Raw genomic sequence first — 57,671 nt, 5'->3', positions numbered from 1 at the left:
ACGATCGTCGGCGTAGACCTGAACCCTAAAAAGAAAGTGCTGGCAGAAAAGCTGGGCATGACTCACTTTGTGAATCCCAGTGAAGTTGAAGGTGATCTGGTGGCACATTTAGTCGAGTTGACCAAGGGTGGAGCCGACTACAGCTTTGAATGTATTGGCAATGTCAACGTGATGCGGCAAGCGTTGGAATGCTGTCATAAAGGCTGGGGCGTGAGCGTTATCATTGGCGTGGCAGGTGCAGGGCAAGAAATCAGCACGCGACCTTTTCAACTGGTAACAGGGCGAGTGTGGAAGGGTAGTGCTTTTGGTGGAGCTAGAGGACGCACGGACGTACCCAAAATTGTGGATTGGTATATGGAAGGCAAAATCAATATTGATGATCTGATTACCAATGTGATGCCGATCGATCGCATCAATGAAGCCTTCGACCTAATGCATAGTGGTGAAGGCATTCGTACTGTGATCACGTTTTAGTCAGTAATGAAAAAGCGATCGGTGTTGGTTTACCCACATCGATCGCTTGCCGCTTCCTCTCTTTGGCACCGCTCAACTACCAGTATCAGACGTTATAGCATGCAACTATTCAGTTGCTACTGTCTATAACTGGTTGCAATAGAGAGGCTAAATTCTGCTCTTGCGTCGTCTTGGCACGGGGGATACGTCTAGCGGCGATGGCTGCTTACGTGAGCGCGATGGTATCACGCTAGTTTCATGCTCAAGTGTTGATTTCGCAGCGGCTTTAGGGCGACCTCTGGTAGGCTTGGGCGGTGCAAGCGTTGGCTCTACTGGGGTCTCTGCTGTTAGCGATGGCTCTGAGGTGCTGGAGTCGGTGGGTTCTGCTACGGTGTCTGCGGTGTCGGACGATCGCGTTTCAGTGGCGGCTGGTGTCGCGTCTACGCTGACCGACTTTTTCGCTGAACCTCTGCCTACTTTTGCTTTCCGTCTGGCAGCCGACAGATAATTTCTGAGCGTGGAAGCGCTGATCTTGGCACCGTTGCTGGTCAACAACGCGGCAAGATCATCCATCGTTTTGCCTTCTTTGAGCAGTACGGTGAGTTGTTCGTGCTGCTGCTCAATCACTTCTCGCGATGTTAGTTTTGCAGTCGATGGGTCAGAGAGGCTCTTCAACAGAGTATCCGTTGCTTTGCTGGGCGACGTTAGTGCGGGTGCTTTTGCTGAGGACTTTGCCTTCGTTTGCTGTGCTTTGGGTGCGGAAGTTTCAATCGGCGAAGCGCTCGTTTCATCACTTTGTGGCTCTACCACTGTGTCAACAGCACTGTCACTGCTTTCAACCGCGATCGTTGGAATCGTATTTGTTTCAATTGGAGGCAGCAGCAGACCTTGAGCAACGCCTTGCTTGCGCCAATCATCAAACGATGGTAACCCTGCAATGCGCAAATGGCGAATTTGCTCTCGCAAAACATCATCGGAATTACGCAGCGTTGCTTCGCAGACAAATTTGAGATATTGATACTCAATTTCTGCTAGAGCTACTTCCACATCAACAGTTTGAAAGGAAATTTTTCTGAAAGCTGTGAGATCTTGAGGCACGCGGTTCTCCTTATACGTTGAGAGGATGGTTGAAAAAATGCTTCTTGCCAGCGTCGTGTGAGGATGCAAAACGACACAATTCAAAAATGTTGCTACAGGGGCTAGTGCCCCTTTACTAATGCCTTTCAGCCGACTCAAGTAGATTCTCTAGTCACTAAATGAAGCCTCAGTCCGTCAAAACTGCACGATAGCGAAATAATTTTATGCGTCAATCTAAGACAACTTTTACACTTACTGCCGTTATACTGCCTCTGGCTCTAGGTTGAAGCAAAATTTTAGTCAGTTTTGCAATCGCAACAACAATTTGGTCAGTTCAACAATCAGCCTCATTAACTCACAAAACTTTTTGCTAGGTGCTTAAAACCGTAGCTACAAGGGCAAAACTGTGTTGGTGGATAGTCGAAACTCTAAATATATGACTGAGGCTGTAGAGGCACACTTTGTCTTGATAAACCCATGTTATCTTGACTAGCCCCAACAGTAGATGGATGAGGGTTCTAGACTTTTAGCCAGTCAACTCAATAATCAGCTTTAATTTGTCTGCTGATGACTCAAGACGATCGCTCAAGCCTTTAAACATTTAATCAAGTAATGATGCGGATGTCTCCTGCGACTGAGTTTTGTTAACGTTTGGTTTATTCTTTCTCACGCAGCCACGACCAACCACCATGAGAGCTTTACTAATTCCACTGCTGCTTCCAGTTTTGCTGGCGTCAACATCTTGTACTCAAGCAGTGCTCTCTGCAAAAGCCATTGACGATCGCCCTGCGTCTCTCAAGCCTGCGATCGCCAAGCCTGTTACCGCACCGCCCACGATCAAGTCACTGGCAGGAACGTATAAAGGTGTTGTCGATGAGCAGTGGTTAGCAAAGTTTTTGGAGGAAGAAAGAAAAACTGGCTTGAGTGACAAGGAATTAAAAAGACTTGCAGAGTTTGCCCGACATATGTTTGAAGATTGTGAAATCACTCTCCATGCCGATAGCGGCTTTGACTTTCAGGATCTTGACGCTAAGAAGGTGCAGGGCAAAGTCAAGGTTAATGGCAACCAACTCCTTCTCGTTGATAGTGCAGGCAAACCGATCAGCATCAAAACAGATGCCGCCATCAACGTTTCCACAGCCGTGGCTCTCAATGCCTCAGCCGATAAGAAAAAATTACTGTTTTACAATCCCCGAAATCCCTCGCAACTGCTGCGTGTGTATGTGAAGCAGTAACGTATCGGCGATGAAAAGGATGCGCACTATTTTTAAGCCAAAAGCTCTTTGTACAGTCATCATACGAATTCCGTCGGTCTTGCTTCTGCTGCCAGTTTTGGTGCTATTGGGCGCGTGTACTCAAACTGTACCGTCCGCGATCGCCACCGACGATCGTCCCGCATCTCCTAAACCCGCGAGCGCCTCTCCTGTTCCTGCACCACTCACGATCGAGTCACTGGCAGGAATATATAAAGGTGTCACTGATGAGCAAGACTTAGCTGTTCAGCAGAGAGAATTTGAAAAGCTGGGCGCAAATGTGCCACTTGAAATGCTTGAGACAATGAGCCGTCAAATAGCTGATCAGATGAAACTAACAATCAATTCTGATGGCACGTTTGAATCTTCGTTCGCCACTAATAAACAGCGTGGCAAAGTCAAAATTGATGGTAACAAGCTCACTTTTACTAACGACCCAATTAAACCCATTAAAGGTGTAGATAGCTCAACTAAAGCTCCTAATTGTGCCGATTGTTGTACGTTCACTCTAAATGTCTCAACTGACAGGAAAACGTTATTGCGTGATGATCCCGAGAATTCCTCTAAATTCATTCCTACTTATGTGAAGCAGTAACACATTTGTACGCAACAGATCCTCAACTTCTGATGAAAGCGAGACGGGTGGCATAGCCCTGTCATAGAAGTCGGGAATCTAATCCTTGCCGCGCAACTGTTACGAAAAAGATACGGTTTGGCAAGTTGTCACTATTTTTAATAAAAAAGCGGTTGGCTGTGGTCAGAGAGCAAAGAGTCAGCCGCAATAGATGGATAATTGCATACGTTTCAGCGTCTCGATCACGTGTCAGCAAGGGTTACAGTGCTGCTAATCCCTGCTACGTCGGCTGTGAGAGTGGTGGCTGTGGAGTGAGAGCGGTGATCGAGTTGTGGTGAAGGGGCGATCGCAGCAAAATTCCGCCAGAGTAAACCTCTCAGCGGATTTTTCTTTATTGTCTATTGTTCCATTTTCTATAAAAAGCAAAGGTTAAAACTGATTACGGTGCGTTTTTCGAGGCTGACAGGCGTTTATGATTTCACTGTAAGAGATGGGTGATTTCAGGGAAGCCAAGGCTCTCTTTTATAGACCTGTTCATTATTGGCAGCCCTTTCCTTTGCGATGGAGTTGCCCAATAATGACTTCATTGCCCAGCGGCGATCGCCCAGATGACACGACACGATTAGGAGACTAACTAGAGTGAAACTCGCAGTTTACGGCAAAGGCGGCATTGGCAAATCCACGACAAGCTGCAATATCTCAGTAGCACTGGCGCGTCGTGGCAAAAAAGTACTGCAAATTGGTTGCGACCCCAAACACGACAGCACCTTTACGCTGACTGGCTTTCTCATTCCCACCATCATCGACACGCTGCAAGAAAAAGACTATCACTACGAAGATGTGTGGTCTGAAGATGTCATTTACAAAGGCTACGGTGGCGTGGACTGCGTGGAAGCGGGTGGACCGCCAGCCGGTGCAGGCTGCGGTGGCTACGTTGTAGGTGAAACCGTCAAGCTGTTGAAAGAACTCAACGCCTTCGACGAATATGATGTCATTTTGTTTGATGTGCTGGGTGACGTAGTGTGTGGTGGCTTTGCGGCTCCCCTCAACTACGCCGACTACTGCATGATTGTGACCGACAACGGCTTTGATGCTCTGTTCGCCGCCAATCGAATTGCAGCTTCCGTCCGTGAAAAAGCGCGCACCCATCCCCTACGTCTCGGCGGCTTGATCGGCAACCGTACCTCCAAGCGTGACCTGATCGACAAATACGTTGAAACGGTGCCCATGCCCATTCTGGAAATTTTGCCGCTGATTGAAGATATTCGCGTATCGCGTGTGAAAGGCAAGACGCTGTTTGAAATGGCAGAAACCGATCCGTCGCTCAACTATGTGTGCGATTACTACCTCAACATTGCTGATCAAATTCTGGCGCGCCCTGAAGGTGTAGTGCCCACCGACACACCCGATCGCGAACTATTCTCGCTCTTGTCTGACTTCTACCTCAACCCTGCCAAGCCACCTGTGCGGTCAGAAGAAGAATTAGATCTGATGATGGTTTAAAGGAAAGTTATGAGTGATAAGTTTTGAGTGATGAGTGGCGACCAAACTCAAAACTCAAAACTCAAAACTCAAAACTTCTTTACCCCGTGAATACCGAGCAAATCCGCCAGTCGGTGCGAGAGAAATGGCTGACCTACTACGCTGAAAATCGCCAATGGCTATCGCGTTTAGGTATATGGGTCAACTGTGATGGTCAACGCCGTCCGTCTTCTGGCTTCATCCTGGCAACTCTCTCAGTGTTAGAACCCCGACTTGCCCAACTGTTGCCTCTGGTGGTCGATCTGAGCAATAACCCCGATCGCATCGTGATGGCATTAGGGCTGAACTTCAACCCCGAAGATTATGTAAACACGATCGCCGCCCAAAATGGCAAAGCCAATAAAACTGCCAATGGGGCTGTCAGGATGCTCCCCGCTGCTTTAAATGAGATCAACATCCAGGCAAGCAAGCTCCCTAAGAAAGCACCTGCCCAAATCGACGAAGACTGCCGAGGCTCCCGCGATCGACGCGATTAAGCCTCCACCATCTTCTGTACGGGCAGGTTTGTCGATCCCCTCTGCTACTAATCAAGTTGATTCCTAAACCCGCCTCTACCAACCATTAACAATTCCTTCTAGAGAGGACACTGACTCATGACTCTTGCCGAAACTGAACCGCAAGCCCTGAACTTTGAATGCGAGACAGGCAACTATCATACCTTCTGCCCCATTAGCTGCGTCGCATGGCTCTACCAAAAGATTGAAGACAGCTTCTTTCTAGTTATTGGCACCAAGACCTGCGGCTATTTTCTGCAAAATGCAATGGGTGTGATGATCTTCGCTGAGCCACGTTACGCAATGGCAGAACTGGAAGAGGGCGATATTTCTGCCCAACTCAACGACTACGAAGAACTGAAGCGGCTGTGCGTACAGATTAAGCGCGATCGCAACCCCAGCGTTATCGTTTGGATTGGCACCTGCACCACCGAAATCATCAAAATGGATTTGGAAGGGCTAGCTCCTCGCTTAGAAGCTGAAATTGGGATTCCGATCGTTGTAGCGCGCGCGAACGGTCTAGATTATGCCTTCACGCAAGGCGAAGATACCGTTCTGGCTGCAATGGTTAACCGCTGCCCCGAAAAACCACCCGCTGCGGAAGGCGACAAAGAAGAGCGTAACGCGATCGCCAAACTGCTTAACTTCGGTCGCAAAAAAGAAGAGATTGCCACCTCAGACTCTGAGTATGTGGATCATCCGCCGTTGGTGCTGTTCGGTTCTCTACCCGATCCCGTTGTCACCCAATTAACGTTGGAACTCAAGAAACAGGGCATCAAAGTCTCTGGTTGGCTACCTGCTAAGCGCTATACAGAACTACCTGTGATTGAAGAAGGCTACTACGTGGCGGGTGTTAATCCCTTTCTCTCGCGTACTGCCACGACCTTCATGCGTCGCCGTAAGTGCAAGCTGATTGGCGCACCGTTCCCGATCGGTCCTGATGGTACTCGTGCCTGGATTGAAAAAATCTGCTCGGTGTTTGGTATTGAACCGAAAGGCTTGGACGATCGGGAAGCGCAAATCTGGGCAGGGATGGAAGATTACCTGCAACTCATTCGTGGTAAATCTGTCTTCTTCATGGGTGACAACCTGCTGGAAATTTCCCTCGCCCGATTCCTTATCCGCTGCGGCATGAGTTGCCCTGAAATCGGCATTCCTTATATGGACAAGCGCTACCAGGCAGCAGAGCTGACGCTGTTGGAGAAAACCTGTCACGAAATGGGCGTTCCCACTCCCCGTATTGTTGAGAAGCCTGACAACTACAACCAGCTTCAGCGCATTACTGAACTAAAGCCTGACCTGGTGATCACTGGCATGGCACATGCTAACCCCCTGGAAGCGCGTGGCATCAACACGAAATGGTCGGTCGAATTTACCTTCGCCCAAATTCATGGCTTCACCAATGCCCGCGACATTCTGGAACTAGTGACACGTCCCCTTCGTCGCAACAACAACCTCAAAGATCTCGGTTGGGATAAGTTAGTGCGGGAAGAAACGAAAGTCTAGTCGATCGTCTTTCAAATAAGTTGGTTTCCTTTGTAGGGGCGTTCCGTGGATCGTCCCTACTTTTTTGCTAACTTGAGTGCTCTCTTTATAGCCAAGATGAATTGACCAGCCCGACCTGGCCCGACTATAGCTATTTAGTCAGCAAGTTTTTTTAGTGCTCCATGAATTGTCAGAAACTGGGTTTCTCGCTGTTAGAACGCTACTGGTTCCACTTAACCTTTGCCAGCAATCCGGTTTCTAAGGTTGTTTGCTTTTTACAACACCGATCGTCCTAAAAACGGTTGCAGCACTTCGGGGATGCTAACTGTGCCATTCGGCTGTTGATAGTTCTCAAGCACCGCTGCCATCGTGCGACCGACCGCTAGACCAGAACCGTTAAGCGTGTGGACAAACTCAGTGCCCTTTTTGCCTGCTTCCTTAAAGCGAATATTGCCGCGTCGTGCTTGGAAATCGCCAAAGTTGGAGCAGCTTGAGATTTCCCGATAGGTTTCGGCAGATGGTAGCCATACTTCCAGGTCGTAGCATTTGGCAGCACCAAAGCCGATGTCACCTGTGCAAAGTTCAATCACGCGGTAGGGCAGCTTGAGCGCTTGCAGAATTGCCTCAGCATTTTGAACCAGCGTCTGGTGTTCTTGCTCGGAGGTTTCGGGACGGACGAGTTTGACAAGTTCGACTTTGTTGAATTGGTGCAGCCGGATCAACCCACGAGTGTCGCGCCCATAGCTGCCTGCCTCACGTCGGAAGCAAGGCGTATAAGCACAGTGATGGATGGGCAATTCCTCTGCTGCTAGAATTTCGTCTCGATAAAGGTTGGTGACAGGCACTTCCGCAGTGGGGATCAGCCAGAGATCATCATCCTTGCACTGAAAGCTTTCTTCGGCAAATTTGGGCAATTGTCCTGTTGCAGTTAGGGATTGAGTGTTAACCAGGAGCGGGGGCAATACTTCGAGGTACCCTGCGGCAGTTTGACGATCGAGCATAAAACTAATCAACGCCCGCTCTAACGCGGCACCTGCACCCAGTAAGGCAATAAAGCGAGCCTGAGCAAGCTTCGTCGCCCGTTCTGTATTGAGGATGCCAAGTTTTTCGGCAATTTCCCAATGCGGTAAAAGCCCAGGGTGGTGCGGTTTGTATTCATCGCCCCAGCGTCGTACTTCAACGTTTTCGGTTTCATTCTTGCCGATCGGCGTGGTGTCGCTGGGCAAATTGGGCAACTCCAACAGGCGTTCTTCAATCTGCACTTTCAACTCTTTTTCCTGCGGTTCCAGATCGCTCAATTTGGCTTTAACCTGGTTGCCTTCATCCTTCAGGGCTTGAATTTCAGCATCGTCAGGTTTACTGCCAGACTTCATCTTCTGCCCAACCAGCTTACCGATTTCGTTGCCCCTTGCCTGAAGCCGCGATCGCTCCTGTTCGAGCGATCGACGTTGCTCATCTAACTGCAACAGTGGCTGGATATCGTAGCTACCATTGCGAGTTGCTAGCTTTTTGCGCACAAGGTCTGGATTTTCTCGAATTAGCTTTAGGTCAAGCACAGGAATATCAGCTTTTAGAAAGGTGTTGGTCGATCGGGTGGGTAGAAAACCACAAGCCCCATTCTAGAGTAATGGTTTTGTCCATCAAACATTTATCCACAGCCTCTTGCCAACTCTCAAAGGCAGATACCTGACTACTTTGGTTATTTTGAGATTCTGCGATCGCCTGCTTCGCCAATAACTTAAAGCAGTAAAACCCAGCTTAAGACGCTAACGTTTGGCTCCTCGCAGAAAAATGAGGCTGCTGTAGAGATGAAAGGCAGAATCCCAATAACTATCTTCCCGTCGTGAGAGATAAATGTGAGGCTTCAAGCGGAGGAGCGGTCTGCTAAAGTCTGCGGCAGTCTCGCCAAACGGGGTGAACTGTGACCAGGTTTCGGCGTTGGGTGTTTGGCGTTTGAGCAGAGCCATTAACTGATTCCAGTTTGTGCGGATGGTCGTGCGATCGGTCGGGGCGATTGCCACCTGAGCGTTAGCAGTAACACCTTCATCAAACTGATAGCTACTGTCGTGCAGACGCAGAATGCAGCGTCGTCCTGGCAAATGCAGATCACAGAAGTGAGCATAATCCTGGGTTTCTGCTTTGCGTTCCAGCCGATTGCGGTAGCCCACATCCAACACTTGCTCAAAAATTGGCAGCATCCCCTCGACTCGCTGCGTTACCTCTGACCAATCGAAGCTGAGAAAGCCAACCTGATCCTGCACGTTCTGGCAAACCACTGTTGCTTTGGGCGAGGCAGCTTGAAACGAGTTAACTCGAAAGAGTTGAATTGCCTCAATTTCAGGCTGTGATGCCCAAAAGGTTGGAATGCCCGCCTGCCGAAGTTCTTGACCGTACACTTGCAGTTCACCTGTGACCCCAGCCCGATACAGCCGCCAACCGCGATTAGGAAGAAGCATCCGCACGGTGTAAGCGTCTAGCTTCATGACCCGCGCAAAATTTTGTACAACTGTAGCGCGATCGTCACCCGTCACCGCTTCCAGCACCAAAAACCCAGAGGCATTGTTGTTGGGTTCTGCCGTTGCCTGTGCGATCGCTTGCTGTCGGCGATCGCGCTGTTTTGTCTCAATCCGCTGGATACCCTGACGCAAGTAACCAGCCAGTTTTTGATTGGTTGTAGCGCGAAGCAGTTGCCGATACGTGTCCGCCGCTGTATCGAGTTTCCCCGATACTTCCTGCAAGCGACCAGCATAAAACTGCGCCCACGGGTTTTGCGGTGATTGCGCCAACAGTTGCGCTACCAGTTGAGCAGCCGTTTGGTAATCCTGACGATCGAAAGCAGCGGCAATGGCGTCAAGCATGGGAGGAGAGGGGTGAGGGGTAAGAGGTGAGGAGTGAAGGGTAAAGCGTGAAAAATTGAAGGGGTGAAAGGGGGAAAAATTGAGGCGTGAAAGGGGGAAAAATTGAAGGGGTGAAAGGGGGAGCCATTAGCTTTTAAGTGTCAGCTTTTACCTTCTATCTTTTGCCTTCTGCCTTTTGCCTTTACCTTTCGCTCTCCCATACAGCGGCAATTAACGACAACGCTACTAGCGGAGCGGTGACAGCGCGAAGAATGCGACTGCCGAGAGAGACGGGTTGATAGCCTGCGTCGATCGCGGCTGCAACTTCAGCATCAGTCCAACCGCCTTCGGGACCAATGGCAATCATCACTTGAGGTAAGGATGCATCTGACATTGAGGCTTGCAAGCAGTTTAGCAAGTGAGGTGTCGATCCCCGTGCGACGCAGAGATATTTCTGGAGGCGCGAATCGGTCTGCGAACAGGTCTGTTGAAGATGGGCAGTGAAAGAGATAGGAGCAGTAATGTGGGGCACGCAAAGACGTTCGGACTGTTCAGCCGCTTCGTTCGCAATGCGTTGCCAGCGATCGAGCTTTTGTGGGCTTGGGTTGAGCAACGTACGATCGCTTATGACAGGCAAAAGTTGGTCAACTCCCAATTCTGTAGACTGGCGCACCACTTCATCAAACCCATTACCTTTGGGCAATGCTGCCACCAGCGTTACGCGCACCGCTAACTCGGTAGGCGCAGTAATTGGCTCTAAGATGGTTGCCTGCATGCTGGTTGCCTGTGCAAGCGAATCAGTCAGCGGTTTTAGTGTCGCCAGCCATGCGTGTCCCTCTCCATCCATTGCAATAAAGCGATCGCCCACGCCTAACCGCAGCACTCGTTGGAGGTAGTGCAGTTGAGACGGCTCCAAACGCACGTGCTCATTTTGCAGTTGTTCTGCCTTGACCACCAGTCGTTGTAATTGCACGACTTATCCTCAGTCATCTCACCACGATCGCTCTGATCCGATCGCCACCATCTTAAGACTAGCGAAGATCGAACCCAGCGTTAGCGTAGACGCAAAAGGCTTACGCTTCAGCGGTCGATCGACTACTTAGCAACGTTAGCTGTGCCTGAGCAGTCCTAACACGACGGTCTAGTGACAAATTTCCGGTTGATCCCCTTCAACATTCCTCAAACAAGAGCCGTAGGCAAGGGGCTCTTAATTTACAGCTTATAAAAAGAGAATTGGTATTAGCTCACTCTTTAGAGAGGCTGACAAAGCAGCGGCAGGACGATAACTTGTAAGCCTGAGGACGGTAAAAGTTCGTCAAAGCAAAGCTAGACGAAATTAACACTTTCTCAGACACGATGTTTCTCTTTGCCAGTGTTCTATAGCACTGAAAGCTAACTGGAGTTGCAGGCATAGTAGAGGGCAAGGCAATGCCGCTAGCTCTTAAACCATCCCCTATCTCATAACAAAGCTAGATAAAGCCTAGTACACCCTAAAACTGGTGCTGCCACAACGTAAAGTTTGAGTCTAAAAGCATCTCAAATCGGAAAACCGTGTAATTATAAAGAAAAGCTTAAGAGGTTCGACTCTATGGTCTCTCCAAAAATGATGCGACAGCTTTGGGCTTTAGTAGAGTCTACTCAAGTCAGTACGTTACTGCAATTTGAAGATTCTGACCTAGTGCAATTTCTCCTTAAACGATTTAAAGCTCAACAGTCGATCGACCCTCAAGATGCTCGACATCTCGATACATACATACAGTCGAAGCTGCCACTCATTCGCGATATTGCTGAAGATAGACAAGCAATTAACCAGGGAAGTCACTAACGCTGAACATTAACCAAGCCCTCGATATCCGCTTCATCGCTCACAGTTCAAGGGCACATTTTTATGAATAACTGGTTAGGCATTGCCCTGGCGGCTTATATGATTGGAGCCGCGATCGAAGGCGTGAATGCAGCCAGTCAACTATCGCACTCGTCATTGGATGGTGTGGATCGTTCTGAAACCACTACATCAGAAGCACCCGAGCCACCTGAAAGTCGATGGAAAGTTTTTGCAGCGATCGCAGCCGTTAGTCTTTGTGGTGCTTTTCTTTGGCCCTGTCGGCTGATCCATCGCTCCATTAAGGCAACCCAACCGTGCGGTGAAGACTGAGTTGTGCTTTTGCCGCAGGCTCCAGCGAATGACACACTGTTTTAATCGCATCGCGTAGCCAACAGGCTGCTTCGTCATGACCACTGAGCGTGCTCCACAGCATTGACACCATCCACGGTCTGGTTTCGACAGGCAGTTCGAAAATGGTCAACTGACAGCTACTTGCTAAACGTAGAGCGACTCGATACGGCACTGCTGCTACTAAATCACTAGACGCAATTACAAAGGGCAATACCAGCATATGCGGCGTTGTCAGGGTAATGCGGCGCTCTAAACTCTGTTTGCCTAAGGCACGATCAATGGCACCAACACTATCCCGACGCAGCGTTGCCAGGGCATGAGAATGGTTGACATACGTTTCTAGGCTCATTGCGCCCTGCTTTAATGCCGGATGCCCTTGACGTGCAATGCCTACAAAGCGCTCTTCAAACAATGGTTCGCATTGGGTCTGTCGCGGTAAATGAGGGAACACACCCACCGCAACCTCGATCGCGCCTTGTTCTAGTAATGTGCCAACGCTGTCCTTCTCAAAACCAACCAGACGAAAATTGAGCAATGGTGCTGTTTGCTGACTAAATGCCAGTAGCGGTGGTGCCAAAACAAAGCTGGTGTAGTCGGAACTACCAAGCGCAAAGGTATGATCGCTCGTTGCCGGATGAAACGTTTGGCTAGAGGCAATGGTCTGACGAATCTGCTGCAAGGCTGCCAAAAGCCCCGGAGCGATCGTCTGTGCTTTAAGCGTTGGTTGCATCTGTCGTCCTAGTCGCACGAACAGTTCATCTTCAAACAAGCGCCGCAAACGGTTGAGTGACGCACTCATGGCAGGCTGCCCGATCTGAAGCTGCTCGGCTGCAAGCGTCACGCTCTGTTGTTCTAGCATTGCTTCAAACGCAACTAGCAGATTCAGGTCGATCGCAGCTAAATCAATTGATTTCATTGATACAATCTATCGCCAAAATTGACTTGCTCAATAGTTTAACGGTTGCTACAGTGCTGCTAAAGCAAAATCAATCCAAACTACAAGGAATGCAATGAGCGTGCCACAAAAAATTGCGCTGGTAACCGGCAGTCACAAAGGGCTTGGTTATGCGATCGCTCGTAAATTAGCTCAGCAAGATAACATTCAGGTTGTTGTAACTAGCCGTAAAGAGCAGGATGGTCTGACCGCACAACAGCGTCTGGCAGCGGAAGGTATTCAGGTGGCTTATCACACTCTGGACGTGAACGATGACTCTAGCGTGCAGCAGCTAACCACCTGGGCACAGCAAACCTATGGCAGAGTCGATATTCTGGTCAATAACGCAGGTGTGAATCCTAGTCAGCCCGAAGAAGCCAGCCTGCTCACGGTACAGCTAGAAACAATGCTTTCAACCTTTTCAACAAATGTGTTGGCTGTGGCTCGGATCACGCAGGCGCTCTTGCCATTGATGCAGACACATAACTACGGTCGGATTGTAAATGTCTCCACTGAAATGGCTTCGCTAACGACGCTTGGCAGTGATTACTACCCTCTCTCGCCCTCTTATCGGCTATCAAAGTTGGGGCTAAACGGCTTAACCGTCCTGCTGGCAAAAGAGCTTCAGGGCACCAACATTTTGGTCAATGCCTACTCTCCAGGCTGGATGAAAACTGATATGGGTGGCTCGGATGCACCCTTTACTGCTGATGAGGGCGCTGAAACGGCTCTCTACCTGGCAACTTTGCCAGAACATGGCGCACAAGGTAAATTCTTCGCTGAAATGCGGAAATTTGGTGGTCCGATCGCTTTGCAGTGGTAAGAGCGTTTTTCTTTTAATTGGTATGGCTATGAGTGCTAGTTGTCACTTTCTGCTCGTTCACTAGGGTAAGGCTAACCCATGCCCCTTTGCTGTCATAACTGCGGATTAACCGCTGGCGTTGATGGGGTTGAAGGAGCCAACCAACCTCCAAAAAGAACGGTTGCTGTGTCTGGATCTGAAGAGGACTGGTTGCAGAAGCCCCATCTGGCAAGAGCAGCACTTGCACGGGCAACGCGCCCTGATTGAACTGTAAGAGTGATCCAACCGCGTTCGCTGTCGATCGTATCGTTGAGCCAGCACCGTTACCAAACGTTAGTGCCTGCACTACCTGATTGTCACCACTACGGCTGATTTGTAAGTGGGTTGAGTACGTAGTCGGCGATCGCCAATCAGGATACAGCGTGATCGCTTCACCGTGCCACTCACCCAGTAGTGCCTCTAGTGTTAACGGTGCGCGTTTGGCAGCATCACTACCTGCACGCTGTTCACGAATGAGGGTAAGTTGTGAAAGCTGGCTCTCGCGATCGAACAACTGCACCAACCGCAACCGACGATCGCCCGCAATCAAACCCAACTCTGCGCCAAACTCTGAAAAGGGCGCAAACTGCATCGAGCCTTGCGAAAACGCACCATCCTCAAAAAACAGCACACCTCGACCTAGAGAGCTGTACTCCAAAACTTTTTCATCGATCGGTACATCAGCTTGCAAGGGAGGACGAGAACCTGCTTCTACCATCGGCGCATAGCGCTGAATGATCTGACGCACTGTTTGGTCATCGTTCAAGCCCTCTAGAGAGACGATCGTGGGCGTTTCTTCTCGCCACTCTCCCGTCGGCGAAAATCTAGCAAACGAACCTTGCCATACGCCCAGATTTTTTAGTAGACAATGCCATTGGGATTGCATGGGTAGAAGGCAGAAGGTAAAAGCAGAGGGCGGTTTTCGGTTCTGACTGACAAATCTTTCATCCCGGTGGTTTCAACCACTGGCTCCCCTACTTCACCGCAATCCGGCGCACGGCAAATAGGCTGCCCAGTACGCCTACAGAACTGCCAAAACCTAGCAAAATCAACGGTAGAAGAATCACACGCAGCGGGCTAATTTGTACGCCATTCGCTAGAAATTGAACAAATTCGGGCTGTTGAGCGAGTAGGTTATTGAGAAAGTGCTGAATGCTGCTAATTAGCCCCCAAGACAGTACTGCGCCTACAACGCCGAAGGTGATGCCCTGCAGGATGAAGGGCAAATAAATCCAGATCGCTGTTGCACCAACCAGTTGCATCACTTCGATTTCTCGCTTGCGTGCCATCACGATGAGGCGAATCGTTGTAGTAATGACGGCGATCGCCGTTAAGGTCAACAAGGTCGTCACCGTGAAGCTCACCCAACTTAAGCCGCGATTCAGTTGCCCAACGCGCTGTACGGCTTCATCGACGTACTGCACCTCATCCACCCCTTCAACCTTTGCAAGCCTTTGGGCAACAAGCGGTACATCCTGCGACGATCGCGCTTTTACCTTAAGCTGATCGACCAGTGGGTTGCCATCTAGCTGCTTTGTCGCACCGTTGATATCCGACACACCCAAATCTTGCACCAACGCTGACCAGGCGGCTTCTTTAGAAACAGTCTGGGTGTCTGCTACTCCCGGCATTGCAGCAACGATCGGCTTTAGCGTCTCTGCCTGCACGCCTGTATCCAGGTAAACGGAGACTTCCAACTGGCTGCCAAACTGATTGAGCAGTCCTTCAAGCTGCCAGGATGCCTGGAGGCTCACACCAAAGAGGAACAGCAACACCGTTACAGTGCTAATCGCTGCCCAGTTCATCCACCCACCTCGCCGCAGACCCAACAGCGTTTCGCGGAGGAGATAATCTAACTTTGTCAAAAATTGAAACACGCGCCATTCCTTCTATAGCAGTCCTAAATCCTTTGTGAGCAAGACTGAATCATTTAGCGGTCAGCGATCGGCTTTTTTGCTGGCTGCTGACCGCTGACCGCTCATACCAGCATAATTCTCATTATTCAAATAGGATCACTATAGGGTGTGCCACCGCTACTACCTAATCATCCTCATCAAGATGCTCTGCCACCTCACGATAAAGATTGAGGACGTGGCTATCTTTGAGGCAATAAAAGACGTTGCGACCCTGCTTGCGATAGCTGACTAAACGCATGGCTCGTAATGCCCGAAGCTGGTGTGAAACCGCTGATTCCGACATCTTGACAGCAGCGGCTAAATCGCAGACGCATAGCTCTTGTATTGCCAGTGCGGACAAAAGGCGAAGGCGGTTTGCGTCGCCCAGCAAGCTAAAAAACTCTGCCATGCGTTGCGCTTTCTCAACGTTGAGCAGGTCGCGATGCAACTGTCGCACGCTGGTTAAGTCAACCGGGTGCTGAACGGTGCAATTTAGCTCTACCTCTGGAGGAGAGGCGTTAGCAGCAATGGGTTTGAAGCGAGACATGGCTAAACCATTGAAGGACAAAGAATAACGATCGTTCTCTAGTTTCGGCTGTCACGTTAGCACAATCAACTCAACGCCTATTAAACGTCAATTTCAAGTAATTGGCACAGCAAGCGTAACGTTATGGTCTTTTGCTAGCGTGTCAAAACGTTAAAGCGTTGAAGATAGCAAAGCACCCCTGTACGATCGCGCCAGAGCAATCACAAACGATAATAATCGCCCCTGATCATAGTCTAGCCCTGGCAGCACTATCTCTGCTTATGAAGGCGCGATCGTCAGCCATAAGCGCAAGTCAACGACAAAGTTTTACAAAGATTGACCCTCTTTCCCAATTTTCATTTCGGCTTCTCAGTAATGGGCGTCCGTGCGATCGACATTGTAAGACGATGGTTAAGTAAGTTAAAGTCAACCAAGTCAGGCAATTGTCCGAGGCGATCGTCTCTGCTCAACTCAGACGAAGAATGAGCAATTTCTGATAAAATCTTACAAAAAGTTAAGAAATAGTTACTACTCCCTCATGAATCTATTAATTGTGGGTGCCACAGGCACTTTAGGCAGACAGATTACCCGTCGCGCGTTAGATGAGGGATATCAGGTTCGCTGCCTAGTGCGTAGCTTCAAAAAAGCAGCGTTTTTAAGGGAATGGGGAGCAGAGTTGGTAGTCGGCAACTTGTGTGTGCCAGAAACGTTGACGCCAGCTCTGGAAGGCATTGATGCTGTGATTGATGCAGCGACCACGCGAGCAACTGATTCACTCAACATCAAGCAGGTGGATTGGGAGGGCAACGTCAACTTGATTCAGGCAGCGAAAGCCGCAGACGTGAAGCGTTTCATCTTCTTTTCAATTCTTGATGCCGAAAAGTATCCCCATGTGCCGCTGATGGAGGTGAAACACTGTACAGAGCTTTTTCTGGCAGAATCGGGGTTAAATTACACCATTCTTCGTCCCTGCGGCTTTTTGCAGGGGTTGATTGGGCAATATGCGATTCCAGTGCTAGAAAACCAATCGGTTTGGGTCATGGGCGATACGTCACCCACAGCTTATATGGATACGCAGGATGTCGCTAAGTTTGCCATTCAGGCGCTAAAAGTACCAGAAACAGACAACAAAACGTTTCCGATCGTTGGTTCACGGGCATGGGGCGCGTATGAAATTATTCGGCTGTGTGAGCGCCTGTCAGGGCGCGATGCGAAAGTTACGCGCATGCCGCTCGGTCTAATGCGAACCGTACGCCGGATTACCCGCTTTTTTCAGTGGACGTGGAACATCTCTGATCGGCTCGCTTTTGCAGAGGTGGTGTCTACAGGCAAGCCACTGACTGCGCCGATGGATGACGTTTATACGGTGTTTGGGCTCGATCCAAACGAGACGACGACGCTAGAAGCGTATATGCAAGATTACTTCAGCCGGATTCTTAAAAAGCTGAAAGAGCTTGATTACGAGAAATCAAAAGGCAAAAGCAAGCAAAAAAACGATAAGAAGCGAACCTACCCTAGATTCTAGACTGCTCTAGGAGACGACCCAAAATGGTATAGTCCCTAGTACTCAATCATTGCCCTTCAGCCGAGCCTTTCCCGTGCCCAAAGCTGGCATTATTTACAACGACATTAAGCCTGTGGCCTGTCGTACTGCCGAAGAGATCCGAGACAAGCTGGTAGCGTGTGGCTGGGAGGTCTGTCTGGCAACCGGTGCTGGTGGCATCCTGGGCTACTCTGACCCGCAGGGTCCAGTTTGCCATATGCCGATCGAGTATCTCAATCCACCAGGGTTCGATCGCGATATGGTCTTTGCGATCGTGCTGGGAGGCGATGGCACTGTGCTTTCTGCCTTCCGCCAGGTAGCGCCCTACGGCATTCCGCTGCTGACGGTGAATACAGGACACATGGGCTTTCTTACAGAAACCTACCTGAACCAACTGCCGCAAGCGTTGGAAGGCATCCTGGCTAACGAGTACGAGCTAGAAGAACGAGCCATGCTGCTGGTGCAAGTGCATCGCGGTGACACGATGCTCTGGGAGGCACTGTGCCTGAATGAAATGGTCATTCACCGTGAGCCGTTGACGAGTATGTGCCATTTTGAAGTCAAAATTGGCAAGCATGCGCCGGTTGATATTGCGGCAGATGGGTTGATTGTCTCTACGCCGACTGGCTCGACGGCATACTCACTTTCAGCTGGTGGTCCCGTAGTGACGCCTGGCGTGCCTGTGCTTCAGTTGGTGCCTATTTGCCCTCATTCGCTGGCATCGCGGGCACTCGTCTTTGCGGATACGGAATGCGTGACTATTTTCCCCGCTACCCCAAATCGAATGGTGATGGTGGTAGATGGCAATGGTGGGTGTTTTGTGTTTCCAGACGATCGTGTTCGCATTGAGCGATCGCGCTATCACGCTCGCTTCATACGGCTGCGACCACCAGAATTTTTTCATCTCCTGCGCGAAAAGCTTGGCTGGGGGCTGCCTCACGTTGCTAAACCCACTTCCGTAGAGCTACCGTAATAAAATAGTCTGGTGCAGACGTGCTACAACAGGAAGGATATTGACTAGGTATTCATTCCTACTAACATTCTTATAAATTTGGTTATTGCCTGATTGCTATCCTTCTCCCCACTGCATATGAATAGCGTCCCTTCTGACACAAATCCCTGTGTGCTGTTGGTCGAAACTGATGAAGCACTGGCAAAGCACGTCAGCCTTGACCTTAAAGAATCTGGCTATGACACAATGCTGGCACCGGATGCAATCGGTGGGCTACGGCAGGTGACTGAGCAGCAGCCCTCTCTGATCGTGGTCGATCGTTTGTTAGCGGGCGAATCGGGGCTATGGTTTTGCAACCGCCTGCGATCGCTGGGCAATCGTGCTCCCGTCTTACTGATGATGGCGCGCGATGGCGTCGACGATCGAGTTGCCTGCCTGGAAGCTGGCGCAGATGATTACTTCCTCAAACCCTATCGGACAGAAGACTTTCTGCGGCTTGTGCGCCTGTACCTGCAACCCGATAACCCCGCTAGCGAACGGTTGCGCTTTGGCGATTTAATGTTGGATTTAGCCACTCGGCGCGCCTTGCGAAACGGTCGGGCGATCGACCTGACCATGAAAGAATTTGAACTCCTGAAGTACCTGATGGAGCATCCCCGCGAAGTCCTGACCCGTGAACAGATTTTGGAAAACGTGTGGGGCTACGATTTTGTGGGCGAATCGAACGTCATCGAAGTGTACATCCGCTACCTGCGCCTGAAGATTGAGGACGACGGTGAAAAGCGCCTGATTCAGACTGTGCGCGGTGTCGGTTACGTCATGCGTGAAGCATAAGCCGCACGGTGGGAACTTAGCCTTCGCTGCAAGCGACTAAGCAAAAAAGCTAGAAGGCTTCAGGCGAAGGTCTGGGGCAAGTTTAAGTTGGTTGCTGGTTGCGGCAACGACCTTGCAAAGCCGCCGCTTGCCGTCTGAACCTGAAACGTTTGTAGAAAAACAGTATGTTGCATTGGATTATGAAAGACGGTAGCCATCGCTTAGCCAAAGCAGTGCGGTGGTATGCTCCAGTACGCTTGACAGGGTTTCTGCTTTTAGGGCTGCTGTTACTTGGTTGTGCTCGATCAAACCTGGTAACGTCACCGGATGTCAGCGGCACACCCCCCACTTCAGACGCTCCAGCTAGCAGGCAGACAAACATACAAACGACAACGGAGGTTGGTCAGCAGTTGCCACTCTCAGCGCAGATTGAAGTTGCCAATCAGGTGATCCAGCTTGAAGTTGCGGGCACCCAAGAGCAGCAAGCGATCGGGTTAATGTCTCGCACAAACTTACCTGACAATCGAGGCATGCTTTTCCTGTTTGATTCGCCGCGCCGGGCTAGTTTCTGGATGAAAAACACCCTGATTCCGCTTGATATGATTTTTTTGCTGAACGGTAAGGTGCAGGCAATCTTCAGTAATGTGCCACCTTGTGAAGCTGACCCCTGTCCTACTTATGGTCCCAAGGGTCTGGTGGATCAAGTCATTGAGCTACGGGCTGGACGGGCAGCAGAACTGGGACTAAAGCAAGGCGATCGCATTAACGTGCAAAAGCTGTAAGTCAAATGAGGTTTCTAGTAAACAAAATACCCGTAGGGGCAGGTTTGCTACTAACGTGATCGGATGAGCCAAGATTCTCGCAAAACCTGCCCCCTACAAGCGGTACATTCTTTCTCAGAAATCTCCTACTTAAGCCAAAGCTGCGCAGTAGGCTGATAGGTGATGGGGAACTGATTTGGTAAGGGGGATGGCTCAAGACAATAGGGCACTGAATCTATTTTTTGGCTTGCTACTGTTGCCAAAGCCGAATCGTACCGTCCCAACTGCTGCTGGCGATCGTGCGGTTGTTAGTAGAAAGGGCGATCGCAGAAACCACTGATGTATGACCCGTCAGCGTGGCGAGTGCTTTGCCTGTGCGGGGTTGCCAGAGTTTGAGGGTATCGCTGCCAGTACACAAAAGCTTGCCATCAGGGCTGACAGTAAGTGCTGTAACGCGACCAGATTCGGGCTGAAGGGTGCGCTTTTCGCGCTGGGTGCGGGTGCTCCACAGTTTAACGGTGCCATCCCAACTGCCGCTAGCGAGGGTTTTACCATCCGGTTCAAAGGTCAGCGCTGCAACGGTTTGGGAATGTCCTTTCAGCATACGCAAGGTGCGCCCTGTCGCTGGCTGCTCCAGGTTTAGTTCCCAGAGTGCGATCGTGGCATCGTTGCTACCACTGGCAAGCCACAGCCCATCAGGACTAAAGGCGAGTGCTTCGATACGTCCGGCTTGTCCAGACAGGCTAACAAGTTCCTGGTTCGTTTCCAAGTCCCATAGTTTAATTGGATCGTAGAGGCTACCGCTAGCGAGCATCCGTCCGTCTGAGCTAAGGGCAAGGCTGAGAATTGTATCGGTGTGGAGGGCGATCGTATTAATACGTTGTCCTGTCTGCAAATCCCACAGTCGAATGCTTTTGTCGGCACTCCCGCTGATCAGCAGCTTGCCGTCGGGACTAACGACTAGACAGGAGACAACATCCAGATGCCCTGTCAGAGTGCGGAGCGGTTGCCCTGTTTGCACATCCCAGAGCTTGATAGTGGTGCCGCTGCTGCTTGCCAAAATTGGCTCTGTCGGACTTAACGCGATCGCGTAGACCTTACCTGGGTTGAGCCACTGGTGCACACACTGCCAGGACGCTGCTTTTGGCTGGCGATGTGACGAGTTTTTTGCACCGTTGGCACTACTATGCCGCTGAATATTTTGTGGGGCGTTTTGTTGAGGTAATGGCTGGGGTTGTTGTTGAGGTAATGGCTGGGGCAATGGCTGGAGTTTTTGCTGGGGCAACGACGGTGCGAGCGCGTGAGCTATTGCCTGCACAGCAGCAGAGGCAGTAGAGCGAAACGTCATAGGTATAGGGGCAGGGGGAGCAAGCCCAGCAATCGGTGCCGCCAGCGACACAGCCAGCAGTGGGGCAGCCACTGGAGACAAATGTTCCTCAAGTAGTGCTCCATCTAGATCGCGCAGTACTTCTGTTGCAGACTGGTAGCGCTGATTGACGCCAGGCTCCAGAAGACGATCAAGAACGTGCCCTAGCGCTTCACTGACGGGGACGGTCAGATATTTGCGCCAGATCCAGGTATGGTCGCTGCTATCAAACAGATCGAAGGGCGATCGCTGGGTCAGTAAATGGATGCACGTCACGCCTAGGCTAAACAAATCGCTGGCAAACACGGCTTTGCCTCGACTTTGCTCCGGCGCAAGATATTCAGGACTGCCGATCGTCGTTCCGGTTTTATTCCATGTGGTGCCTGTCGCTGCTTTTGCCGCCCCAAAGTCTACCAGTGCCAACCGTCCTTCAATCGCCTCCCCATGAGGCTCACACTGCCGCCGCAGTTCGTACAGTAAGCGACTGGTGTTAGCGATGAGAGCCTGCCGTTGGGCAAGGGACAACTCGGTATAGCTAGCAAACTGGGTGGCAAGCTGCTGCCAGCGTTTATAGACGGCGATCGACAACGCTTTGGGCGGTTGAGCAAAACTGGCGCTCAGCCGATCGCTAAACCGACGATCGCTGACAAAATCATGGCATCCTTGTGCCGCCTCTAGCGCCAGTGCATGCTGTAAGGCAGCCCAGTCAAGTTGATTGGATGCTTGTTCGGACGATCGCCCTGCTCCCCCGCCTGACATCTGAATCACGTTAGAAGGCTTAAGATCACGATGAATAACGCTGTGAGCATGGATAAACTCCAGCACAGGCAGCAACCCTACCAACACCGATCGCACCTGTGCCTCTGTAAACGCACCCTCATCGTGCAGCAGTTCTGCCAGATTTTTGCCATTCACAAACTCCTGCACCAGGTATTGCTGCCGCTCTTGCCTAAAGTACGCCAGCAACGTCGGAATTTGCGGATGATTGCCCAACTCCTCCAGCCGCATTGCCTCCCGCTCAAAGAGTTGAGCCGCTTTTTTCAAATGCTGCGCGTCCTGATTTACAGGCAGAAATTGCTTGATCACACAGCGCGGTTTGGATGGTTTGTCTTCATCGATCGCCAGAAACGTTCTGCCAAAGCCACCCTGACCGATCGGCTTCGCTGGTCGATAGCGATCCTTCAACAGTAGCCTTGCGCCACAGTAATGGCAAAGCTCTGCACTGTTTCGATTTTGAGGCTTTTGACAATCGGGATTGAGGCAGTAGCTCATAGCGAAAGAGCAACCAGCAACTAGATGCTTATAATAAGCGGTTCGTGAGAGCTGTGAGGGGAAAGGTCTGAGGAGGCAGGGGAAGCAAGGGCGGCAGGGGGATGGGGCAGAAGGAGTTGTTGGTTGTTGATTTTTAGAAGAAAGCTGACTGCTGACCGCTAAAGCAACTCAAAACTTTATCCCTCATCCCTCCCCCACCGCTCCATACCTTGCCGTTACCTTCGCGTCAGGATTCGCTTGCATCGTTAGCCATGCCCACATCTGGTCGCCCAAGCAAAAGTGCCACCATTCGTTGGGATGTTGCTGAAAGCCAGCCGTGAGCATGATCGATCGCAGTCGTTGGCGATGTTCATGAAAGGAACGATCGCGAAAATCAATGCTGGTAGCAAAGTGGTCGGGATACGATCGAGGCGAGAGTTCATCAATGGGAGAGCCCATAGCTACGGCTTGCCCAAACTCATCCACCAACGTGACATCGATCGCGCCACCTGTGCTATGTGGCGGCGGAGTAGCAGGATTGAGGCTTGGCACTGCCCAAAACTCGTAAACCAGTTCTAAAAGCGACTCGCGCTCCGACTCGGTGAGACGACCCAGCGACAAGCCCTTTGACTGCGCTACATCCCGAAACGTATGGTCCACCATGTATTGCTGTACCGCGATCGGGCGATAGGCATCAAAGACCTGAATCCGCCAGCCAGGAAATTCTTTCTGTAGTAGCGCTTGCGCTTCAATCAGATGCTTTAGTACGCCTTCCCGTAAGTAGAAGGGCGACTTTTCACCATACGGTGCTCCTACAGTGGTATAGGGATGGGGCGATACTAAGGAAAACAGTGGTTCAGGGATGGGTAGTAGCGGTTCACCACACTCGACGATCGCAATGTGCTGGTAAGGTTTCATGGCAGCTTAAACCTTATCCCGTTCCAGCGGTTTCGGTGGGGCAGGTCGTGGCACTGGATCGTAGCCGCCAGGATGAAACGGATGACAACGACAGATTCGTTGTGCCGTAAGCCAGCTTCCTTGTAAGACACCGAAGCGATCGACCGCCTCTAGCGCATACTGCGAACAGGTCGGCTGAAAGCGACACATTGGCGGAAACAGCGGTGAAAGAAACACCTGGTAGCCGCGAATTAGCCCCATAAGCAAGATTTTCATATCGGTCACATGATTTCTCTACAAGCACTGTTTCTCCCGCACAAAAATCGATGCTGAGACGATAATCCTTTAACAGTGCTCTTTAACTTGAATTATTACTGCTTATCTTCAGCCACAAACCGTCTGGATTCGTTACATTCGGCATCAACCCAAAACATCAATCGTTCTTATCGATAACCTAGATAGGCTAACAAGTCATTAACAGAATGGGCACTAATTTGTCTGTTGGTCGTCTATCTGCCCTATTCTAGCCATCAGTCCTCAGTCTCTAGCTTCTCATGCGTGTACTTTGTCTCAGCAACGGTCATGGTGAAGATGCGATCGCCATCCGCATTCTGCGCGAACTGCAACAGCAGCCCACACCACCGGAACTTGCAGCCCTACCGATCGTTGGCGAAGGTCATGCCTATACCAACAGTGGCATCCCTCTCATCGGTTCCGTCAAAACCATGCCGTCTGGTGGCTTCATTTACCAGGATGGACGACAGCTTGCACGAGATATCCGAGGCGGCTTACTGCAACTGACCCTGACACAACTCCGGGCGATTCGCACATGGGCAGGTTCCGCAGAGACGCAGAGACGCGCAGAGACGGAGAGGCACCTCTCTCCTTCCACTCCCTACTCCCCGCTCCCCACTCCCCACTCCCTCATTCTTGCGGTCGGCGACATCGTGCCACTGCTCTTTGCCCGTTTAAGTGGGCTTCCCTACGCCTTTGTGGGCACTGCCAAGTCTGAATACTACCTGCGCGATGAGGCGGGTTGGTTGCCACGAAAATCCTGGTGGGACGATCGCCTTGAGCGCTGGACAGGCTGCATTTATCATCCGTGGGAGCGCTGGCTGATGAGCCACCCCAACTGCAAAGCTGTGTTTCCCAGAGACACTATTACTGCCAATAGCCTTAAGCAACGCGGAATTCTAGCCTTTGACCTGGGCAACCCGATGATGGATGGGCTGGAGTGGGAAGGGGAAAAGGATAAAGAATTAAGGCTAAAGGATGAGCAGAATTTAGCTTTTAGCCTTGGTCCTTCTGCCTTAACGATCGCCCTCCTGCCTGGTTCGCGCCCACCGGAAGCGTATGCTAATTGGGAAACGATGCTGCAAGCGGTGAATGGAGTGGTTGCCCAAACGCTTCGACCGTTGACGTTTTTAGCGGCGATCGCGTCTGAACTAGAAGCAGAGAAACTGCGGCAGACGCTCATGACGTATCGCTGGCAGCAAGTGACAGAGGATTCCTACACGGTAGGTTTGGGCGAACGAAAATCAACGCTGGTGTTAGCGCAACATCGGTTTGCTGAGTGCCTGCATCGTGCGGATCTCGCGATCGCGATGGCAGGCACCGCAACAGAGCAGTTTGTTGGCTTAGGCAAGCCTGCGATTACGCTGCCCGGTAAAGGTCCACAGTTCACACCTGCTTTCGCCGAAGCGCAAACCCGTTTGCTGGGTGCCTCTGCTGTGTTGGTGAAGGAACCCGATCGCGTGGCGACTGTCATTCAATCGCTGCTGCAAAATCCCGATGCCCTGCAAACGATCGCCGAGAGTGGTCGTCGTCGGATGGGCGCATCCGGAGCTGCCAAACGCATTGCAGATTGTTTGATGACGATGGACGCACTGTGAGATCCAGAAGGAGGTTTCGTTGACAAACGTTTTTGATGAAACTTGTCTGAAAGCACTGCACGGTTATCGGTATTCTGGTAGCAGCTAGTTCCAGGTTCGCAGTGTCTCGACAACTCCATGCTTTGCTTTTGCTGGTGGTTTGGGCAGTAGTAACGTTAACCAGTTTGCCTCAACCGCTGTGGGCAACGATCGCCCAACCCGATCGCGTTCCCCTAACGCTGGAGCTTTTGCAAACGCGGCTCAAGAATCCGCTGCAGAGTGACGGGGTGCGTATTCTCGATTTGAGTCGCCTGACGATCGATTTGCGTCCCGAAAATGCAGCTTTGCGCGATCAGTTTTATGAGTTGGTGCGGGGGCAACTACAGCGTCCTGGTACTCCTGTCGGGCTTGATCTCAGCTACTCACAGATCCAGGGCGAGTTTAAAATCAGCCAGCTGGGGCTACGAGCACCGCTGTATGGGCAATCGCTCTCGCCGCTTTTTACACCCACTGAACAAAAGCAGCTACAGCGCGATCGACGGCTTTTATCACGACTCAGTACCCTTTCACAGTCGTTGCTGTCTAAACCTGATGTTGGGACTCCGCCAGCACCGCTGCAAATCACTGTTTTTCGGGGACCGCTCAAGCTAATTCAAACGCGCTTTACTGGGCTAGCTGACTTTACCAATACGTTTTTTCTCAATCGCGTCGAAGCTCAGGGCGTGCAGTTTGCTCAGTTGGCAGACTGGTCGCAGGCACGCTTAAGCCAGAACGCTAGCTTCGCTGGAGCCACCTTTGAGCGCGATGCCCGTTTTCGTAGCAGCATTTTCTTCGCCAAAACAGAGTTCTCGCAGACGCAGTGGCAGGGTGCCGTCAATTTTCAGAACAGCGAATTTCAGGCGACAGCAAACTTCAATCAGGCATTGTTTCAGCAGCCGACCAACTTCATGCGGGTGCAGTGGTTAGGCAACGCTGACTTTGCCCAGGCACATTGGCAAAACCAAGCAATTTTTACGAAGGGTACGTTCAACCAATCGCTGTTTCTGACAGATGCGGTGTTTGAGAAAACGGCGTTGTTTCGAGAAGCGCAGTTTAATCGTCCGGTAAACTTGCGCGGTGCTTCCATCTTGGATCGAGCAGAGTTTGGCTATACCGGGTTTGCTAAGGGTGCCTACCTGAATGTGCCGGGACTCCGCTTTGACTCTGATCGCGCCAAAATTATCGGTAATCCAGGGCAAATTAGTCGCGTGATCTCTGTGCCAACGCTGCAAGGCAACGAAAACCTGCTGCGGGAACTGGTGCGAAATTTTCGCCGCTTGGAGCAAATCCCCGATGCGAATCAATTGGAGTATATGCGGGAGCGGTTGCGCTTGCGAGAACTACGTCAGCAACTGGTTGGGATCAATATCAACACAGCACCCGCAACACAGTTGGTAGCCGTAGGGTTTTCGCAACGACAGGCAGATGCGATCGCCGAACGACGTACGCAGCAACCGTTTCGCAGCACTGCCGATCTATTGATTGTGGGCAGTGTTGATCTGGCAACGTATATCAATGTGCGCGATCGCGTTATTGCCAAAGAAGCGGTTTCACCAAGTCTAGAAGCCCTCAATCGCCTTTCTACGGGGTTGAGTTGGTTGGGGCTAAGCCAGTTGCTACTGCTGACGCGCTACGGCACTGATTTCTGGCTCATTTTTGGTGTCGGGTTAGTGGCAAGCGCGTACTTTGGAGTCCTGTTTTGGCTGGTCGATCGTTGGCGACGCATCACGCCTGCACCCGTTTTGCCAAAGCTTCCTGAGACCTTTTGGGTACTCTCGCTCTTTAGCGCCTTGTCTTTGTGGGGAGTTGTTTCTATCTTTCGGGCTGCCGATCGCCCTTGGCTCACCCTTGCTAGCATTGCGGCACTCATTATCCCCATACCAGCCTTACTCACCATCCGATTGTATAAAGTGGGTCGCTATCACCCCTTAATGGATGTCAGCTACTTCACCGAAGAAGGGACGCTGCGCCAGCTACGTATCCTGATTGGGCGGTTACCTGTCATTCCTCGATATGAGCTATTCCGCGAACGCTACATTCCGCTTCTGTGGGATCGCCGCTGGAGTTGGCTCAACTACTTCGATTTCAGTCTCAACAACCTGCTTAAATTCGGCTTCAACGACATTCGCCTGCGTGATGAACACCTTCCTGGGCTCATTACCGCGCTTGTCTGGTATCAGTGGGGGCTAGGCATTCTCTATATTGCTTTGCTGCTATGGACACTCTCCCGCACAATTCCGGGGCTGAATCTGTTGATTTACTTTAAGTGAGGAGAGAGTCGACGGATGGGGCGGCTAGGGAGGTTAAGGAAGATAGGGAGGCAGAGAATTTTAAGTTTTGAGTTTCCCCCTGCCTCCCCTGCTCCCCCTGCCCTCTGCCCTCTGCCTCCTCTGCTTCCCCTTTCGACAGGCTGTCTTTTGACAGTAAGTATGGTTCACGCCACAGTAAACGAGTTGTTATGTGCTGGTTCTATGGTTCGTGTGGGTAATTTTCGTCGGGCGATCGGTTGGCTCGTCGTTCCTGTGCTTTTGGCAACGCCTGTCCTGTCGCATACTGTGAAAGTTTCGGGTGATGTAGCGGCAACCTTTCATATTGAACCGAACCATAACCCCAGAGCAGGCACACCATCTCAAGCGTGGTTTGGTCTGACGCGCAAAGGTGGCAGCACGATTCCGTTGTCGCAATGCAACTGTCGGTTGGCAGTTTACGCAGTGCCCCATAACAGTAAGGCAGCGCCACTGCTACAACCTGCCCTCAAGCCGATCAATGCAGCGAAGTACAAAGGTGTTCCGGGTGCCAACATTGTGTTTCCTAAGGCGGGGCGGTACGAGCTACGACTCAGCGGCACACCCAAAGCACCTGCAAGTTTTAGACCGTTTCAGCTTAGTTATAGCGTGACGGTTGGAGGGCGTTAGTGCCGCTCGTCATCACGGTAAATCAGTAAGTAAACAACCTGTAAACCTAGCCCCTTGGTAACGCTCAACAACTTAGTTAATTTTGACGCGGAAGCGGATAAAGCCATAGGAATTGTTTGGCGTTCCAGGTGCAGTGGCGTTTGGTAAGTTTGCAGGACTTTTAACCACATTCACCACCACAGCTCCATTGGTATTGGCAGCAGAACAGGCAACCGAAGGGACAGCACCAGGGTTAAAAAACTGCCCTCCGTCAGCATCGGGCACATTAGTCAGGTTAGTTGGTATGGCACCGATCGTGAGATTGATCCCTGACACTGGGACAGTGCTGAATGAGTCAGGCACAAAGGTGCTGTTACTTGGCACTAAATCACAGAGGCTAATATTGGTCGCTGCCGCTCCACCATCTGACAGAAAATAAATGGTGTACTCTAATATGTCTCCCGGTCGAAGGGTGCTACCACTAATGACCCCTTTCAAATAGGTACTGATACCATTGTTTGCATCCACAGGTGAGGGCCAGTTTGGGGCATTATCAGCCGTTGACGTAGGGTCATCCACCACGTTAGACAATGTTGCACCATTAGCGGCAGTGATACGTTTAACTAGTTGCAACCGGGGTGACGCAGAAGGAGCAAAGGGGGTGCTGACACTCGCCTGATCGTTTTCACCAGGGTTGTTATTTCCTGGAGTAGAGTTAGGGTCAACTTGCTCAGAGGCAGATACCTCAGCCGTGTTAGTTACAACTGAATTCGTATTGACGACTACCGAAATTTGCAGAGTGGCGCTGCTGCCATTAGCGATCGTGCCCACCGTCCAGCGTCCTGAGACGTTGTTGTAGGTTCCCTGACTAGGCGTTGCCGACGAGAAGGTCACACCAGATGGCAGCAGATCTTGCACCGCCACACCGGTCGCGCTACTAGGACCTGCATTCGTTACCGTTACCGTATAGATGATTGTTGATCCCACTGCTGGGGCAGGAACATTAACGGTCTTAGTGAGCCGTAGATCTGCTGTAGGGGTAATGGTTGTAGTGTCTGTCGCACTGTTGTTGCCTGAAGTCGGATCGGTAGTGCCAGAAGGAGGCGCAACAGTGGCGGTGTTTGTTACGGTGCCGGTAGCTGAAGGGGAGACTGTTCCGCTAATGGTGAGAGTAACGCTTTGTCCAGACGCAAGCGTCAAGCCCGTCCAGGCTCCGGTGCCACTGTTGTAGCTACCTGTGCTGGTTGTAAAGACAGGCGATTGCATTGCCGTTGGCAGTGTGTCGTTCACCGTGACGCTGTTGACCGTGCTGGGACCATTGTTGGTAACGGTAATGGCGTAAGCAATAGCACTCCCCGGTGCGGTACTGGTCCGACCGTCGGTCTTTGTGATGCTTAGGTCAGCCGTGGTCGTGACGGTGGTGGTGTCGGTAGCACTGTTGTTCGCGTTGTTGGTATCCGTGGTACCAGCAGGCGGTGCAACAGTGGCGGTATTAGTCAATGTGCCTGAGGCAGACGTTGCGACTGTGCCACTGATTGTGAGAGTAACGCTTTGCCCAGAGGCAAGATTCAAGCCCGTCCAGACTCCAGTGCTGCTGTTGTAGCTGCCGGTGCTGGGTGCGAACACAGGGGACTGCATGGCAGTTGGCAGCGTATCGTTCACCGTAACGCTGTTAACCGTGCTGGCACCATTGTTAGTAACGGTAATGGTGTAAGCAATGGCACTCCCCGGTGTGGTGCTGGTTTGCCCGTCGGTTTTGGTGATGCTCAAGTCCGTGGCAGGAACAATGGTAGTTGGATCAGTAGCCGTATTGTTAGCAGGGGTGGGATCGTTAGTAGTACTAGCAACCGTAGCGGTATTGGTCACGCTAGGGGCGGCACTTGCACCCACTGCAACCGTGAGCGTAATAGTCGAATTAGTGCCAGAAGCCAAAGGATTGGGGTTTGTGCACGTTACCGTTTGCCCTACAGCCGAACAAGTCCAACCTGTACCTGTTCCCGAAACGAAGGTGAGGCCCACTGGTAAGGTATCGGTTACGGTAATGGGATTGCCTGCACTTGAAGGACCTGTATTCGCGACGGTCAAGGTATAAGTACCGTTTTGCCCAACGGTAAAGGAGCCACTGTGGGTTTTAGTGAGGCTCAAATCTGCTGAAGGAGTAACCGTCGTGTTCACCTGGGATACAGGCAAACTACCGTTGTTGTTAGCGGCAGTGGGGTCGAAGGTGGTGGATGTACTTGATACCGTATTAAGTAATGTGCCGCTGGCAGGTGCTTGGACAGTGACTTGATAGGTCACACTGGCACCGTTCGCTAGACTCGAGATCGTGGGCCAAGTGACAACACTGCTGGCAGCTGTTCCCCCATTTGTTGCATTAACAAAGGTGGTGCCTGTGGGAAGAGTATCCTTGATAATGACATTAGCCGCAGCCGCAGGACCATTATTGGTGGCAGTAATGCTGTAGGTAAGGTTGCTACCCGCAGCGACGGTGGCAGGACCAGTCTTCGTGACAGCAATATCTGCACTGCCAACACTTACTGTAGCGGTGGCAGGCATATTATCGGTAGTACTCAGTGTCGTATCGATTTGAGTTGAGCCAACGTGACCAACTGCCTGATTGGTATAGCTACCAATTGTGTTTGGAATCGTTGCTTGGTAGGTCAGAGTCCGCGTTCCCCCCACTGGAATGGTAAATAGCCCCAAAAAGGTGAGGGTTTGTCCAGAAACTTTGGGATCGTCGATCGCAACACCATTAAACCTGGCTGAACCTGTCACATAAGTAGTAATTCCGGGAGCGGAGGGCAGTCTATCGACAATATCATCCAGCGTTACTGATGAATTAGTGCTGGTATTGTTCAAGGTGACGGTGTAGGTCACGATGCCCCCGATCGGTAAAGTAGCCGGACTAGCACTTTTGCTTAATGTTGTCGTATTAACGGTGGGTTGAATGGGCGGCAAAGCAACATTGTCACCCGTGTCATTGTGCTTGATCTGGGTACCACTGCTGAGATAGCTAACCGGGGTAACGTTAGTGGGTGTCGCTGTCGTGCCAACGGCAACATAAGTGTAGGTGATGGTATAAGCCGTATCTTGACCCCTCAGTCCTGATAAATAAAGTAGATTGGTATAAGTACCTGTATTGCCACCAGACAGCACAATCTGTGTGTTGACTAACTGATATGCATTGGCGGGCCAAGTGGGATTGGAGGCGGGGGTAAAGGCAAAGATGCCCGCTGACCCAATTGTGCCCGTATTGCCATTAATTGTTTCAGTTACAATGCCACCCAAGGCTGCTGGCGTCGGTCCCGACACAACGGTGGTAATTTTATTCGCTAATGCCTTAATCGTCTGTTCTGTGACTAATGAAAACGGATCACCACAGACCGATGCCGTCGCCAAGTCTGGACGGGTGGAGTAAAGGCTGACGGTGTGGGTCTGTGCTGCTGAATTGCCCGCGGGTGCCCCTGTAGCGTTGAGATAAGCGTAAACGGTAGTGCTGGCACCACTAGCAAGCGGTCCAACATGGGCAATCCCATCTTCGTTGGTTGCTAGCCCAATAATGCCACCACTAAAGTTTTCTAGTTTGACCCAGAGATCAGAATAGGCAGCGCCGCTGGTGTTGGTAATTTTGTAACCCACGTACATACCAGTTGGGATTGGGCTGGGTGCTGCACCAGTATCGACGTAAAATTTGTCCGGCGAAGAGATGCGTGTGATCGTGCCGGCACTACAACTGGCAGCACGTGCGGCTTGAGGGTTTAACAGACTCAAGGGTAACAAGAATGTACTGGTAAACAGCGCCACCTCAAAGCCATGCCGAACCCAGCGAACGGTTTTAGCTCTCTGTTCTAACTGTTTCTGTTTAGACACGCTTGAACATTGGGGGAAACGCAGATTCATTGGTCAATACCGGGGGGTACGGGTTAGGGATACAGAAGGGTGGCTGAAGAGGAGGCAGTGCCAGGAGGGGGAATTTGAGGAGAGGGAGCCGGAAGAGGAGAGTTGGAAGGAGTGGCGGAAAGGGAAGTAGGAGTAGAGAAAAGCACAGAGGGAGGTTGGATTTCGCTAGTGGGAGCAGTGGCGACGGGTGTGGAGGGTGACTGTTGGGGTGAAGGAACCCGTTGTTGACCGAAGCCGTTGAAGAGCTCGTTGAGTTTGATGGTGATGCCGAGGTAGGGTCCGCCGGATGAACGGGAGTTACTGCCAAAGTCACGATCGCCCACGCTGCCAAACATATAGCCAGCCGCTAGCCGCAGATTGGGAGTCAGATAGTAACCCACTTCGGCAACTAAGCCTGTTTCGCTATAGCCAACTCCGGGCTGATTGATCCAGCGGGCTTCACCAACCAGATCCCACTTATAGCCGAGGCGATACGTGGCGCGTGCCTGCGCCAGAGTGACTAACCCTGTGTTGACAAAATCATCTGCCAGATAGGAAGTGCTGCTCCGCAACGCAAACTTGCCGTAAAACTCCCAGCGCCAGTTGGGGGCGTAGATTGCTTCCGCTGCCAAAACATGATCAACCGATCCAGTACCGCTGCCAAACAAAATAGTTTCGGGGGTAATGGCAGGATTTTTGCGATACTCGTAGCGCAGTAGGGCGTTGAATTTATCGTCGTTAGGGTCGCGGTATGCTAGTCCTAGTTTCAAGCTAGCGGTATCGCCCAAACCAGTAAGCTTCTGGTTGGCAGCGTTGGCTTGCTGATAGCGGAAGAGCGCGGTTAAAGCAGGCGAAAGCTTACCCGTAGCAGCGGCAGAAATGACGGTATTGCTGCCTTCAGAGGAGGTGCGATGCTCGAACCGGGCGCTTGCCTGGAAGTCGGGATTATCGGTGTAGGTAATACCGACGCTGTAAGTATCGCCCGATTGCAGCCCTACGGAGGCAGAAGACTGACCGGGCGCAAAGGGCTGAGCAAATTGGGTGCCAGTCGCTGTTCTACCCAAAAAGTTGCCAAAGACGTGTTCGTACGCCAGATCCATCTTGAGACCGGGTGCAAGAAGGATCTGGTGGTTGATGCCAACAGCTCCGTACATAGTCATCGCTTCAGACCCTTTCAAAAGCGAAAGTCGTCCGCTTAGGGTGGTATCGGGACCAAGTTTGTAGTCTCCGGCAACGCCTAAGCTGGTAATAGACTGTCCAGCAAATTGTCCCCGCGTATAGAACTGCTGCGCCAGTTGGATGTTGATACCGGGCATCGCCTGCCAGTTCAGCGCTAACAGGGTGCGATCGTTATACACGGCATCAGTCTGAGCCGAAAGGGTAGTTTCGTTCTGCGCCAGCAAGGTGAGACGGGAGTTTAGCGGCACAGTGAGGCGCGATCGCAACTGGTCAGAGGTCGTGTTGAAGGTTGAGTTCATGCGGTCGGTGCGATCGCGGTGAAACCAGTCAACCGCCAGCTCTGCCGAGCCAAGTTTTTGCACCACTCCAGCAGAAATTGTGGTTAAGGAATTATCCACTCTGGAACCGGGGACGGCTTCTAATCTGGGAGTCAGCAGATCTTCAAGTGTAGTCAGCGGACGGGGTGCAATCCCTTTGTTGTCTTCGTGGTCGTACTGGAAACGGAGTGCCGTAAATGGAGAGAGTTTGGCGTTGACCTGAGTACCGTAGCGGGTTTGACCCGGCACAAAGCTAACCGTAGCGTTATTGGCAAACCCTGTTTCAGCAGAGCGGTAATAGGCACGTCCGTGAACGCCCCTGGCGATTTCCCCTTCTAGTTCAGCCCGATATGCTGAGCCGCTTATCTGACCTAATGTTTCAGAAAGGTTGCTGGAGTGGGCAAATTCTGCAATTAGTCGAGCGTTAGCACCCAATGAAATGTAGGCATCTGCGCCGTAAAGTTCAAAGTCGCGGTTGCCCTGGTCTTCTTTTAAGTAGGTCGCTCCAAGCCAGCTTTCCCGATTCTGTCCGCGCGAAAAGTGGTAGACTGCCCGCCCTGCATAAATGCTGTTATCCGAACCTGGCGTATCGTATTGATAGGTGACGACAATCCGGCGTACCAGGGTTTCGCCATCGGTGCCAACATCTGTCCGCAAAATGGGTCGACGGAATAGCAGCGCGCCGCGATCGTAATCAATTTCATAATCGGGTCCCCGGCTTAGTGACTTGCGTTCGAGTACAGTGCCAGGACGGTTCAGGTCTTCCAGTTCTAGAAACACGTTTTCGCTGCCTTCGACCAGCAAGCGGCGAGAGAGGAAGTAGTAGCCGCTGGTGCCGTCGGGAGCGATCGTGTCTCGCTGAAAGCCCTGTACGTTGTTGCCGTAGAAACCCGTCAGTTGCAAGTTGCCAACGTTGTAGTTGATCTTCAAGCCGTGGAGTTGGCGGGTAATGGCAGTGAACTCTTGTGAGCGCCGTGCAAATTCTTCCGTGTTGTAGTCGCCCCACATGGCGTAGTCGATGCCAGCACTGGGGATGGGTGACGTTCGTTCTAGCCGCAAGTACACACTATCAGTAGAGGGCGCTAATACCGTGGACTGGCTGCTGTCGCCATAAGTGGGATAGGTCTGGTCACAGGACTGGGTATCGCGGAATAGCCGCGTGGTGCCGTCGCAGGTCTGGTTCAGAGCGCGGTTACTGTTGTATGCTCCGGTGAACAACCAGTCGCCAATTTTTCCGGTGGCAAATACAGCGCCGCGCACGTCCAGTTCATAGCGGTTGTTGCGATCGGCAGGTAAAAAGTCCCGAAAGCTGTCGTAAAAGTTAGTGCCCCGTTTGCCAAAGCGAATGTCGATGACTCCAGTTGCGATCGACGGACGCAAATTGGTTTCAAACAAGAGTTGTGTAAAGGCTTCCAGGCTGCCTGCTACTGCCCGCACGTTGACTGTTCTGGAATTTAAGCTGGAACGCAGCGATGCAGTAAATTGTCCCTGAATCGCCTTTATCTGAAAGCCAGGCTGATCGGGGCTAGCATCTGCCCCTGCAAATTCGCCTTCAGAAGCAAGGAGCGTGACGATCACATCCCGGCTGGAGCGGTTGCCCTTGTCATCCAGGAGTTGCCCTTGCACCGTAGCAGTCGATCGCCCATCTGCCGGAATCCTTGCCTCAAGAGTGCTGACCGTCATCTGCTTCACATCGCCGCGCACCTGCACCTGCGTCGAGACCAGTTCACCTGCAACTCCATTTGTCCTTGTCTGGGCAGTCAGAATGTTCTCGCCCTCTTTCAATGACACCCCATACCAGATCTGCGTCACAGTGCCAGTCGTTTTGTCCGTTTCTGTACGACCGATTAGGGTATCAGGCACCGTTACATCGTTGACTTTTAGCTCAATCTGACTACCCTGGGCATATTGCAACGTCACCGTAGCAGCAGGGACATCGAGAACAGTCTGGGCAAGCGGCAGTAGAATTTTGACTTGGCCAGGAGAGGGAGCAGGGAGGGCAGGTGTAGCGGAAGCAGCGGGAGCAACGGGGGTGGCAGAAGCAGGGGAAGCAGGGGGAGCGGGAGAAGGCGCAAGCGTAGGAGGCTGAACCGCTGGCTGATCTACCGAGACGGGTGCAACAACTGGTGTATCTGTAAGCTGGTTTGTCTGATTCACCTCTGCAAGCACCTGGGACGCAGCAGACGACGTTTCTGAAGTGGGAGTTGCTGCTTGAGCTGGAGCCTTCAAGAGACAGAGCAGTAGCAATTCAGAGGACAAGGACAGCCCAAGTAGAGCCGCCTTCGCATAGCGTTTTTTCAATTTCATGGTTTAGCACCTCCTCCAGCCGAAGGAGTGACAGCAAAGTTCATCCGCACCATGCCGCTGGGTTCTAGATGCACCAAGCGAGACTGGCTATTGCGTTCGCTGAAACGAAGGTTAGGAGCCAGGGTGTAGCCTGGGATGCTGCTCAGGTCAATGACCCCAGTGCGATACCCCGGCAGCACATTGGCAACCGAAAACAACCCATCAGCATCGGCGGCAATGCGGTTGCCATCATCCATGAACACAACCGCATTCGGCACTCCCGGTTCTCCGGGTTGCTGTTCGCCATCGAAGTTTTTGTCGATAAAGACTCGCCCGATAATGGTGCCGCAATCGGTGATGATGCCAGAGCGAAGCCGAAGCTGGTGAATGGCTGGACCATCCTTTACCCCAAAGCCGTTATCCGTCCGCTGTCCAGAGACGATCGCGCTATTTTGTCCCTTGCCCCGCAATGCATCGGGCGTTACTACTGCTGCGTAGGCAATACTTAAGACTGAACTGGGATCGGTTGCACCCTGTGGCAGAGACGTTTCAATGTTGAAGGTGACTGTAGAACCGTTCTGAGCAGTGGTAATGAGAACAGGCGTGCCGCGAAAATCACCTCGTACCGCTTTCGGCAGGAAGCGGAAGCCTAGCGGTAGGCTATCGGTAATGGTCAAATTGTTGAGCGCGGCACTAGAGAGGTTTCTGATCAACAGGCGATAGATCACGGTATCTCCTGGTTCTGCCGTGGCACGATCGCCCGTTTTGATGATTTGAATCTCTTGCGCCTGACAAACCCCCGCCCTCAAACTGAGCGTAGCAATCACTAGACTGGTCTTTTCCGCATCCTGAATGGTGATGGTGTCTGTAACAGAGGTGTTATTGCTGCCGCTGCTAATCGGTTTGCCATCGATCGCCGTTGCTATGTAGGACACCTGATTGCCGTTACGTTCCCCGATCGTTAAGCGAAAGCGGCGCTGGGCATAGATTGAGTCACGGGGAGGATTAATCACCAGAATGTAAGAGCGTCCCTGATCGAGTTGCCCTTTCCGCGCATCCAGCATGAAGTTGTAAATGCCACGGTCACTATTGACAAGCGAGAACGGATTACTGTTTTCGGTGTTGGGCGATCGACCTTCTGGAATGCCATTGCCTGGTCTATCGGGTACTTCCGTTGGCGACAGCGACAGCAACCGTCCTAGATTGACTCCAGTTGGGTCAGCTAGGTCAGGCTCATATAGCGCGATGCTGAAGCCGGTATAGTCACTCAAAGCCTCTCCTGCACAGCCTACAAGTCGTCCCAGTGGGTCAATCAGACTTGGCGTAAACGTGCTCCCGATCGAGTTGGTGGTGTTGCTGATTTGCACAGACTCGTTTGAACCACAGTTCTGGGTATTTCCCGTTTGCGGATCGCACAGCGGCAAACTAAGCACGTCGTACTGATAAGAAGCCGAGTTCTGTAGCTGAATGCTGGGTGCAGTCCTCAATGCAGTGCCTGGAGCTGATGGAGTCTGTGCCTGAGCAACTGAAACAGAGAGCAGACTACTGATCCCCAAAGTGACGGTCAGTTGTTTCAGGCGTTTAAAGTGACGAAAAGTCTGATGTGACATCAATGCAGCCATCACTAGAGAGGGGAGAGGAGGATCTGGGGAGAGGAGGGAGGGCACTGGGGGGGAGGAGAGAGGCACTTGCGTCCTTTGCTCTTGACCTGCTGCTATCGGCGCTCTGGTCTACCTAAAAACAGACAAACGTTCTCTGCCAGAAAGCCTGGTGAGCTTTCCGCAATCTACAATCGAAAATTGGCAGGATGGGGTAGGTGAAGCAGACACTAAAAACAATCGATCGCCCGCTTCACCAAGCCCTTACCGAGTCTGCAACTAGCGCACTTTCACCTGGTATTCGGCGGTTACTGGGGCTTTTGCAGCCAGGGTCTTGGAGAGCTTCCAGCGGATGTGTGTGTATGCCTCAGCCGGTGCGGGACGGGTTTCGACCTTGCCATTCGCTAGCTTGACCTGCACTGTGGGGGTTTCAACAAAACTGCGTCCACCATCAATGCTGTAGGTAATCTGAGCCGCTTGGCTGGCGTTCGCTTTAGCAGATTTCAGAATAAACACGGTGCTCTTGGGAATGGGCTGATTTAAGGTCAAGTTATTGACGGGACGATCGCCTTCGTTCTTGCCCATCAGGCGATACCGCAAGACATCGCCTGCTTGCACTGCCAGTTGGCTGCCACCCTGCCAGGAAATCGTTTCCTTGCCTTGGGCATCCTTGCTAATCACCTGCTTCTCGCCCAGCAAAGCCAACTGCACTTTGGGATGCTGTGCGGCTTTGGCGATCGCCACATTTGAATCAAACAGACCCGCTACAACGGGTAACTTACTAGCAAAGGGCATAGTCAGAAGCAATGCTGTGACTCCTAGACCAACCGCGAATTGACGTTTCATCAGTTCAACCTCTTCAAATAGCTAAAGATTTTGGGATGCAGAATTGTTTAGTAGCAGAAGCAGACAGGGAGAGTCGAAGGTGGGGAAGTTTGACCGAACTCAAACCTCGAATTGCGAACCTCAAACTCTCCCCCAACTGTTAGTTAATTCTGCGACGGAAGATAAACGTGCCGCTGGCTCCGGGCTGCACTGCCACACCCAGCGTATTGGTATACCGCGTGACATCCGTTGGCTGCGTCGTACCAGACTGATCGCCGCTGGGAGCATAGGCGATCGTGCCGAACTGAGCAGTTGTCGAACCGACTACGTTGCTGGTGTCAATCACGCCATTGGTGTCGTTATCTCTTGCCCAGGTGTTGGTGCCAATGGTGCCATCCTCGGTGATGACTACGTTACCGGCATTAAGGGTGACGTTGCCTGCACCAACCGGAGCAATAGAAATGTTGGTGTAAGTAATCCGGTACTCAATGAATCTGCCAACCCGCAAGTTTGCAGGTGTTGGGGTTTGCGTATAGTTCTCAACGACCGTTGTGCCATCGGTCTCAAGGATGCGGGCATCTTTGACCATTCTCAGAAACCCGGTGTAAACGCGAGCGATCGAGCGGTTTTGAGTAGGCTCCGTTGCTACCAAATCAGGTCTGCCATTGCCATTTACATCCTGGAAGGCGTAGATGGGAACTGAGAAACCATTGCCAGTGGTAGTTGAGAGTGCTGTATTGGCAGGCAGATCCACCACAACGCTGTAGTTCACTGACGTGCCTGCTGTCAGGGTCGGAATGACAATAGTGCTACCAGAGGTAAAGATGAAGTTAGTGCCGTTGTAGGTGTAAACGGCTGTTTGCCCCCCATAGCTCAGCGTGACAGTAGTGTTAAGGGGGGGCAAGACCTCGCCTGCACCTGGGGTAAAGTTGGCAGCATCAGGCACCAACAGAATATTGCTTAAAGTGCCCGTGGTCGGATTGTTGATTGTATTGAGGAACGTGACCGCATTAGGGTCGATCGTGGAACCCGGAGCCGTGTTGGCTGGAATCGCCGATGACCTGTTAGTGAAATCGTCGTTGTTGTTGGTGGGTCCCACTGCCGCAGGCTGCCCGTTAGGACCGTTCAGAATGGTGCCCGCTGCCGCTACGGTAAATACCGTAGCTTCACCACCAGGACCGGTACCTGTGTTGTTGTTGTTGCTGTCTACCCCATCTACTGCGGGGTTGGCGACTCCGTTGGTAGGTGTGTTGGAACCGACTGTACCATCATCATTAAAGTTGCTGGGAGTCTGATCACCTGATTCGTCGTAGACCAGAGTCGTGCCACCGCCCGCTGTTTGACCAAAGACTTGAGCCAGGTTAGCGATCGTCGTTGTAGCCGTTACGTTCGTTGTCACGACTTGGAAGGTAAATCCTGTAACCGTTGTGCCTGCAGTGATCGGAGTGGTAGATGCATCGTAAACAAAACCAACGCGGGTAATACCTGATGTTGGTCGAGTCGTTGTCCAAGTGGCATTGTTGGCAGTAACTGTGGTTGGGTCAGTGGTATACACAACCGTCCAAGCAATAGGGGTTGTAGGGGCAGTAGGGGTTCCGGTCAACACCGTTCCAGTTGGAATTGCGTCAGAAACCAGTACCCGGTTCGTGCCAATCCCATTTACTGTTGTACCCACCAAATTAGCCGGAGCCAGACCTGTACTGCCAGCCGGAGCGGTAGAATCTACCCGCAGCGACAAATTATAGGTCAGCACATCGTCGCTAAGTAGTGGTGTACTGGAATCACTGTAAGCAGAGCGGGTCTTAAGAATTGCTGCAAACGCTTGAGGCTGTGCACCAACTAGCACCTGTTGAGTGGCGCTGGTTTCCCGTTCACCATTGCTGGGGACACCTGCTGCTTCATTTGCTGTACCATTCACGTTGTCTACCGTCCGAATCTCGGTAGCCAGCGAACCATCGGGCGCATCAGGCTGGTTTTGAGTTGCTGCACTATTATCATTGAGTCCGGTATCGCCCAAACGCACGGCAACGGTTGCACCAGACGAAGCCAAGCCCGAAATTGTGACTGGTACTCGCACAATCACAGAGCCACCGGCTGGAATGGAAGCCGTCGTTACGCCACCTGCTGGAACAGGGCTAAAAGATGTGCCACCGTTAATGCTGAATTGCAGCGCTCCAGGCGTTCCTGGTCCTGTCACCGTAGCGCTGCCTGGAATAAATAAACCCGTAGGGTCGTTACCAACGTTGGTGAGCCGGAAGTCATAGTTGAGAATATCGTTGGGCAGTACTGTACCCCCGTTAAGGTCATTAATTGCTAATGGAGTAGCCGTGACACCTGCAACCTCTGCAACGGTCACAGTCACAGTGTTAGACGTGGCGTTGATGATTGTGCCGGGAGCATTGGGGTCTTCATAAGTTGCCGTAGCAGTGTTGCTGATGGTGGTTCCAGCAGTCGTACCATCAGCAAGCGCACGGGAGGCGAGAGGCAAGAAACTACCTACTAACAGAGTCACAGCTAAAAATTTGCAGTAAGACCAACGGGTTTGCGTTTTCATAATCCTGAAAAAGGCTGAACAAGTAAGTAACAGATTGACCAGACGGTATTGTGGTCACTAGAACCGCAGCCCGTTTAACGAGTGAGAAGCTAAAGGAGACAGGCAAAAATGCTATTGCCTAAATGATCGATAGGAGTACCAATTGATCGGACGCTGCGGCATCTAGATAATGCGATGATGCGCTCGTGCTGGTACTTTTGGTAATTGGTTAAGACGGTGAACGGCTGAGCATAAAGGGTTACTTTTTTTGCTCAAGACGTTCCTTATTGCCCTTGCAACGAAGTGCTTTAGAAAACACACAAGACCCAAATCGTTATTGGCGAAATGCTAGTGCTATCTTGCAAAACAGATCGTTTTCGTATGAAAGGTTTCACAGGTTAGGGCAGTTTCAAACAACGTTTGTCATTGCTTTTATCTAATCACCACTCTTTAGATTGTTCCAAACAGTTAAGATATTAATCTCAGTACCCTTACGGAAAATTATTTACCCAAGACATTTAGCATTTCAAGATCTTCAGTGTTTAGACACTATAGTTCAGGAAGTAGCAGGGTCAATGAGCAATGGATTGAAAAAGAGCGGTCGAGTACGGTATGTAATTACTTAGCCCCTTTCTTTTTGCAGGTCTTTAAAGTAGTTATAGGATGTATCCCTTTTCTGTAGAGCTTGCCTTCTTTTTACACAGCTCAAGGGTTTTCGACTCTCTCTCCTTTTAACAAAGAGACTTTTCTAGCTTCCTTCTTCGCTTTTGAGAAGGAGAGTTTAGGTGATCGGTATGATGTTATAAAACTGAGATATGCCTATACAGTCAAACGTGTTTCACCAAAATCAATTGAAAGATTAGAACTTAAAAATCACTTAGTTCTTTTAACAGTCAATCCAGATTTCTACTGATAGGAGAAGACTACAACTATGGTAAATACGTAATTTTTCGTAGGTATTTTGCATCCAAACTCTGTATCTAAGTAATGCTTGTCTCTCATGCCTTTACAACCCTGGGTGCCACAGCCAACCGCTGATGGTTCGTTCACTTTCTTTTCGGAAGACTTTGGCGAGTCGTTCCATAGCCTTCACGGCGCACGTGCTGAGGCATTTTCAAAGTTTGTAGTAGCAACTGAGCTAAGGACGAAAGCGCACCACCGTCATCTGCAGCTATTGGACGTTTGCTATGGACTGGGCTACAACACGGCGGCAGCGCTGGAAACCATTTGGGCTGTGAACCCAGAGTGCCAGGTAGAACTCTATGCACTAGAGGTGGATGCCACTGTGCCACAGGCGGCGATCGCCCCGCCCCTGCTGGATGGCTGGTCGCCAACAGTACAAGCAGTTTTGCAACAAATGGCACTAACGCACGCTTGCATTTCGCCGCATCTGACGGCAACGCTTTTGCTCGGTGATGCGCGCCAAACAATCCAGACGCTCTGCACTTCAGGTTTTCAGGCAGATGCTATTTTCTTCGATCCATTTTCGCCACGCCGCTGTCCGCAGCTATGGACGATCGAGTTTTTCGCACTAGTGGCACGCTGTTTAGCACCAGACGGTAAACTTGCAACTTATTCACGCTCGGCGGCAGTGCGATCGGCAATGCAATCAGCGGGGTTTTGCCTGGGAACGGTACCACCTGATGCTAACCACTTGCCACATGAGTGGTCACAGGGCACGATCGGCAGCTTTGATGCTCAAACGCTGCATCCTCTGACGCAACTAGAGCAAGAGCATTTGCAAACACGGGCAGCCGTACCGTATCGCGATCCCACATTGAAAGGAGATGCCACAACGATTCTGGAGCAGCATTACCAGGAGCAACAACAAAGTACCCTGGAGTCAACATCCAGTTGGCGGCGACGCTGGGGTATTCGGTAAAGCTGACCTGTAAACTATGCCCTACAGTGTGAGGGACTGGGCGTTGGTTTCAATCAGCTTTGCCAGATCCTTCAGGAACGCAGCAGCATGGGCACCGTAGATAATGCGATGGTCGGCAGTGAGATTGACCTGCATTTGACGTTTCACGCCAAAGAAGCCGTCATCCGTAGCGACAACGGCAGGAAGAGACGCGCCGATCGCCAGAATAGCTCCTGTATTGGGGGGCAAGATAGCATCAAAGCGATCGACCCCAAACATACCGAGATTAGAAATCGTGAAAGTGCCAGAGCTATACTCCTCTGGCTGCAACTGCTTCGCTCTGGCACGATCGACCAGGCTTTTCCAGGTACGCGACAGGGTATAGATATCCAACTGATCGGCTTGCTGCAACACAGGTGTAATCAGCCCACCATCGTCCATTGCCACTGCAACTGCCACATTAATTGAAGCCGGATGCGAAAGGCTCTGGTTAATATAGCTCGCATTCAAAAGCGGATGTTTTTGCAGCGTGACAGCAACAGCTTTTGCCAGCAGTGCTGTCATAGTCACGCCTTTGGACTTGATTTGCTTGTACAGTTTGTCCAAGTTGTCGGTTGTGATCGTATAGCCAACATGGTAAGTAGGCACTTCCAGACTAACTGCCATATTCCGTACAACCGCATTTTGCAGGGTTGTCAGTGGTACTTGCTGCCCAGGCACCGCAGGAGCAGGAGGCACTATGGCTGGTTTAGCAACCGGGGGTGTGACTGAGGGCAGTGGCGGTGGTGGTGCAGTAGGGGTTTTAGCAGCAGGCTGTCTACCAGCAGCGGCTTCGACATCTTCGGCAACGATGCGTCCGTGTGGTCCGCTACCACTTAACGTGTTTAGGTCAACTTTTAGTTCTTTCGCCAGCTTCCGGGCACGAGGAGAAACAACAACCCGCCCGTTCTGAGTGGTTGCACTCCCTGCTGCATTACCATTTTGCACAGAGGCTACTGGAGCCGCCACTGCTGCCACCGCGTCTTTAGTATCTGCGATCGCGCCTGGGGTTTCAACGGGAGCCGTTTGCCCTGCTGCCTGCTGCTGCGCTGTAGCAAGTTCGGCTTCAGTTTCAGCAATCAGAGCGATCGCCGCTCCGACCGGAGCACTTTCGCCTGCTGGCACCACGATCGAGCCTAAGTAGCCTTCATAGAAGGACTCCACATCCATATCTGCTTTGTCAGATTCCACCACCACGACGGTTTCACCTTTTTCGACCTTATCGCCAGGTGCTTTGACCCAGGAAACAATCTTCCCCTCGGTCATTGTGGAGCTAAGTGCAGGCATGAAGACTTCGTAAATCATGGAGTGAGTCCAGTCAGAAAATAAGTAAAGACGGCAGGCGCAGTGATGCAGCAACTGAAAGGTGGCGATCGACGAGCGATTACCACAGCTATTTTTTAAACGGCTCCGCGAATTGCTTCGACGACGCCATCACGCAGTAGGATTTCAACCTGCATTTTTTCGATCAAGTTGTCACCAGTTTCGACCCGAAAGATGCTGTCGATCTGCCCCTGCTGCACCTCTTGATCTAGCTCTAGCAGTTGAATTTGTTGAAGCTGCTGCAAAATTTGGTTTTTTTGCTCCAGGAACTCGCTCTTTTTTTCGTTCACCTGAATTTGGATGCCATCAATTTGCTGGAGCGTTTCAGGACCGGGTGGCTTGAGGCTCTGCTTCTGAATTTCGGCAATCATGCGCTGACCTTGCATTTCGAGCTGCTGGAGCTGATTGTCGATCTGGTTAAGCTGTGCCTGAAGCTGTTGCTGTGCGTCATCTTTCCATCGCGCAGTGACGATCGCCTTGACGTTGATCGTGCGCTTCAGCAGCAAGTGAGATTGAGAAACATCCATAAACGTTGGTCGCGAGAAATTGTTGGAGGACAAAGCGTCCGTTGGCAAGTGCGTTAGCAAGCCATGATGCCGAGGCACACCCGTCAAATTATTGTACTGATGCTACCTATGGCGCTCATGCCACCCCTTCAGCAGTCACCGCCAATTAGATATCGTAGCTTGTGCCAGACTATCCAACGAACATCTCGTTAATCATACCCTGGTAGCGTTCCGCCACGACATTACGCCGGATTTTTAGCGTTTGTGTCAGCAAACCATTATCGATCGTAAAGGGTTCCAACAATAGCCGAAATGGACCAATGCGATCGTCTGCCCGATAGCCTGGACGATTCTTCACTTCCCGGTTGAGTTCCTGCCGTACTAGATCTTGAACAGGTTTGCTATCGAGGCTAAGGGGTGAAGAATTTGTAGCTCCACCACTCTCTTCTTTTTCCTCCCCAGGCAATTGCAGCTCAAGATTCTGCGCAGCTGCCCACTTTTGCAATGCCTCCAGATTGGGCACAATTAGCGCTCCCAACACTTTTTGATCCTGACCAACAAGCATGATTTGGTCAATGTAAGGGCTGCGGAGGCAGGCATCTTCAATCGGCTGCGGTTCGATATTTTCACCACTTGTCAGGACGATCGTGTCTTTAGCGCGTCCAGTGATGATCAGGTCACCTTGCTCCGTAACCCAACCTAAATCACCTGTGTTAAACCAGCCATCAGGGTCGATCACCGCTGCGGTTGCTTCAGGGTTTTTGTAATAGCCCTGCATGACCTGAGGACCACGAATCAAGACCAGCCCTTGCTTTAGATATGGCAGAGGTTGGCGGGTTTCAAGATCGACAATGCGCGTTTCGGTGTCGCGTAGGGGTTGCCCGTCACCACCCCGAATGTTGCGCCAGGGGCGACGAACGTGGGTAATCGGCGCAGTTTCGGTCAGTCCATAACCGCCCAAAATCGGAATACCAACGACTTCAAAAAAATCTTCCAGGTGTTCGGCGATCGAGCCTCCACCACTGACAAAAAAGGCGACCTCTCCCCCAATGCCTGCTCGCACCTTTTTGTACACTAGGCGATCGCCCAGTTGATGCGGCAACCATAAAACAGCAGCTTGAACAGCAGCGGTAAGGCGTTGGGCGATCGATGGCTGGAGATTTTCCAAACTTACGCCCTGCACAAGACGACGTGCCGCAATATAGCGATGGCTCACGCCCAAAAAGAAGTTCACCAGTCGTTGTTTGCTAGCAGGTTGCTCTCGAAATTGTTTTTGTACGCCTTCATAGATAGACTCCCACAGCCGTGGCACTGCCACCATATAATTTGGCTTGAAATCCTTTAAGTCTTTCTTGACATAGCGAATGTTGGTGTATGCCTGCGTACAGCCATAGGCAAACGTAAAATACTCAAACGTGCGCTCGTAGCAGTGCCAAATCGGTAGGATGCTCAACACGCGCCCGTTCTGCGGATTAACGACCGAGGCAGCAGCTGTCACTTGAGACAGTAAATTGTTGTGGCTTAGCATGACCCCTTTTGGCATACCAGACGTGCCAGAGGTATACATCAAGGTTGCTAGCGAGTCACGTTCTAGCGGCACAGGCTGAAGCGTATGACCTGCGCCTGTCTGCATCAATTGCGAAAAATTTAGCGTCTTGATATTACCTACAGGCGTTGGCGTTTCGTCTGTAAGTAGCACAATGAACTGTAGTGGTAAGGACTCCAGACCTTGAGCCAGCTTTTTTAAGGTTGCCTGATCTTGCACGACCAGTCCGATACTGTCGCTATGCTTAAGAATAAATAGCAATTCGTCGCGATCTGCCTGAGAGCCACGCACCGCATTGGCGGCACCCGCCATCATGATGCCCTGATCGGCAATGGGCCAGCGGGGGTTGTTATCGGAGAATAAGGCGATGTGCTGACCTGGTTGCACGCCTAACGCCTGTAGCCCTACTGCAAACTGCTGCATTTGCTGGTAAAGGTCAGCGTACGTTAGCTTAATCGCTGGCTCGGCGTGAGGATCGTGAACGGCAGTGTTTTGGCTGAAGCGCTGCGCCGCGATCGCCCACAGCGCTGGAATGGATGTTGCCTGACTATAATCAATCACACGACTTAGCGTTTGGCGCTCTTGCTCAGTCATGGGAGCGGTCTGGGGACGGTTCATAGCACAACTCCTAAAGCCTTGACATCATCTTATGGCTTGATTGACCAATCGGCGACTGGCTAAGACCATTTTTGACAATGCCACAGATGATCGTGCCACAAACGATCGCGCTACTCCTTAGCAGCAGAACAACTATAAGCAGGCGATAGAATTGACCAGGGGAAGCATTGTCCTTAACCTCTAGCTGCCAGCGTCTCTTTGCATATGCATCAACATTCCGCCGACTGTCATCATCCCCACACGATCGCCACACACACAATCGACCCTCAAGCCAAGCAAACTCAGTTAGCGATCGCACTCTTGCTGATCGGTGGTTTTGCGATCGCTGAACTCATCGTTGGCTTGACTAGTGACAGCTTGGCACTGATTGCCGAAGCCGGACATATGGCAGCCGACAGCGTGGCACTGCTGCTGGCGCTCTTGGCGACTCGGCTGGCTCAGCGCCCCAAACGGAGCCTATTGAGTGATTCCCTGACAGACATTGTGGCAACACCGCTTGCACCCCAGCCAGTTGCTGCCTGGGAAACCTGGGCAGCCTTGCTTAACGGGTTAGGGCTCGTTGCGATCGCCCTGTGGATTGGGTGGGAAGCACTTCAACGGCTGCAAACTCCTCCAGAGACGATTGCCAGCCTGCCGATGCTCCTGACAGCAGGCATTGGGCTTGCCGTGAACAGCGCCAATATTGCCCTGTTGCATCGCGGTAGCGACCACGATCTGAATCTACGCGGAGCCTTTCTTCATGTCCTGGCAGATGCTATAAGCTGCATCGGTGTTATTCTCGCCGCGATCGCTGTTGCTACACTTCACTGGCTCTGGGCAGACGGAGCCATCAGCCTCTTTGTCGCTGGGATTATTCTTATTGGCGCTGTGCCATTGGTCGTGCAAAGTTTCAAGCGGCTGGCTGGGGAGGGGGGTAAAGAGTAAGGGGTAAAGAGAGAGGGGTAAGGGGTTAGAGTGAATAAAAAGCTTAGATACTAGGAATTGGTAGTTAGCAGTCGGTAGTCAAAGTAGTCCATCCCTCCTTCTCGCCAATTTCTTCCTCGTCGTGCAAAACTTTAGACATTAGGGCACTCTACTCAGAGGAGTGTCTACAATTGAATTGCCTGTGGTGCTGACATTGTTTGATAGTCTTTAATCAAACTTCAATCAAATTTTCAACTTCTGAATGAGTTGTGGTGCGATCGTACGATGACTCATGCAGGGCTTCAGCGGCGGGCTGTTTCCTCAAACGCTACGTCCAACGCCATCTACGCCTTGATGCCGCCTACGGCTGCCCCTGCGGTCTGCGCCCCCTTGCCAGTCAACATTCATGGACAACAATTTACTGACATCAGAAATGAGGGGGCAGCGCACACTTGCAACCGTTGTCTTCACAGACTGCGTTGGCTTCAGCGCCAGAATGTCAGTAGACGAAGACCATACACTTGACCTAATCCGCCGTGATCTCAAGTTTATGAAACAGCTCTGTGGGCGGTATGAAGGGCGAGTCCTGAAATCCACAGGGGACGGTTTGCTCATGTGCTTCACCAGCGCGGTGAAAGCAGTTGAGTGCGCGATGGAGATCCAAAGAAGCATCACAGAAAGGGCGATCGATCTGCCGCCTGAAGATGCGCTAGAACATCGCATTGGCATTCACTTAGCCGATATGTTCATCACCGACACAGACGTGATGGGCAATGGCGTTAACATTGCGGCACGTTTGCAAACAGAGGCAGACCCAGGCGGCATCTGCATCTCACAGACAGTTTTTGATGTCATTAAAGCCAGCCTGCACGTTGACAGTGACTACCTCGGACCGCGTGAACTGAAAAACATCCGCGAGGTTGTGCCTGTCTACCGCATTTTGATGTCGCCAGAATCACAGGTTCTGAACCCGCACTCGGTTACCATCCGTAATCTAGAGCAAAGCCGCAACGTGCTGCGTGTGAAAAAACTACTGTTCTACGCGTGCAAAAATAGATGGGAAAGCGATCACAACAAGCTGAATTTAGTGAGCCTCTCCGAGCAAATTCAAGAGGTGATGCTGCTTGCTCCAACCCCAGAGCGACTGCGGCTTTTTCTAGATGCGGCAGTCCGCACACTAAGCAAACCAGCCGAATATTCCTTGATCGCAAATATTCTGGTCAAAGAACTCAGTCGGCTTTACCCAGTTGAACACAACCACGACGACGATCCAACCTCCTATGACCTTTCAGCAGAGCCACAGCCATCGCCCCACGCGGTCAATGCTCTCTACGAACAGCTTGCTGTTGAACTAGAAGCGACAGGGAATGGGTCACGCATAAAAAAACTTGCTTTTTATGTGTGTAGACGTGTTTGGGAAACGGACCAGAATAAGCTGGACGGGCTGCGCCTGCAAGACTTGATTGCCGAACTGCATCAGTCAATGCCAACGCTAGAGCGCCTCACGATCGCCACCAATAGCTGTGTTCAAACCCTTAGTAAACAAGCAGAATATGCCCTCGTTGCCAACGCCTTAGTCAGCAAGCTTCAACGGCTTTATATTGTGTCTGATCAGGCGTCGGTGCCTGATAGTGGGGCTGATCAGGCACCTGTACCTGCCTCACTGTCGATCGCTCCCCCCCCACAAGCTAAAGCAGTTGCGCCTTTAGAGGCTGCGTCGATCGCCGCCCCCCCGCTATCAATCGAGTTACCACTATCAATCAACCCATTATCAGCGGATGCCTCAGCGCTCTATGTTGCCATTGCTCAAAATTTAGAGCCAGAGCCAAACCTGCTACGGATTAAAAAACTGCTGTTTTATGTTTGCTATCGCCAATGGGAAAGCGATGTTGCCAAACTAGAGGGGCTGAACCTGGAAAGCTTAATTCAGGAAGTCCATCAGCTTACACGCACAAGTTCCCAGCTTGAGGCGGCGATTGAGGCAGTGGTCAAAACGCTGAACAAACAAGAGGAGTATCGCGAGATCGCCCAAACGATCGTTACTAGCTTGGGCAGGCTTTACCCCGACTACCAGGAAATAGAGCCACCTCCAGCGTCGCCCACTGTTGCTACCCCCCAGCAGGAGGAGTTAAAAGCGATCGCAGTGCCCGAGGAGAAGCGATCGCCCATCAAACCTGAACCACCTCGATCGTCGCAAGACGCACCACTCAGCCTATTCGATTTTCGACTTGGCATTATGAAGTATGCGAACCCATTGCAGGCAAAAATCTTGCTGTTCTCTGCCCTGTATGAAGACTTCGGTTTTACGAACCAGGATTGGAGCGATCTAAAACAGCATGACCTCGATAGCTTGCTCCGCCGTCTTTTGGGTATCTGCAAAACCTACACCGATCTAGAAGCGTGCCTATTTACGGCAGCACGACGATCGCCAGAGCCAGCACAGACTGTGCAAACTGCCGAAGCCATCATCAAATGTCTACGTTCCTTTTACCTGTACAATAACGCTGCGCGGCTGCCGCTTTCGCCTGACGAACCAACGCAGCTTAAACTTGACGACTTCGAGGAAACCACCCTGGAATTTGCTAGCATCGCTGACGAAGACGATTACACATGTCAACTGGTGCCACCAACCGCCGAGCCAACAGCCATGATGCAGGAGTCTCTGTCCACTGACAATGTCACCGATGATCCCCTGGCTCCAACGGCGATCGCTGAAACCAAAACCGACACCGAAGATGCAGCAACGTCCTTGCGTTCAGCGCTGGATTAACGCAGTCAACGGTTTGGGCAACTGTGCCTCATCAACCAGGCTTAAACTCATTAGTTCTAACGCTTGCGGGCATACTAAACAAAGGTGTTGTCGTGTTGAAGCCTAACTACCACTTCTAACGACACATAATGCAATAACCGCCATAGGCTAAACCCATCATGGATGCGATCGAGCTACTGCAACGCTACCAGGCAGGCGAAACTGACTTTCGGGGCGAAAATCTTTGTGGCGCAGATTTAGGCGGAGCCGATCTCATTGGCGCAGACCTCACAGGCACCGATTTACGTGGTGCCAATCTTGTCCTGGCATACCTCAACCGTGCCAACCTGAGCAAAGCTAACTTGGCGGGAACCTATCTCAGCGGAGCTAATCTGAGTCAAGCCGACCTGATTAGCGCTAATCTGCGCGATGCCGACTTGCATGGTGCCATCCTCTACGGAGCCGATCTGCGCGGTGCCGACATCACCTTAGCAATACTGCTCGATGCCAACCTGATCAGCGCCGACATGCGGAGCGTTAACCTTGGCAGCGCTAATCTACGCGGAGCCTGCCTGCGCGGAGCTAACCTGCGCTACGAAAAACGCTGCTATGAAGGTGCAAACCTGCGCGGTGTTGACCTTCGTAATGCCGATCTGCGCGGTGCAAACCTCAACGGAGCTGATTTAACTAAAGCTGATCTGCGTCGTGCCAACCTTATCGAAACCAGTTTGCGAGAAGCCAATCTTACTGAAGCAAACTTGATTGGAGCAACGCTGCAAAGTAGCTTTCTGACGGACGCCATTTTGACGGAAGCTGATTTGAGTCAGGCAAACATGGTTAGCGCCAAACTAGAACGCGCTAACCTCACCGAAGCAACGCTCAAAAACGTCAACCTGACCGATGCCAACCTGACCGATGCCAACCTGAGCAAAGCCAACCTTGCTCAGGCAATTATGTGTCGATCGCGGCTCAATCGGGCAACTATGAGCCGCACCACTCTACAGAGCGTTGATTTGACCGACGCAAACCTCATTGAAGCCTACCTCGGTCGTGCTGATCTCCGCGATGCCAACCTGACTAACGCTAACCTGGCAAAAGCTGAACTTAGCAGCGCTAATCTCAGAGGCGCAAACCTCCAGGGCGCAACTATGCCCGACGGCTCAATACAGGATTAAGCAGTTAGTTAGCTGTTCCTTTTACAAAGAACTAGCCACAACCGCTTACAACGCAGCTACTCGCCTGTGATCGATAGTTCTCCGACCCAAACATAGGGACAAACGCCGCCAGGAGTGAGGTGTGGTTCTGGCTCTACGTAGACGATCGCATTCAGTAGCTCCAGAAAGTCACCAGCGACGGTAGCAGATTCAATGCTAGTACGCTCACCCTGATTTACCAGCCAACCATCAAACGGCAGCGAGAAGGAACCCTGAAGCGCTTTGACTCCAGCATGGAGGGCATGTAGGTCATCGATAAGGACGACATTTTCAGCCGTATCCAGGCTGTAAGCTTGTTCCGTTTGTTTGCTAGTAAAGACGTGATAGAAGTGCGGGCTAACAGTCACTTTTGCACCCATATTGGCGTGCCCAGTGGGGTCGGTGTTAAACCGTTTAGCAGTGCCAGCGCTATGAAGGAAGTTGACCAAAATGCCATCACTAATGAGGGGAATACGTTGGGTGGGTGTGCCTTCACCATCAAAGGTGGCGATCGCTACATTATCTGGATGCAGCGCATCATCCGCAACTGACAGCAAGGGCGAAGCAATTTGAGTGCCTAGCGATTCCGGTTTTGAGAGGCTCTGATTGTCAAGAATGCTTTGAGCGTTGAACAAATTCGAGAACGCACCTAATAGACTCAGAAATGCCTCCGGTGAGAAGACAACGCGATACTTCCCGGTAGGAATCTTCTGGTAGTCAAGGTGGCTAATGGTTTTTTCAACCGTTTCCTTGAGGCAGCCATCAACATCCAGGGTTTCTAAACCACGACTGATGCGGAATGCGCCTGCACTACGAGGCTTTTTGCCGTCTTCTTCCGTTTTGGTGTAGAGGTAGAGCGATGTGGTGGAGTAGGCTTCTGTTCGCAGAGCACCATCGCTGTTGAGGTAGAAGTGATCAATATCGCGCTGGGCAAGCCCATTGTAGGGGACGGAGGCGATCGCCGGATGTGCCTCGGTTAGTACCTTCTCTGCTGTAATCAGCTTTTCCAACAGGTCTGAAATAGGAGCCTGGGGCGCTTTCTCGGCAAACTCACGTGCAAGAGGAGCCGTTGCTGCCGGGCTAAAGTCGGGAACGTTTTCTTTTACGCCAAAGAAACTTGCCTCATACGCCGTCTTCAGCGCAAGTGCTAACCCAACAGAATCAACGTCTGTGGTCGAGGTAATACCCATCGTCTGGTCATCATTCCACACACGCACAGTGACGCTGGAACGGTTTGAGGCTTTCACCTGATCAGGTTTGCCCTGATCAACTTTGGCGCTGCTCTCATCTACGGTGGAGCCGTAAATATCGAATTTGTGGATTCCCAGGCGATCGGCAACTTCTTTTGCCTGTGTCGCTAGTTCGTTGATGGTTGGCATATATTTCTCTCTTACAGACCTTAATGACAATGTAATTGCCGGAACAACTATCTCAACTTGATTAATGACCTTCGAGCCAATCCTTCTGCATAGCGTTCAAGCAGGTATTGTGAAGCATCTTCTTTTAGAGATTTAGCTAGAGGTGTATCTCTAACGTTGTTCCCAAACTAAGAAAGGACTAACGAATAAAAAGTTGAAGCTTCTAACTTTCAGCTCTTCACTTGCTAGCCCTTATCTCACTTCTTATTTACCGTCCGCCAACGGTAATGGAATCGACTTTGATGTGGGGTTGCCCAACGGTGACATAGATGCTGCCGCTGACAGAGCCGCAGAAGCCTGCTGCAAGGTCCAAATCGTTGGAGCACATGGAAATTTTGTTCATAATTTCCTTCGCTTCGCCGATCAGGGTTGCACCTTTAAGTGGCTTAGTTATTTTGCCGTTTTCAATCAAGTAGGCTTCGTCCACCGAGAAGTTGAATTGTCCGGTAGCACCGACGCTGCCGCCGCCCATTTTTTTGCAGTAAATGCCTTTTTCAATGGAGGCAAACAGGTCTTCGTTGGTGAAATCACCAGGAGCAATATAGGTATTCCGCATCCGAGAGGCGGCGGCGTAGGTGTAGCTCTGACGGCGACCGCTGCCTGTGCGGGGATGTCCGGTGCGAATGGAACCCGCACGATCGGCAATAAAATTCTTCAAAATTCCTTTTTCGATCAGGAGTGTGCGTTGGGCGGGCATGCCTTCGTCGTCCATGTCGATCGTGCCAAACGCATCCGTCGAAAGTCCTTCATCCCAGGCAGTCAGGTTTTCGTGGGCAATCTTTTCGCCCTTTTTATCCATAAACGGCGTGGTGCGTTTTTCGATCTGGGTAGTTTCTAGCAGGTGACCGCAAGCCTCATGGAAGATCACGCCACCAAACTTGTTTGCCATGATGATCGGGTAGGTACCGGATTCTACATAGTCGGCATAGAGCATTCTGCCAGCGGATTCGGCAACGCTTTCAGCAGTCGCAGTATAGTCCCAGGTGCGAAGGAAGTTAGGATCACTGGTATTGCCTGCGCGTTCACCGATAGAGGCACGGTTGGCACCATCAGCACAGAGCAGGTTGTAGCCAACAGATTGCGTCAGGCGAATGTCTCTAGCAAAGGTGCCATCGCTGGAGGCAACCAACACTTCTTGCCAATCGCGGAAGTAGACAGCACGACGGGATTGGACATGAGTGGCTTTTTCTTGCAGGCGAGCGTTGGCATCCAGCAGCACTTCGCCCATTTCGCGCATAGAGCTAGAGGCTGAGAGCCAGGATTCTTTGCCACGTAGTACGGCGTAGTCGCGCAGAGGTTCCAAATTGATTTCAGGAATGTATGCTCCGGGCGAAGGCAACTGCAAGCCTAGAATCGAAAGTCCTTTTTCGAGGGCAGCTTTTAAGCCAGAAAAGGTGAGGTCGTTAGTGCTGACGTAGCAATCGGTTTGACCCCGAAAAACGCGGATGCCAGCCCCCGTTGCAAGGCGCGGCGAAATGCTGGTGATGGCATCATCTTCGGCGAGGCAGCTAATGTAGTTGACCCGCTCTAGAAAGAACTCGACGAAATCTGCGCCTGCTGCCCGTCCCAGTCCTAGCAACGTTGATAGGGGTGATTCCCAGGTCGCATCGAAGCGATCGCGCGTGGAAGTATAGTCCAGGGTTGGCAATTCTCTAGAGCGAAGAAGCGGGGTTGCAAGCATAGTGAGCCTCGGCTGCGATCGTGGAGCAGGTTTACGTCTCAAAACTTTTATTCTGGAAAGTGTCAAAACTTCCATCCTAAAAGTTCAAGGTCTAAGACTTCTATTCTAGAAGGGCTGTAGAAATTTTGTCGGCGCATTGCACATCATGGGCACACTGGTGTTGTCTCTTACGTATAGGAAGCTAGCGACGTGAAAGCCTCAAACAAAATTCCATCCTGGCTCAAGTTTGCTGCGATCGCGCTTCTAGCACTTTCTGTCGCTTGCCAAAGTTACTCAATGAACGCTGCTGACCCGACTGCTACGCCAAGCGTTGTCAAAGCATCGCCTCAGGTCATAGCACCGCCAACGACAGCCCCTCCGTCTCAACTAAGAAAGACTGCTAAGAGCACTCAATTAGTGGATCTACGTTCGGTTGATCCCACGATTCGTCTGGATCTGCGTTATGCAACGACCAATAACTTTATGCGACGACGACTCTACAAACAGCCGCGCTGCTTGCTAAGGGCGATCGTCGCTGAGCAGCTAGCGGCGGTGCAGAAAGATCTGGAAGCAGACGGCTTGGGGCTGAAAATGTATGACTGCTACCGCCCACTCTCGGTGCAAAAGCAAATGTGGAAACTCGTCCCAGATGATCGCTATGTTGCCAACCCAGCCACAGGCTCTCGGCATAATCGTGGGTCTGCGGTCGATGTCACGCTGGTCGATCGTACGGGGAAAGAACTTACCATGCCCACTGGCTTCGATGACTTTACCGAGCAAGCAGCCACAAACTATAACGGTGCCAGCGCACAGGCAAAGCAAAACCGCCAGCAGCTAAAAGATGCCATGACTAAGCATGGGTTTACACCCTTACAGACAGAATGGTGGCACTTTGATGCAGCAAGGTGGGCACAATTTCCAGTGCTAGATGTCCCGGTAGAAGCGGTGCGCCAAAGCTGATTTAGCACCACCCTCTTCATGGCTCTACATTGTCTACATTGACCGAGAGACAAGCGCTTATCTCTCACGAACGCTGCTGGAGCATCGAAACAGGTGTATCAGCGAAACCGAACTAACAGCATTACTTGAGCATCGATCCACTAGGCACCGATCGTCTTTGTTAGTGTGCGACTCACCTTAGCAGGGCTAAGGACTGTGTTCCCATCCCGATAGCCCACAAAACGGACATAGACCAACTCTCCAGCTTCAATATCAGGTGTATCAGGCTGGTGAAGCGTTGGATCGTATGCGACCTGTTCCCACACTACACCAATTTGCTCATACCCCCAGCTCTGCACAAGGTTTTCTAGCGGTACAAACATTGGCACGACGTTTTTGGCAGGTAAATCGGGGCGTGTCTCAATGATTTTGTTGACGCTCGGATAGTGGGTAAATAGCACTTGTAACTGCTTGAAGAGTGAGTGACGCAGCGTTGTTGTGAGTGCGACTTCCTGCTGTTGTAGTGCTTGTTGCAGCCGTAAGCATTCTTGTGATAGCCGATCGTTCTCTTGCTGGAGTGTGGCTTGCAGTTTGAGCGTTTCGCTCGTTGAAGGCTCTGGTAACACCTCCTCTGGCAAGTGGATGAGCTGCATTACCTGGTCAGTGCGTTGCCGTAAAGCTTGCAAGCGGAGGTTCTCTTGCATCAATTCTGTTTTGAGCTGCAATTCCTGCTCAAGTCTTTGGTAGTCTCGCTTTAAGCGATTGCGCTCGGCATCCAACTTACCGTTACTTTTGGAGCCAGCATCGACCAACTTGACGATCGCCAGAATAAAGACGAACTCGACCAGAAAACCAAACCAGAAAAGGTTGGTATTGTCTTCCACTCGCCTACCCCCTTAATGCAATAACGCGATCGCTTCAGTTAGACTTACCACCCACCATTTTGGCTCATGCCACCCATTCCAGAGCGGTCGTAAAGGTCGCTTTTTGTTACGTAAAACGTCAAAGCTGTAACGTCATGACGCGCTTAGAATATCCAACAAAAACTGAGTCAGACACGCGGGTTCAATTGTTTCTAGAATTTTTGTCTTCACAATGTCAAATTTTGCACCCGCTTTAGCGCGTAAATCTTCATCCAGGGATGCCAGAAAGCCTCTTGCAATCAGGTCATCGCCAACTTGAGCGAAACCAATGCCCAGTTCCTGACTACGCTCCATTTTCTGGGTAGCATCGACGATCGCCCTCACAATTGCCATGCGATCGCGGGGTTCACCATCAATGAGCACAATGATGATTTCGCCATTAGGTTTTGTTTGCCCTGCTGCCTTGCGCCTAAAGTAGCTATCCAGAGCAGCCTGTAAACCATCCAGCAGGTTGAGGCTCTCTGGCGGATAGTTTGCCTCAAACACAGACTCTAGCTGATCAGGCGTGACCTGCTTGTATTGTTTGAACGAACCGGATGGATCTTGATGCGAGGAAATGTACAGGGTGATGCCATCGGGGTCTAGTGCCTCACATTTTGACACCAGCGCGAACACCGCATCATGAGCAGCGACCCAAGACGTTGCGAACCCCGGCACACTCGGCACAATGCTGGCAGCCGTTTTCGCAATAATGACCGTGTAATCTCGGTTTTCTAGCAGTAGTTCAGACATTGCTTATAACCTCGCTGCAAGCGCGTCTCTATAGTTGCAAGCTATTTTAGTAATTTAACGTGAGTTCGACGGGGTTAGAAGACAACCGGAGGCAGTGCAGGCAAGCCTTTGCACTCCAAGTTCAAGGAGGGTTTTTTCTCCTGATAGGTATACGCAATTAAGCCTGCCAG

At 51.4% G+C, this 57,671-nt stretch carries 45 protein-coding genes (1 of these 45 running past the window's edge); 21 read left to right on the top strand and 24 right to left on the bottom strand.

Translation table 11 applies throughout. From position 1 onward, the window contains the following. Nucleotides 1–474: the 3' portion of an S-(hydroxymethyl)glutathione dehydrogenase/class III alcohol dehydrogenase gene (locus H6F86_RS04785; protein WP_190446965.1), read on the top strand. 636 nt of this gene lie to the left of the window's left edge; the window shows 474 of its 1,110 coding nt (coding positions 637–1,110); the start codon falls outside the window, past its left edge; its stop codon occupies nucleotides 472–474. A gap of 147 nt (nucleotides 475–621) precedes the next feature. Here H6F86_RS04785 and H6F86_RS04780 read toward each other — a convergent pair whose 3' ends face one another. Next, the gene (locus H6F86_RS04780; RefSeq protein WP_190446964.1) at nucleotides 622–1,551 is read right to left on the bottom strand and encodes a hypothetical protein; all 930 of its coding nucleotides are present in this window, start codon (nucleotides 1,549–1,551) and stop codon (nucleotides 622–624) included. Between the two features lie 734 nt (nucleotides 1,552–2,285). On the opposite strand from H6F86_RS04780, the gene H6F86_RS04775 reads away from it, so the two are divergent. The 5 genes from H6F86_RS04775 (at nucleotide 2,286) to H6F86_RS04755 (ending at nucleotide 6,899) form a co-directional block, all read left to right on the top strand. Continuing rightward, a complete protein-coding gene (locus H6F86_RS04775) occupies nucleotides 2,286–2,765 on the top strand; it encodes a hypothetical protein (protein WP_190446963.1) in 480 nt (159 codons plus the stop codon). A gap of 19 nt (nucleotides 2,766–2,784) precedes the next feature. Further along, entirely contained in the window at nucleotides 2,785–3,378 is a 594-nt protein-coding gene (locus tag H6F86_RS04770) for a hypothetical protein (protein WP_190446962.1), read from the top strand. Nucleotides 3,379–3,996: 618 nt separating this feature from the next. Beyond that, complete coding sequence (bchL, locus tag H6F86_RS04765; protein WP_190446961.1) at nucleotides 3,997–4,860, top strand: ferredoxin:protochlorophyllide reductase (ATP-dependent) iron-sulfur ATP-binding protein; 864 nt, start codon at nucleotides 3,997–3,999, stop codon at nucleotides 4,858–4,860. An 86-nt stretch (nucleotides 4,861–4,946) separates the two neighbouring features. Next, on the top strand, nucleotides 4,947–5,375 hold the full coding sequence (locus H6F86_RS04760) for a DUF5331 domain-containing protein (RefSeq protein ID WP_190446960.1): 429 nt from the start codon (nucleotides 4,947–4,949) through the stop codon (nucleotides 5,373–5,375). A 117-nt stretch (nucleotides 5,376–5,492) separates the two neighbouring features. After that, a complete protein-coding gene (locus H6F86_RS04755; RefSeq protein ID WP_190446959.1) occupies nucleotides 5,493–6,899 on the top strand; it encodes a ferredoxin:protochlorophyllide reductase (ATP-dependent) subunit N in 1,407 nt (468 codons plus the stop codon). Nucleotides 6,900–7,153: 254 nt separating this feature from the next. Here H6F86_RS04755 and serS read toward each other — a convergent pair whose 3' ends face one another. From serS to H6F86_RS04740, 4 genes are all read right to left on the bottom strand, one after another. Further along, nucleotides 7,154–8,434, bottom strand: coding sequence for a serine--tRNA ligase (serS, locus tag H6F86_RS04750; protein ID WP_190446958.1), 1,281 nt, complete (start codon nucleotides 8,432–8,434; stop codon nucleotides 7,154–7,156). Between the two features lie 7 nt (nucleotides 8,435–8,441). Beyond that, nucleotides 8,442–8,612 carry a hypothetical protein gene (locus tag H6F86_RS31880; protein WP_206756004.1) on the bottom strand — a complete coding sequence of 57 codons (171 nt, stop codon included), beginning with the start codon at nucleotides 8,610–8,612 and terminating at the stop codon, nucleotides 8,442–8,444. Between the two features lie 32 nt (nucleotides 8,613–8,644). Further along, nucleotides 8,645–9,736, bottom strand: a complete 1,092-nt coding sequence (locus H6F86_RS04745; protein WP_190446957.1) for a tetratricopeptide repeat protein — start codon at nucleotides 9,734–9,736, stop codon at nucleotides 8,645–8,647. Nucleotides 9,737–9,917: 181 nt separating this feature from the next. Beyond that, the gene (locus H6F86_RS04740) at nucleotides 9,918–10,688 is read right to left on the bottom strand and encodes a 16S rRNA (uracil(1498)-N(3))-methyltransferase (protein WP_190446956.1); all 771 of its coding nucleotides are present in this window, start codon (nucleotides 10,686–10,688) and stop codon (nucleotides 9,918–9,920) included. Between the two features lie 615 nt (nucleotides 10,689–11,303). On the opposite strand from H6F86_RS04740, the gene H6F86_RS04735 reads away from it, so the two are divergent. Together H6F86_RS04735 and H6F86_RS04730 are read left to right on the top strand one after the other, a co-directional pair. Next, nucleotides 11,304–11,540, top strand: coding sequence for a hypothetical protein (locus H6F86_RS04735; RefSeq protein ID WP_190446955.1), 237 nt, complete (start codon nucleotides 11,304–11,306; stop codon nucleotides 11,538–11,540). A gap of 63 nt (nucleotides 11,541–11,603) precedes the next feature. Continuing rightward, nucleotides 11,604–11,870, top strand: coding sequence for a hypothetical protein (locus H6F86_RS04730; protein WP_190446954.1), 267 nt, complete (start codon nucleotides 11,604–11,606; stop codon nucleotides 11,868–11,870). Here the strand turns inward: H6F86_RS04730 and H6F86_RS04725 are convergent. Further along, a complete protein-coding gene (locus H6F86_RS04725) occupies nucleotides 11,839–12,807 on the bottom strand; it encodes a LysR family transcriptional regulator (RefSeq protein ID WP_190446953.1) in 969 nt (322 codons plus the stop codon). The genes H6F86_RS04730 and H6F86_RS04725 overlap by 32 nt on opposite strands. A 94-nt stretch (nucleotides 12,808–12,901) precedes the next feature. On the opposite strand from H6F86_RS04725, the gene H6F86_RS04720 reads away from it, so the two are divergent. After that, on the top strand, nucleotides 12,902–13,648 hold the full coding sequence (locus H6F86_RS04720; RefSeq protein WP_190446952.1) for an SDR family oxidoreductase: 747 nt from the start codon (nucleotides 12,902–12,904) through the stop codon (nucleotides 13,646–13,648). A 13-nt stretch (nucleotides 13,649–13,661) separates the two neighbouring features. Here H6F86_RS04720 and H6F86_RS04715 read toward each other — a convergent pair whose 3' ends face one another. The 3 genes from H6F86_RS04715 to H6F86_RS04705 all read right to left on the bottom strand — a co-directional run bounded on the left by H6F86_RS04715 (nucleotide 13,662) and on the right by H6F86_RS04705 (nucleotide 16,108). Next, nucleotides 13,662–14,552 carry a DUF3598 family protein gene (locus tag H6F86_RS04715; RefSeq protein WP_190446951.1) on the bottom strand — a complete coding sequence of 297 codons (891 nt, stop codon included), beginning with the start codon at nucleotides 14,550–14,552 and terminating at the stop codon, nucleotides 13,662–13,664. Between the two features lie 88 nt (nucleotides 14,553–14,640). Beyond that, nucleotides 14,641–15,543 carry a permease-like cell division protein FtsX gene (locus H6F86_RS04710; RefSeq protein WP_190446950.1) on the bottom strand — a complete coding sequence of 301 codons (903 nt, stop codon included), beginning with the start codon at nucleotides 15,541–15,543 and terminating at the stop codon, nucleotides 14,641–14,643. A 163-nt stretch (nucleotides 15,544–15,706) separates the two neighbouring features. After that, nucleotides 15,707–16,108: a metalloregulator ArsR/SmtB family transcription factor gene (locus H6F86_RS04705; protein ID WP_190446949.1), complete on the bottom strand. Its 402-nt coding sequence runs from the start codon at nucleotides 16,106–16,108 to the stop codon at nucleotides 15,707–15,709. Nucleotides 16,109–16,625: 517 nt separating this feature from the next. Here H6F86_RS04705 and H6F86_RS04700 point away from each other — a divergent pair. From H6F86_RS04700 to H6F86_RS04685, 4 genes are all read left to right on the top strand, one after another. Further along, nucleotides 16,626–17,612 carry an SDR family oxidoreductase gene (locus H6F86_RS04700; protein ID WP_190446948.1) on the top strand — a complete coding sequence of 329 codons (987 nt, stop codon included), beginning with the start codon at nucleotides 16,626–16,628 and terminating at the stop codon, nucleotides 17,610–17,612. 73 nt (nucleotides 17,613–17,685) lie between these two features. After that, a complete protein-coding gene (locus tag H6F86_RS04695) occupies nucleotides 17,686–18,603 on the top strand; it encodes an NAD(+) kinase (RefSeq protein WP_190447062.1) in 918 nt (305 codons plus the stop codon). Nucleotides 18,604–18,720: 117 nt separating this feature from the next. Further along, nucleotides 18,721–19,416 carry a response regulator transcription factor NblR gene (nblR, locus tag H6F86_RS04690; protein ID WP_190446947.1) on the top strand — a complete coding sequence of 232 codons (696 nt, stop codon included), beginning with the start codon at nucleotides 18,721–18,723 and terminating at the stop codon, nucleotides 19,414–19,416. A gap of 164 nt (nucleotides 19,417–19,580) precedes the next feature. After that, nucleotides 19,581–20,177: a DUF192 domain-containing protein gene (locus H6F86_RS04685; RefSeq protein ID WP_242033362.1), complete on the top strand. Its 597-nt coding sequence runs from the start codon at nucleotides 19,581–19,583 to the stop codon at nucleotides 20,175–20,177. A 229-nt stretch (nucleotides 20,178–20,406) separates the two neighbouring features. Here H6F86_RS04685 and H6F86_RS32055 read toward each other — a convergent pair whose 3' ends face one another. From H6F86_RS32055 to yidD, 3 genes are all read right to left on the bottom strand, one after another. Next, on the bottom strand, nucleotides 20,407–22,794 hold the full coding sequence (locus H6F86_RS32055) for a serine/threonine-protein kinase (RefSeq protein WP_242033361.1): 2,388 nt from the start codon (nucleotides 22,792–22,794) through the stop codon (nucleotides 20,407–20,409). Nucleotides 22,795–22,977: 183 nt separating this feature from the next. Further along, nucleotides 22,978–23,691 (bottom strand): M15 family metallopeptidase, encoded by a 714-nt coding sequence (locus tag H6F86_RS04655; RefSeq protein ID WP_190446946.1) that lies wholly within the window; start codon nucleotides 23,689–23,691, stop codon nucleotides 22,978–22,980. Nucleotides 23,692–23,697: 6 nt separating this feature from the next. Continuing rightward, nucleotides 23,698–23,946 (bottom strand): membrane protein insertion efficiency factor YidD, encoded by a 249-nt coding sequence (gene yidD / locus H6F86_RS04650; protein WP_190446945.1) that lies wholly within the window; start codon nucleotides 23,944–23,946, stop codon nucleotides 23,698–23,700. Nucleotides 23,947–24,224: 278 nt separating this feature from the next. Here yidD and H6F86_RS04645 point away from each other — a divergent pair, with 278 nt between their 5' ends. The 3 genes from H6F86_RS04645 to H6F86_RS04635 all read left to right on the top strand — a co-directional run bounded on the left by H6F86_RS04645 (nucleotide 24,225) and on the right by H6F86_RS04635 (nucleotide 28,495). Beyond that, the gene (locus H6F86_RS04645; protein ID WP_190446944.1) at nucleotides 24,225–25,562 is read left to right on the top strand and encodes a lipid-A-disaccharide synthase-related protein; all 1,338 of its coding nucleotides are present in this window, start codon (nucleotides 24,225–24,227) and stop codon (nucleotides 25,560–25,562) included. 101 nt (nucleotides 25,563–25,663) lie between these two features. Further along, nucleotides 25,664–27,850: a helix-hairpin-helix domain-containing protein gene (locus H6F86_RS04640; protein WP_347240084.1), complete on the top strand. Its 2,187-nt coding sequence runs from the start codon at nucleotides 25,664–25,666 to the stop codon at nucleotides 27,848–27,850. A gap of 159 nt (nucleotides 27,851–28,009) precedes the next feature. Then, nucleotides 28,010–28,495: a hypothetical protein gene (locus tag H6F86_RS04635; protein ID WP_242033360.1), complete on the top strand. Its 486-nt coding sequence runs from the start codon at nucleotides 28,010–28,012 to the stop codon at nucleotides 28,493–28,495. A gap of 72 nt (nucleotides 28,496–28,567) precedes the next feature. Here the strand turns inward: H6F86_RS04635 and H6F86_RS04630 are convergent, their stop codons facing one another. The 5 genes from H6F86_RS04630 to H6F86_RS04610 form a co-directional block, all read right to left on the bottom strand. Beyond that, nucleotides 28,568–32,344, bottom strand: coding sequence for a DUF11 domain-containing protein (locus H6F86_RS04630; protein ID WP_190446943.1), 3,777 nt, complete (start codon nucleotides 32,342–32,344; stop codon nucleotides 28,568–28,570). Nucleotides 32,345–32,397: 53 nt separating this feature from the next. Then, nucleotides 32,398–36,156, bottom strand: coding sequence for a TonB-dependent receptor (locus H6F86_RS04625; protein ID WP_190446942.1), 3,759 nt, complete (start codon nucleotides 36,154–36,156; stop codon nucleotides 32,398–32,400). Next, nucleotides 36,153–37,745, bottom strand: coding sequence for a DUF11 domain-containing protein (locus tag H6F86_RS04620; protein ID WP_190447057.1), 1,593 nt, complete (start codon nucleotides 37,743–37,745; stop codon nucleotides 36,153–36,155). Before H6F86_RS04620 ends, H6F86_RS04625 begins: the two co-directional genes overlap by 4 nt. A gap of 267 nt (nucleotides 37,746–38,012) precedes the next feature. Next, on the bottom strand, nucleotides 38,013–38,579 hold the full coding sequence (locus H6F86_RS04615; protein ID WP_190446941.1) for a hypothetical protein: 567 nt from the start codon (nucleotides 38,577–38,579) through the stop codon (nucleotides 38,013–38,015). Between the two features lie 139 nt (nucleotides 38,580–38,718). Continuing rightward, nucleotides 38,719–41,046, bottom strand: coding sequence for a hypothetical protein (locus H6F86_RS04610; RefSeq protein WP_199305060.1), 2,328 nt, complete (start codon nucleotides 41,044–41,046; stop codon nucleotides 38,719–38,721). A 1,045-nt stretch (nucleotides 41,047–42,091) separates the two neighbouring features. Between H6F86_RS04610 and H6F86_RS04605 the strand changes: the two genes are divergently transcribed. Beyond that, a complete protein-coding gene (locus H6F86_RS04605; RefSeq protein WP_190446939.1) occupies nucleotides 42,092–42,973 on the top strand; it encodes an MnmC family methyltransferase in 882 nt (293 codons plus the stop codon). Nucleotides 42,974–42,994: 21 nt separating this feature from the next. Here the strand turns inward: H6F86_RS04605 and H6F86_RS04600 are convergent, their stop codons facing one another. From H6F86_RS04600 to H6F86_RS04590, 3 genes are all read right to left on the bottom strand, one after another. Beyond that, nucleotides 42,995–44,296, bottom strand: coding sequence for a dihydrolipoamide acetyltransferase family protein (locus tag H6F86_RS04600; RefSeq protein WP_190446938.1), 1,302 nt, complete (start codon nucleotides 44,294–44,296; stop codon nucleotides 42,995–42,997). Nucleotides 44,297–44,391: 95 nt separating this feature from the next. Beyond that, on the bottom strand, nucleotides 44,392–44,841 hold the full coding sequence (locus H6F86_RS04595; protein ID WP_190446937.1) for a YlqD family protein: 450 nt from the start codon (nucleotides 44,839–44,841) through the stop codon (nucleotides 44,392–44,394). Nucleotides 44,842–45,010: 169 nt separating this feature from the next. Continuing rightward, nucleotides 45,011–46,984, bottom strand: coding sequence for an AMP-binding protein (locus H6F86_RS04590; protein WP_190446936.1), 1,974 nt, complete (start codon nucleotides 46,982–46,984; stop codon nucleotides 45,011–45,013). Between the two features lie 204 nt (nucleotides 46,985–47,188). Here H6F86_RS04590 and H6F86_RS04585 point away from each other — a divergent pair, with 204 nt between their 5' ends. From H6F86_RS04585 to H6F86_RS04575, 3 genes are all read left to right on the top strand, one after another. Next, nucleotides 47,189–47,908: a cation diffusion facilitator family transporter gene (locus H6F86_RS04585; protein ID WP_190446935.1), complete on the top strand. Its 720-nt coding sequence runs from the start codon at nucleotides 47,189–47,191 to the stop codon at nucleotides 47,906–47,908. Between the two features lie 385 nt (nucleotides 47,909–48,293). Continuing rightward, the gene (locus tag H6F86_RS04580) at nucleotides 48,294–50,657 is read left to right on the top strand and encodes an adenylate/guanylate cyclase domain-containing protein (RefSeq protein WP_190446934.1); all 2,364 of its coding nucleotides are present in this window, start codon (nucleotides 48,294–48,296) and stop codon (nucleotides 50,655–50,657) included. A 158-nt stretch (nucleotides 50,658–50,815) separates the two neighbouring features. Then, nucleotides 50,816–51,811 (top strand): pentapeptide repeat-containing protein, encoded by a 996-nt coding sequence (locus H6F86_RS04575; protein WP_190446933.1) that lies wholly within the window; start codon nucleotides 50,816–50,818, stop codon nucleotides 51,809–51,811. 56 nt (nucleotides 51,812–51,867) lie between these two features. Here H6F86_RS04575 and H6F86_RS04570 read toward each other — a convergent pair whose 3' ends face one another. Continuing rightward, nucleotides 51,868–53,208 (bottom strand): TldD/PmbA family protein, encoded by a 1,341-nt coding sequence (locus H6F86_RS04570; protein WP_190446932.1) that lies wholly within the window; start codon nucleotides 53,206–53,208, stop codon nucleotides 51,868–51,870. Between the two features lie 247 nt (nucleotides 53,209–53,455). After that, nucleotides 53,456–54,928 carry a TldD/PmbA family protein gene (locus tag H6F86_RS04565; protein WP_190446931.1) on the bottom strand — a complete coding sequence of 491 codons (1,473 nt, stop codon included), beginning with the start codon at nucleotides 54,926–54,928 and terminating at the stop codon, nucleotides 53,456–53,458. A gap of 189 nt (nucleotides 54,929–55,117) precedes the next feature. Here H6F86_RS04565 and H6F86_RS04560 point away from each other — a divergent pair, with 189 nt between their 5' ends. Beyond that, on the top strand, nucleotides 55,118–55,867 hold the full coding sequence (locus H6F86_RS04560) for a M15 family metallopeptidase (protein ID WP_347240083.1): 750 nt from the start codon (nucleotides 55,118–55,120) through the stop codon (nucleotides 55,865–55,867). A 140-nt stretch (nucleotides 55,868–56,007) separates the two neighbouring features. On the opposite strand, the gene H6F86_RS04555 is transcribed toward H6F86_RS04560, so the two are convergent. Both H6F86_RS04555 and H6F86_RS04550 read right to left on the bottom strand, forming a co-directional pair. Then, entirely contained in the window at nucleotides 56,008–56,730 is a 723-nt protein-coding gene (locus tag H6F86_RS04555; RefSeq protein WP_190446930.1) for an XRE family transcriptional regulator, read from the bottom strand. A gap of 132 nt (nucleotides 56,731–56,862) precedes the next feature. Further along, nucleotides 56,863–57,501: a hypothetical protein gene (locus H6F86_RS04550; RefSeq protein WP_190446929.1), complete on the bottom strand. Its 639-nt coding sequence runs from the start codon at nucleotides 57,499–57,501 to the stop codon at nucleotides 56,863–56,865. Nucleotides 57,502–57,671: the final 170 nt, after the last annotated feature.

It is taken from the genome of Phormidium sp. FACHB-592 (genome assembly GCF_014695795.1).
Classification (GTDB): Bacteria; Cyanobacteriota; Cyanobacteriia; order Leptolyngbyales; family Leptolyngbyaceae; genus Stenomitos.
Note: the sequence above shows the minus strand (reverse complement) of the source record. Positions and strands in the feature narration are given on the sequence as shown.

Coding starts and splice junctions, on each gene's coding strand:
- H6F86_RS04770 (WP_190446962.1), top strand. CDS start 2,785: ATGCGCACTATTTTTAAGCCAAAAGCTCTTTGTACAGTCATCATACGA.
- H6F86_RS04755 (WP_190446959.1), top strand. CDS start 5,493: ATGACTCTTGCCGAAACTGAACCGCAAGCCCTGAACTTTGAATGCGAG.
- H6F86_RS04745 (WP_190446957.1), bottom strand. CDS start 9,736: ATGCTTGACGCCATTGCCGCTGCTTTCGATCGTCAGGATTACCAAACG.
- H6F86_RS04735 (WP_190446955.1), top strand. CDS start 11,304: ATGGTCTCTCCAAAAATGATGCGACAGCTTTGGGCTTTAGTAGAGTCT.
- H6F86_RS04730 (WP_190446954.1), top strand. CDS start 11,604: ATGAATAACTGGTTAGGCATTGCCCTGGCGGCTTATATGATTGGAGCC.
- H6F86_RS04725 (WP_190446953.1), bottom strand. CDS start 12,807: ATGAAATCAATTGATTTAGCTGCGATCGACCTGAATCTGCTAGTTGCG.
- H6F86_RS04720 (WP_190446952.1), top strand. CDS start 12,902: ATGAGCGTGCCACAAAAAATTGCGCTGGTAACCGGCAGTCACAAAGGG.
- H6F86_RS04715 (WP_190446951.1), bottom strand. CDS start 14,552: ATGCAATCCCAATGGCATTGTCTACTAAAAAATCTGGGCGTATGGCAA.
- H6F86_RS04705 (WP_190446949.1), bottom strand. CDS start 16,108: ATGTCTCGCTTCAAACCCATTGCTGCTAACGCCTCTCCTCCAGAGGTA.
- H6F86_RS04700 (WP_190446948.1), top strand. CDS start 16,626: ATGAATCTATTAATTGTGGGTGCCACAGGCACTTTAGGCAGACAGATT.
- nblR (WP_190446947.1), top strand. CDS start 18,721: ATGAATAGCGTCCCTTCTGACACAAATCCCTGTGTGCTGTTGGTCGAA.
- H6F86_RS04685 (WP_242033362.1), top strand. CDS start 19,581: ATGTTGCATTGGATTATGAAAGACGGTAGCCATCGCTTAGCCAAAGCA.
- H6F86_RS32055 (WP_242033361.1), bottom strand. CDS start 22,794: ATGAGCTACTGCCTCAATCCCGATTGTCAAAAGCCTCAAAATCGAAAC.
- H6F86_RS04655 (WP_190446946.1), bottom strand. CDS start 23,691: ATGAAACCTTACCAGCACATTGCGATCGTCGAGTGTGGTGAACCGCTA.
- yidD (WP_190446945.1), bottom strand. CDS start 23,946: ATGAAAATCTTGCTTATGGGGCTAATTCGCGGCTACCAGGTGTTTCTT.
- H6F86_RS04645 (WP_190446944.1), top strand. CDS start 24,225: ATGCGTGTACTTTGTCTCAGCAACGGTCATGGTGAAGATGCGATCGCC.
- H6F86_RS04635 (WP_242033360.1), top strand. CDS start 28,010: ATGGTTCACGCCACAGTAAACGAGTTGTTATGTGCTGGTTCTATGGTT.
- H6F86_RS04625 (WP_190446942.1), bottom strand. CDS start 36,156: ATGAAATTGAAAAAACGCTATGCGAAGGCGGCTCTACTTGGGCTGTCC.
- H6F86_RS04620 (WP_190447057.1), bottom strand. CDS start 37,745: ATGTCACATCAGACTTTTCGTCACTTTAAACGCCTGAAACAACTGACC.
- H6F86_RS04615 (WP_190446941.1), bottom strand. CDS start 38,579: ATGAAACGTCAATTCGCGGTTGGTCTAGGAGTCACAGCATTGCTTCTG.
- H6F86_RS04605 (WP_190446939.1), top strand. CDS start 42,092: ATGCCTTTACAACCCTGGGTGCCACAGCCAACCGCTGATGGTTCGTTC.
- H6F86_RS04600 (WP_190446938.1), bottom strand. CDS start 44,296: ATGATTTACGAAGTCTTCATGCCTGCACTTAGCTCCACAATGACCGAG.
- H6F86_RS04595 (WP_190446937.1), bottom strand. CDS start 44,841: ATGGATGTTTCTCAATCTCACTTGCTGCTGAAGCGCACGATCAACGTC.
- H6F86_RS04590 (WP_190446936.1), bottom strand. CDS start 46,984: ATGAACCGTCCCCAGACCGCTCCCATGACTGAGCAAGAGCGCCAAACG.
- H6F86_RS04585 (WP_190446935.1), top strand. CDS start 47,189: ATGCATCAACATTCCGCCGACTGTCATCATCCCCACACGATCGCCACA.
- H6F86_RS04580 (WP_190446934.1), top strand. CDS start 48,294: ATGGACAACAATTTACTGACATCAGAAATGAGGGGGCAGCGCACACTT.
- H6F86_RS04575 (WP_190446933.1), top strand. CDS start 50,816: ATGGATGCGATCGAGCTACTGCAACGCTACCAGGCAGGCGAAACTGAC.
- H6F86_RS04570 (WP_190446932.1), bottom strand. CDS start 53,208: ATGCCAACCATCAACGAACTAGCGACACAGGCAAAAGAAGTTGCCGAT.
- H6F86_RS04565 (WP_190446931.1), bottom strand. CDS start 54,928: ATGCTTGCAACCCCGCTTCTTCGCTCTAGAGAATTGCCAACCCTGGAC.
- H6F86_RS04550 (WP_190446929.1), bottom strand. CDS start 57,501: ATGTCTGAACTACTGCTAGAAAACCGAGATTACACGGTCATTATTGCG.